Below are 47,004 nucleotides of genomic sequence, written 5' to 3' on the forward strand. Positions count from 1 at the left end.
CTACGTGCGCACCCTGCCCACCGACCCGCAGGAACTGCTGCAGAAGATCTACACCGAGACCAAGGGAAGCGGCAACGGGCCGGACCAGGAGGCGTTCGTCACCATCGCCGACCTGATCCGCGAGCAGGCCGTCCCCGGCAAGCTCGCCGCCGCGCTCTACCAGGCCGCGGCCCGCATCCCCGGTGTCGTCCTCCTCGACAGCGCCACCGACGCCGCCGGGCGCACCGGCATCGCGATCGCCCGGACCAACACCACCACCGGCTCCCGCGACGAGATCATCTTCGACCGCAGCTCCTACGCCTTCCTGGGCGAGCGCAGCGTCCAGGTCACCGAAGCCTACGGAGTCAAGCCCGGCACCGTCACCGCGAACACCGCCGTCCTCAAGCGCGCCGCCGCCGACGCCCCCGGCCGCCAGCCGGGCAACGCACAGGCCTGACCGCACCCGCGCGTCGCTCCGCCCGTCGCTCCGGCCCCCGTTCTCGGGCCGGGGCGACGGGCGGAGCTGTGTGAGCAGACGGGCGGAGCTGCGTGAACAGCAGTTGACAGTGGACCCGGCCGGCTTCGGAACGTCACGCCCTAGCGGCGGGCGAGGCCGTCGATCATCAGGGAGACGGTGAAGTCGAAGCGGTCGTGGCCCGTGCCGGCGGTGAGTTCGGCGGCGTGGCGGGTGGTGTGGGGGAAGGTCTCGGCGGGCAGGGCGGTGAGGCGGCGCAGCAGCTCGTCGCGGTCGAGGACCCACGCGTCGTCGTCGTGTGCTGCTCGCTGGCGCACGATCGAGGCTTCGAGGCAGTAGGCGGCCACGTACAGCAGGAGCGCGTCGACGGCCCAGGCGGCGGCCTGTGGGGCGACGCCGCCGGCGAGCAGGATCGCCAGCATCCCTTCGCTGACGCGCATGGTTTCGAGGTCGGTGGGGGCGATGGCGAGCGCGGCGCGGGAGATCCCGGGGTAGTCCAGGTACTGGTCGCGGATTCGGGTGCAGACGCCGCGGATCTGGTCCCGCCAGGCCGCGGGGTCGGGCTCGGGCAGGGCGAGCGCGGCGCACAGCCGTCCGATGAGCAGCTCGTCGAGGTCGGCCTTGTTGACGACGTGGGCGTAGAGGGAGGCGGGCCCGGTGTCGAGGGCGCCGGCGAGGCGGCGCATGGTCAGTGCCTCGTAGCCCTCGGTGGCGATGACGCCCAGCGCGGTGTCGATGACCTGGTCCACGGTGATGGGGGCCTTGCGGCGGCGCGGCCTGGGGTCGGTTTCGGCGTCGGGGTTCGGCGGCTGGTGGCGTGCCGCGCGTCGCTCTCTCGGGTTCACCGGACCATCATAGCTTGACACGAACGCTGTTCGTTTATAGAACATTGTTCGTGACTAGGAATGTGAACGTGAACCGGGATCCGCATCAGGATTCGAACCAGACCATGAACCAGGACGTGGACGTGGACGTGGACGTGGACGTGACCGTCGTCGGCGCCGGGCCGGTGGGCCTCGTGCTCGCCGCCGAGCTGGCGCTCTCCGGGGCGACGGTGCAGGTGCTCGAACGGCTCGCCGAGCCGGACCGGTCGATGAAGGCGGGGGCGGTCAACGTCCCGACGGCCGAGGCGCTCGACCGCCGCGGCCTGCTGCCGGCCGCCGAACAGGTGCAGCGGGAGCAGCTCGAACGGGTCGGGTCGTTCGCCCGCGCGGTCGACCAGCCGCCCGGCGGTGGCCGGCCGGCGCGCGCACCCCGCTTCACCGGGCACTTCGCCGGGATGGTCCTCGACGCCGACCTCGTGGACTGGTCCGATACCGACCTCGCCGCGCACACCGCCGTCGACGGAGCGCGGATGGTGCCGCAGCGCGAGCTGGAGGCGCTGCTGGCCGGCCAGGTCACGCGTCTGGGCGTGGCGGTGCGTCGCGGGGTGGAGGTCACCGCGCTCGAAGACACCGGCGACGGCGTGCTCGTCACCACCACCGCCGGCACGGTGCGCACCGGATGGCTGGTCGGGTGCGACGGCGGGCGCAGCACCGTGCGCCGCCTCGCGGGCATCGGCTTCCCCGGCACCGACCCCGAACTCACCGGACACCTGGCGGTCGTCGACATCGCCGACCCCACGGTGCTCGCGGACGGATGGGTGTGGTCGTCCAAGGGCGCCTACCGTTGCGGGCCGCAGCCCGGGCGGGTGGTCACCGTGGAGTTCGGCGGCGCCCCCGCCGACCGCTCCGCGCCGGTCACCCTTGAAGAGGTGCAGAGCAGCCTGCGCCGGGTCTCGGGCACCGACGTCACGCTCACCGCGCTGCGTGGCCCCGCGACCCGCTGGAGCGACAACGCCCGCCAGGCCGCGGCCTACCGCTCGGGGCGGGTGCTCCTGGCCGGCGACGCCGCGCACGTGCACTCGCCGTTCGGCGGCCAGGGGCTCAACCTCGGGGTCGGCGACGCGATGAACCTCGGCTGGAAGCTCGGCGCCGTGGTCGCCGGGTGGGCGCCCGAAGGGCTGCTCGACACCTACGACGCCGAGCGCCGCCCCCTCGGCGCCTGGGTACTGGACTGGACGAGGGCCCAGATCGGGGTGATGCGCGGGGACGCCAAGTCGGCCGCGCTCCGGGAGGTCGTCGCCGACCTGCTGGGCACCGGGGCGGGCGCGACCTACGCGGTCAAGAAGATCTCCGGGGTGACGCAGCGCGTCGACCTGCCCGGCGACCACCCGCTGGTCGGGCGGTACGCCCCCGACCTGTGGCTGGGGGACGGCTCCCGGCTGGTCGACCACGGCCACGGCGGCGGGTTCCTGCTGCTCGACCGTACGGCGGACGGCGCGTTCACCCGTCTCGCCGCGGGCTGGACCGGGCGGGTGACCAGCGTGACCAGCGTGACCGACGACCACGCGACGCCGACCGGAGTCCTCGTCCGCCCGGACGGAGTGGTCGCCTGGGCCTGCGACACCACCGACACCGACACCGACACCACCGCCGCCGACGCCGCCGCCGGCCTCGAAGCCGCCCTGCACCGCTGGGCGGGCACGCCGTCCCCCTCGCCGGAGCCCGAGCCGGTGCGCTGAACCCCGGTGCGCGTCGACCTCGGCGGGTGTCCTGCCGCACGGCGTTGCCCCCCGCTCCTCGGGGGCGGCCGTTCAGCCGTGGTGCCGACTCCCCGCCCGCTCCCGCGGCGTCACCCCGGGGAGGGATCGTGGGTGGTGGGCAGACCTTTGGCGAGGGCGGCGGCCAGTTCGGCCAGCATCTCGCCGGGGCCGGGCCGGTCCTGGTGCCAGGCCGCGACGGTGGTGAGGGTGAGATCGCCGCCTTCGATGGCGAGGGTCACGACGGGCTCGCCGGTGAAGGCCTTGCCTGTGGTGCCACCGCCCAGGGCGATGAGGGTGAAAGCCTGGCCGGCGGCGACCAGGTGGGCCAGGCCGCCGAAGTTGTCCCCTTCGAGCCTGATGCGCTTGCGGACCGCGACCCGGTTCAGGGCGTCGTCCAGTCTGCGGTAGATCTCCGGTGCGGCGTCGTAGCCGATCGAGGCGAACGGCAGGTGCGCGAGCTCTTCCAGCCGGACGGTCGTGCGGGCGTCGAAACCGGTCCCGCGTCCGACCACCACGGCCACCGGGGCCGTCTCCAGGTCGAGGGTGCGGATGCCGGGGCCGGTGACGGGACCGTGGAGGAAGCCCATGTCGATCTCGCCGGTGAGCAGGGAGCGCACCAGGGGCTCGGTGCTGGCGGGGCGCAGCCGCAGGAGGAGATCGGGGTGCCGGGCCGCGACGGTGTTCAGGAAGCTGGTCCGCAGTTCGGTGGACACATCGGGTGCGATGCCGATGACGACGGTGCGCGCAGTGGTGCCGGCTGCCGTGCGGACGAGGCCGGGGAGGGCGTCGAACCGTCGGATCGTGTCGCGGGCCGCCGGTAGCAGCGTCTCGCCGGCGGGGGTGAGTTCGACCTTGTGGTGGGTGCGGACGAACAGGGGGGTGGCGAGTTCGCGTTCCAGGTCCCTGATGCGCTGGCTCAGCGGGGAGGTCGCCATGTGCAGGCGTGCGGCGGCGCGGGTGAAGTTCAACTCCTCGGCGACGGCCACGAAGTACCGCAGATGCAGCATGTCCACCGCCACAACATACGCCCGTCTTCCACGTGACCGGTGCGGTCACGTGCGCGTGCGGGGATTGGTCGTGGCCGCCGGGGACGGTCGCCTCCTAACGTCGGACGGGAAGGGCTCACCCCATCGAGGGAAGGTGTTGACCATGAGCGGCCGACCCATTCGCATCGCCAACTTCTCCGGCTACCTGGGAGACCGGTACACCGCCATCGACGAGGCCGTGGCCGGTGACCCGGTCGACGTGCTGGTCGGTGACTACCTGGCGGAGATCACCCTCGCCGGCCTGTCGGCGCAGTACCAGGAGGATCCGGCGCGGGGCTACGTCGAGTACTTCCTCGACCAGCTGCGGCCGCACCTGGCCACGCTGGCCCGGCGGCGGGTCAAGGTGGTGACCAACGCGGGCGGTTTCCGGCCCGCGGCCTTGGCCGAGGCCGTGCGCGCGGCGGCCGCCCGGGCGGGCGTCGAGGTCTCGGTGGCCCACATCGAGGGCGACGACCTGCTGCCCCGGCTGCCCGAACTGGCGCGGGCAGGGCACCGGTTGGAGCACCTCGACACCGGCCGGCCGCTGGCGTCGTGGGGCGCGGAGCCCGTGTCTGCCAACGCCTACCTCGGCGGTTGGGGCATCGCGCGGGCGCTGGCCGAGGGCGCGGACATCGTCGTGTGCGGCCGGGTCACGGACGCGTCCCTGGCCCTGGGCCCGGCGGCGTGGTGGCACGGCTGGGACGGCACGGACTGGGACCGGCTGGCCGGTGCGGTCGTCGCCGGGCACATCATCGAATGCGGCCCGCAGGCCGTCGGCGGCAACTTCTCCGGCTTCACCCGCATCCCGGGCATGCTCACCCCCGGCTTCCCGATCGCCGAGATCGCCGAGGACGGCACCAGCGTGATCACCAAGCACCGGCGGGACGGCGGGGCCGTCACGGTCGACACCGTCACCGCCCAGCTCGTGTACGAGATCCAGGGGCCGCGCTACCTCAACCCCGACGTCACCGTCCACCTGGACGGCGTCCGGCTCCATCCGGCCGGTCCCGACCGGGTCCGGGTGTCCGGGGCGGCGGGTTCGCCTCCGTCGCCGACGACCAAGGTCGCGCTCTTCGCGCCCATCGGCCACACGGTCGTGAACACCGTCTACGTGACCGCGCCCGAGGTCGAGGAGAAGGTGGACCTGCTGCGCGCCCAGATCGGCAGGGACCTGCCCGCGGGCGTGGACGAGCTGGACATCACCAGGATCGGGACCGCGGCCACCGACCCCGAGACGCAGTGGGACGCGACGGTCGCGCTGCGGGTCATGGCCGCCGCCCGCGAGCGCGAGCCGCTGGAGCGCCTCGACCTCGCGGGCCGGCTGGGCAGCCTGTACCTGCAGAGCATCCCGGGTTTCTTCCTGGACGGCCAGGCCGTCCCGCAGACCAGCCCGAAACCCAGGATCGACTACTGGCCCGCCCTGCTGGACATCACCGCCGTGGCCCACCGGGTGGTCCTCGCCGAAGGCCGCACCCTCGACATCGCACCCCCCTCCCGGACGGCGACGGCTCGTCAGCCCGTCCACCCCGAGCCCGAGGAAGCCGTAGAGGAAGCCGTGGAGGCAACCCGGGTGCGCCGCGTGCCGCTGGGCACGGTCACCTACGCCCGCAGCGGCGACAAGGGCGGCAACAGCAACGTGGGGATCTGGGCCCACGACCCCGCCGTGTGGCCGTGGCTGCGCCGGACGCTGACCACGGCGCAGCTGCGGCTGCTGCTGCCGGAGGCGAAGGACCTCGACGTGGTCCGCCACGAGTTCGAGCACCTGCGCGCCGTGCACTTCGTCCTGCGCGGACTGCTGGGAACCGGGGGGTCGTCCAATCTGCGGGTCGACCAGGTCGGCAAGGCGGTCGGCGAATACCTGCGCGCCAAGCACGTCCTGGTTCCCGAAGCACTGCTGACCGGCGCGGAGGGGCCCGATGACGCTCACTGACCAACTCGCCGAAGCGGTCGCCGACCCGCTGACCCACGACGCCTTCGACCCGCACGCCCACCTCGCCCAGGTCCTGGCCGGGATCGGGATGAGCCCCGCCGACACCGGGGGTGCCATCGCCTTCCACGGCGCGGACCCGGTGGTGCCCAGCACCCTGCGCCTCGGGGCCGCCTCCGCCATCGCGCTGGCCGCCAAGTCCGCCGCCATCGCCAAGCTCTGGCGGCTGCGCGGCGGTCCCGGACAGGACATCGCGGTGGACCTGCGGGTCACCCCGCACCGGCTCTGCCCCTTCTACGACCGCAGGTGGGAACTGCTGAACGGCCACCCGCCCACCGCCTCGTCGAACCCCTCCCAGGCCCTGGGATTCCGCTTCTACCGTACGGCGGACGACCGCTGGGTCATGCCCCTCAACCCCTACCCCAAGATCAAGATCGCCGCCCAGCGGCTGCTCGACGTCCCGGACGACCCCGACCGCGTGGCCGCCGCCATCGCCCGCCGCGACGCGCGCGAGCTGGAGGAAGCCGCCGGGGCGGCCGGAGTGGTCCTGCCGATGCTGCGCACCACCGGTGAACTGCTCGCCGAGCGGCACTACCGCGACGTCCTCGCCGACCTTCCCCTGATCGAGATCACCAAGATCGCCGACAGCGAGCCCGAGCCGTTCCCCCACGGCGCCGACCAGCCCCTGTCCGGGATGCGCGCGCTCGGCATGGGCCACGTGATCGCCGGCGCCGGCCTCGGCCGGGCCCTCGCCCTGCACGGCGCCGACGTCCTCAACCTCTGGCGCCCGGACGAGTTCGAACACGACCTCACCTACGCCAGCGCCAACGTCGGCGTACGGTCGGCCACCGTGGACCCCTACCAGGGCGAAGGCGCCCGGCGGATCAGAGAACTGCTCGCCTCGGCCGACGTCTTCTACGCCAACCGCAGGCCGGGATACCTGGAACGGATCGGCCTCACCGCGCAGGAGGCCGCGCACCTGCGCCCCGGCATCGTCCACGCCACCGCCTCGCTCAACGGTGAACGAGGCCCCTGGGCGGAGCGCGTGGGCTTCGACCAGAGCGCCGGAAGCCTGACCGGCATGATGCTGCTGGAAGGCGGCGGCCAACGCCCCGCACTGCCGCCGATCCTCGTGGTCAACGACTACATCGTCTCCTGGCTGATGGCCGCCGGCGTCGTCGAGGCCCTGACCCGCCGGGCCACCCACGGCGGCAGCTACCGGGTCCACGTCTCGCTGACCCGCGCCGCCCTGTGGATCCTCGCCATGGGGGTGTTCGACCACGCCTATGCCCACGAGACCGCCGGACACGGAGAGCAGCACGCCTACCTGCCCCCACGGACCTTCACCGCCGACACCCCGCTGGGGCGCTACCAGGGCGTCACCGACCAGGTGGCCATGTCCCGCACCCCCGGCCGGTACCGCACCGTCCTCGTGCCCCGGGGCTCCTGCCGCCCGCAATGGGAGCGGTGACGCCGCGACCCCGGGCCGGTCAGGGGGAGTCCGGCCCGGGGATGCGGACGCCGGCGGAGCGGAGCTCGGTCTCGACCAGTGCGACCAGCCGGGCCCCGCCCGATCCCTGTTCTTCGCCGTGGTGGGCGATCAGCTGGTACCGGCGCGCGGCTTCGGCGCGGGCTTGGAGGCCGGTCACGATCTTCAGCTGGGCGGGGTTGGCGAGGAAGTGGTCGGCCGCGGCGGTCGCGAGTTCGGCGATGCGCGGGTCGTCCGGCTCCCAGGCCGCGGCTTCGGCGCCGCGCTTGAGCAAGGCGACGAACCGGCTGTCCAGCAGGGCGTGTTCGACATGGGTGAGGTAGTCGTCGAAGCCTTCCGGGACCAGGGCCCTGGCCAGCACCCAGCCCTCCCTGGTGGCCGCCGCCTCGTCCGGGGTGAAGCCGAGGCCGGCCATCCGCTCCAGCAGTGCCACGGCGCGGTCGGGCAGCAGCGCCCGGTCGCCGTCGGCGAGCCGGTGCAGCATGTCGCGCCGAGCAGTCAACTCCTCGATCCGTTCGGTGAGTTGACGTTCGACGCCGGCGAGCTTGGCGGTGAACAGCGTGGCGTCGGCATCGAGCAGGGGCCCGGTCTCGGCCAGCGGCACCCCGGCGGCGGCCAGCGTCCGGACCTGCACCAGCCGCAACAGGTCGGCCGATCCGTACCGCCGGTATCCGGAGCTGTCGCGTTCCGGCTCCTCGGCCAGGCCGAGCCTGTGGTAGTGCCGCACCGTCTTCACCGTGACGCCGACGAACGCCGCCGCCTGCCCGATCGTGACTCCGTTCATCCGCCAATCCTGCCTCGGGTTCGAACTCGGTGGCTACGCGCAGCACATCAGTCCGTCGGCCGGGCCGGATCGGCCTGGCCGCCGCGGAACACCTCGCCGACGAGCCTGTGCATCGCCTGCTGGAACGCCCCGCCGACGGACAGGCCGGCGTCGTCCACGCAGTTCAGCGCGGCGGTCAGGGTCCTGCTGCCGTCGGGCGTGCCGTACATCAGCGCCGCGTGGCCCACGGCGGCGCCGTTGTGGGAGATGACGGTGGCGCCGTCGTCCGTCGTCACCACGAACACGCCCAGGCCGTAGTCCATGTTCGGGATGCCCGTCGGGTGCGGGGTACACATCTCGGCCAGCAGCGGGGCCGGCAGGAGCCTGCCGCCCAGGAGCGCGGAGATGAACGTGTGGAGGTCCCGGGTGGTGGAGATCATGTCGCCGCCGCTGGAGATCCAGGAAGGGTTCTGGCGGGTGATGTCGACCATCCTCTGCCCGCCGGCGTCCTCGTACCGGTAGTAGGCGTGGGCGTGCGGCTCGGGGATCTCCGGCGAGGCGCCCGGCACCACGGTGCCCGACAGTCCGAGCGGCCCCAGGATCAGCCGCCGCATCTCCTCGGCGACCGGGCGGCCGGTGACCTTCTCGATCAGCAGCCGGGCCAGCACGTAGTTGGTGTTGGAGTAGCTCCAGCCCGCCCCCGGCTCGAACCGGGCCGGCCTGGACAGCGCCAGCCGTACCAGCTCCTGCGGCCGGTAGGTCTTGAACCGGTTGTCCATCCACTCCCTGCCCGTGGTGCCGTAGGGGATGGGGACGCCCGGCGCGACCGTCCCGTCGGCGTAGACCTCGCCGGTGTGGTTGAACACCCCGCTGGTGTGCTGCAACAGCATCCGCACCGTGATCCGCCCGTCCAGCCCGAACTCGGGCAGGTAGTGCGCCGCGGGGGTGTCCAGCCCGATCTTGCCCTCGGCCACCAGTTGCAGCACCAGGGTCGCGGTGAAGGTCTTGGTGCTGCTGCCGATCCGGACCCGCCCGTCCGTCGGCGGCTTCGCGGCCCCGCCCAGTTCGGCCGCCCCGGCGCTGCCGACCCACGCGCCCCGTTCGTCGTGCACGCGCAGCGACACCCCGGTGAAACCGGAGTCGACGATCTCCTCGATCGCCTTCCGCAGTTCCGGGCGGTCCTGCCCGGCGGCGTCGGGGGCGACGGTCCGCAGGGTGCTCTCGTCCTGGCCGGAAAGGCCGGAAGGGCCGGAAGGGCCGGAAAGGGGGAGTGGCATGGTGGTGTGCTCCTTCACATCGGTGACGCCCGGGTCGGCGTCGTGCCGTTGCGAGGAGCTTGAGCCCTGACCCAAGGTCAACCTCAACGGTGATCTCGCTCACAGGCGAGCGGGGGCAAGCCCCGGCGGGCAGGCGCCCTCGCCGCTCGGCAGCCTCCACGCCACCCGCCACCGGGAGGCCGCCACGGACCAGTGGCAGCCCGGCAGTCCTCGATGAGAGAAGTGGCGAGAACCGCGGGTTTCCGCGCGGTGCCCGCCGCCACCGGGGCGGACCGCCGCGCGTCGCCCGTGACGGCGGCCTCCGCTTCGGGTATGACGGGTCCACGGCCGTGAGACGCGCACGCCACCGGTGCGACGTTCCCGGCCGCACACATGCCGGTGTCGAACGAGGCGGGCAGTCATGGAACTCGGAGTGTTCGGAATCAGCGCCAAGGCCACGCACCGGCCGCAGGCGACGGCGCGCCTGGCCGCCCTGGCCGAGGAACTCGGCTACCGGTCGTGGTGGGTGGGCGACCACGTGGCGCTGCCCGACCCGCGCACCCCCGACTCGCCCATGGACGCGGACGAGCCGATCCTCGACCCGCTCGTCCACCTCGCCTATGTCGCCGCCCTCACGGAACGGATCGAACTCGGCACCGGGATCATCATCCTGCCCCAACGCCACCCCGTGGTCCTCGCCAAACAACTCGCCAGCCTCGACGTGCTCAGCGGCGGCCGGCTGTGGGTCGGCGTCGGAGCCGGCTACCTGGAACCGGAACTCGCCGCAGTGGGCGTGCCGTTGGCCGAGCGCGGCGCGCGCACCGACGAGTACCTCGACGCCATGACGGCCCTGTGGACCCAGCCCGCACCCTCCTTCCACGGCAGGTACGTCGCCTTCGACCACCTCGACGCCCACCCCCGCCCCGTACAGACCGGCGGCCCGCGCATCCTCATCGGCGGACACAGCCCCGCCGCCTACCGCAGGGCCGTCGCCCGCGGCCACGGCTGGTTCGGCGCCGGCGACAGCCCCGACCAGCTCGCCGCCAACCTCGCCGGGCTGCGCAAGGCGGCCGACGAGGTCGAACGCCCCGCCCGGCTGGGCCCCCTCGAACTCAACTACACCGCCATGACGCCCGTCGACACCGAGGCCTACCACCGCTACGCAGCACTCGGCCTCACCCGCCTCGTCGTCTACCCCCTGCCCCTCGACGACGTCCAGGACGTCGCCGACTTCCTCCGCCGACACGCCCGCCTCCCCCACTGAACGAGCCGAGGGCCGGCCGCCATCAGTCAAGTTCCAGCCCCATCCGTGAAGCGCCCCGACTGCATTGCGTTCATGGCCACCTGCACGAGCGCAATCCAGCGCAAGCGGATCTGGCCCGATCGTGTCGTATGGGCGAGCGGTGGTCTCACGTGGACGCGGGCCGCGCACCGGGCAACCACCCGGGCCCGGGCCGGGGGTCCGGTCAACGACGGGCCCGCCCTCCGGACGCGCACCATCGAGTCATCGCCGCGGCCCGGGGAGAACGCGGGGTTCGGGCCTGGTCCGGCGGGAACGGCCGGACCGGGCCCGAAGTGCCGTGGTGGCGGGCGGTGTTACAGGCCGTCGGTGAAGAGGAGGAGGTTGGGGGTGTCCTGGTGGACGTTGCTCAGGACGTTCCGGGTGGCGGCGCGTTGGAGGAAAGCGGCGGTCTCGGCGGGGTCGGCGTCGGGGTGTTCGGCGGTGTAGAGGGCGGCGGCGCCGGTGACGTGGGGCGCGGCCATGGAGGTGCCGCTGAGGGTGGCGCTGCCGCCGCCGAGTTTGGCGGATTCGATGGCCTGGCCGGGGGCGTGGAGGGTGACGCAGGGGCCCCAGTTGGAGAAGGTGCTCTCCTGGTCCTGCCGGTTGGTGGCGGCGACGGTGACGACCCGGTCCGCGGAGGCGGGGGAGGCGGGGGAGGCGGTGCAGGCGTCGGCGGCGTCGTTGCCGGCGGAGACGACGGGCAGGACGCCCTTGTCGGAGAGTGCGGTGGTGGCGTCGTTGAGGGCCTGGGAGCGTTCCTCGCCGGCGGAGGCGTTGAGGACGGCGGGGTACTGGGCGTGGTGGGCGACCCAGTCGAGGCCGGCGATCATCTGGGCCTTGTCGCCGTTGCCGGTGCAGTCGACGATGCGTACGGAGACGAGGCGGGCCTGCGGGGCGACGCCGTAGGTGCGGCCGGCGACGGTGCCGGCGACGTGGGTGCCGTGGCCGTGGCAGTCGCGGCCGTTCTGGCCGTCGCCGACGGCGTCGAAGCCGGGTACGGCGCGGCCGTCGAATTCCGGGTGGGTGAAGTCGATGCCGGTGTCGAGGATGTAGGCGGTCGTTCCGGCGCCGTGGCCGTGGGTGGTGAACTGGCCGTCCAGGGGCAGGTTCCGCTGGTCGATGCGGTCCAGGCCCCAGGTGGCGGCCGGTGCCCGGGTGGCGCTCGCACCGTCGTGGGGGGCCGGGACGCGGAGGGTGGTGTTCTCCTCGACGGCTTCGACGGCGGGGCTGGTTCGTACGGCGCGCAGCAGGAGGGGGTCGAGGGTGGCGGCGAAGCCGTTCAGCGTGTCGGTGTAGGTGAACCTGGGGGTGATGCCGAGTGTGCGCAGGACCTGGCCGGGGTCGCGGCCGTGTTTGAGGGTGACGATGTATTGCCCGGGCACGGCACTGGCGGAGTGCGCCACGGCCACGGCGGCGGTGGTGGCGGTGGTGATGGGTGGCTGGGCGGCATACGCGGCGGGCGCAAGGGCCGTGACGGGTGTGAGGGTCAGCAGCAGGGCCGCCGATGCCCGGCGGAGGGACAGGGGCACGGATCGGGCTCCGATCAGTCGGGTCAGTCGGGTTGCCTGCGGGCCCGGCGGACGCAGGGCACCCGGATCATCCCCGGTGTGGCGGTCGCATCCGCGCCGCCCTGCCGGGCGCGGGGAGCGGACAACCCGTACGGGGGTGGGTGCCGGGAGGCCGAGGCGTGGGAACCAGCCCTGCCGGCCGTCCGGTGGCCGGAGCGCGGTGCGACCCATACCGACCTCGCCCAGGCCCTGTCGCCTCGCCGGTCCGCCGCGCTGGCGACTTGACGAGGAGTAACCGGTTCTCGTTGCCCGCTCCGCATTGAAGTCGCAGGTCACAGGCCCGTGCCGACTGCCGCGGCAGCCCCGCCGAGCGCGTAGCAGGGCGGGGCGGGCCGGTTGCCGGTTGCCGGGCGCGCGCAGTCAGGTCCGGCCGGGTGGGGGTCAGGCGTCGTTCTGGCTCGACAGGCAGAAGGTCTTGTCGGCGGCGTGTTCGGTCAGGTACCCGGCGGTGATGAGGGCGGCGACGTCGTACGTGCCCGGGATGTCGCCCGGCTTCAGGGCCGGGTCGAGCCACTGCTGGAGTCCGTTGCCCGGCTGGGAGAACGCGCCCGCGATGTGCCCCTGCTGGACGTTGAACGGCCTCTGCACCTCGAAGCAGTGGTAGTTGTCCTCGCCCCCGTTGAGGGAGTCCGGCGGAAGGGCGCGCTGGGAGAACAGCGTGCCGCCGGGGGCGAGGAACGAGCCGTAGGCGCTGTTCCCGAAGCGGTCCAGCTTCTGGTGCTCCGTCATGCTCTGTACGGCCATGTCGAGGGTGCCGTTGTTGTCGGTGAAGCCGTTGTGGTCCGGGTACTTCCACCCCCTCCAGTCCCGGTACCAGTCCAGGAAGCGCACCGGCGTCACTCCGCCCAGCCGGTCGTAGCCCGCCAGCAGCTTGGTCAGCACGGAGTCCGTCGGCAGGGTGACCGGGCCGAGTTCCTTCCGGGTGCAGAGGTAGTTCTCGGCGCCGGTATCGCGGACCTTGGGGACGCCCTCGCACTCCGTGATCGGCACCGCCCGGGAGGCGGGGGACTGCGCGGCGGCGGTGCCGGTGGCGGCCAGCCCCGTCAGGGGTAGGGCGATCGCCAGCGAGAGGGCGGCGAGAGTGGGGGTGCGCATGGGCGGGCGGCTCCGTTCGGGGTGCGGGGCGTGGAGGGGTGGGACTGGGCGGGTTGCGGCCGTCGGCTCGTACGGCGGACCGTGTGGCCGCCGGACCCGCGCACAGTTACGCACGGCGATTTGCCTTCGTGCGCGCACAAGATGTCCGACGCCGCTGGTGCCCACCCGTTCGGCCGATGCCGCTGACGGATGCTCGGCTCGCGGGAGCCGGACCCGTCCCGTCCGCTCCCTCGCCCTCATCCAGCCCTCCGCCTTCACCGGGGTAGCGCTTGTCAGACGACCGCACGCGCCTTGGTGTCGGCTGTCACGCTTCGGCACATGCGGAGCCTTTCCGGTGGTGCCGTAGCATCCGGATGGCAAAAACGCACACCTGTCAGCGGGGGAGAGTACTGCACTTGTTCAAGAGATCGACGGCCGTGCCGGCCGGGGCGGGCGCACGGGCGGCCTGCGCGGCCGTGCTGATGGTGTCGGGTGCCCTGGTGCTCGGCTCATGCTCGTCCGTGGGGTCGCCGGGCGGAGGGCGGGAAACGCCGGGCGGAGGACGGGAAACGCCGAGCGAGCCCACACGTGTCGAGTCCCGGGAGGAGGCGCTGGCCCGGACGGATCGGGTCCAGGGCCACGTGCGCGAGCTGACGGGCCTCGAGCGGGATCCGTGGAGCAAGCTCATCGGCTACTACAGGTGCCCGGGGCGGGGATTGGGTGTGGCCGACGAGGGCGAGGCCTACCAGCTCAGCTCGGGGATCCTGCTCAAGGCCACGGACGACCAGCGCCCCGAGGTGCTGCGGGCGCTGCGGGAGAAGCTGGCGGGCGAGGGCTTCAAGATCACCTCGTCGGCGTCCGGTGCGGACGCTCAGTCCACCCCGCCCACCTGGGAGTTCGATGCCGTCCACGAGTCCGACGGCTACACCGTTTCGGCGGGCGCGTCGAAGCCCGGCCAGGGTGTGAGTGTGATGGTCGTCCTGCCCTGCCAGGCCCCGCCGTCCGCCGGTGCGGCTTCGCCCGCTCCGACGGCCACCACCTGAGGTCGGCGCGTCGGTCACGTCAACTACGCTACTGGAAAAGGTAGTTGGCGTCAGTCCCGGCACGTCGACTCGTGGCGGCGGGACGCCCCGGCGTGGGTGCGCCGGGGCGTCCGGTCAGGCGTCGGTGCGGCTCGTCGCGGTCAGCGGGGCGTACAGCTCGGGGCGGCGGGTGCGCAGGAGGCCGAACTCCCGCCAGTCCCGGCACTGGTCGAGGTCGAGGTCGGCGACGAGGACGGCGGGCCGGTCGCGCGGGGCGCGGAGCAGGATCCGGCCGTACGGGTCGGAGATGAACGACGAGCCGTAGAAGGTGGACCGGCCCTCCGTCCCGATCCGGTTGGGCACGATCATGAACAGCGCGTTGGCGAGGCCGTTGGCGCTGATGGCGTGCTCCCACATGGGCCGGGTGTCGAAGTCCGGGAGGTCCACCTCGGAGCCGATGGCGGTGGGGTGGACGAGGACTTCGGCGCCGCCGAGCGCGTAGGCGCGGGCGAGTTCGGGGAACCACTCGTCCCAGCAGGTGGGGAAGCCGAAGGCGGCGCCCTGGTGGGCCAGGACGGGGAACCCGCTGTCGCCGGGGCGGAAGCACAGGTCCTCGCGGTAGCCGGGGAAGGCCGGGATGTGGTTCTTCCGGGTTCTGGCGACGAGGGTGCCGTCGCGGTCCACGCAGACGGCCGTGTTGTAGCCGAGGCCGCCGTCCTCGGCGCGCTCGTACAGGGAGGCGTGGACGCTGATGCCGAGTTCGGCGGCGAGTTCGGCGGCGAGGCGGGTGGTGGGCCCCGTCTCGACGTCCTCCAGGTGGCGGGCGGCGCCCTCCCCCATCGGGTCGTCGGTGTTGCAGAAGTAGGGACTGCGGGTCAGCTCGGGCAGGCACACCATCGTCGCGCCCTGCGCGGCGGCGAGTGCCACGCCCTCGCGCAGCCGGGCGTCGTGCTCGGCCGGGTCGGTGTGCCAGCGCATCTGCACGAGCCCGACGCGCAGCGGCGCGCGTTCGGCCGGCCTGGTGCGGCCGGGGGAGCCGAGCGGGGAGCCGAAGGAGGTGAGGACGGCGTACGAGGTCACGGGCGGACCGTCCTCGTCTGCCGGCGGGACGTCCGGCAGGTGCGGGAGGCGGGGCCTCCGGCGGCCGTGCGGCCGGTGGTGGTGGACGTGGTCATGGGTGTTCCTTCTGTTCTCTGGTGCCGACGCGGCCCTGCGGTATAACTGAAAGTTCAGTCAGCTTTGCTGGCGTGGTGAAGAATCTAGCCATGCCGGAACGTTCCGGCAAGGGGGTGGCCTGCGAATGGTGGGCGGTTACGCGGTTACGCGGCTGCGCGGTGACCGGCGTCGGGCAGGGCTCGGCGCGGCGGAAACCCGATGGCGCAACGCGCGTGCGGGCCTCTGGACTTACTAGGACGTCCAACTATATGGTCGACGGCAGGTCCGCGGTGTCAGGGAAGCCGGTGTGAGTCCGGCACGGTCCCGCCACTGTGACCGGGGAGTTCGTCCTCGCAGACGAAGGCCACTGGCAGCCAGCCGGGAAGGCCTGGGGGCGTGCGGTGATCCGGGAGTCAGGATACCGGCCGCGGGTGTTCCGTGTTTTCCACGAGGATGGAGACGACACGCATGACTCCGGGCTGCTCCCGCTCCACTGCCGCTCCTGGTCGTCCCGTGCCGACGGCCGCCGGGGCCCCGACGCCCTGACGTTCCGTTCCGCCGCCGCACGCCCGTGCCGCGGGGCGCACCACCGTGTGCCCGCCGACCCGCGGCGGCCTCCGATCCTCCTCCTCTCCCCACCCTGTCGAGAGAAGGAACCCGATGGTCCGAGAACTGACCCACTTCGTCGCCGGCAAGCCCACCGCCGGCACCTCCGGTCGCTTCGGCGACGTGTACGACCCCAACACCGGCCGGGTGCAGGCCCGGGTGCCGCTGGCCAGCCGGGCCGAGGTCGAGGCGGTGATCGCCGACGCCGCGCAGGCTCAGCCCGGGTGGGCCGCGTGGAACCCGCAGCGGCGGGCCCGCGTCCTGCTGCGCTTCCTCCAACTCGTCGAGCAGGAGAAGGACGAGCTGGCCCGGCTGCTGTCCGCCGAGCACGGCAAGACCGTGGCCGATGCCCACGGGGACATCCAGCGCGGCCTGGAGGTCGTGGAGTTCGCCGCCGGCATCCCGCACCTGCTGAAGGGCGAGTTCAGCGACAACGCGGGCACCGGCATCGACGTGTACTCGATGCGCCAGCCGCTCGGCGTGGTCGCGGGCATCACGCCGTTCAACTTCCCGGTGATGATCCCGCTCTGGAAGGCCGCACCCGCCCTCGCCTGCGGCAACGCCTTCGTCCTCAAGCCCTCGGAACGCGACCCCTCGGTGCCGCTGCGCCTCGCCGAACTGCTCCTGGAGGCCGGGCTGCCGCCGGGCGTGCTGAACGTGGTCAACGGCGGCAAGGAGGCCGTGGACACCCTGCTGGAGGACCCGCGGGTGCAGGCGGTCGGGTTCGTCGGCTCCACGCCGATCGCCCAGTACGTCTACGCCACCGCCGCCGCGCACGGGAAGCGGGCGCAGTGCTTCGGCGGTGCCAAGAACCACCTGGTCGTGATGCCGGACGCCGACCTCGACCAGGCCGCGGACGCGCTGATCGGCGCCGGCTACGGCTCGGCCGGCGAGCGCTGCATGGCGATCTCGGTGGCCGTCCCGGTGGGGGAGGAGACCGCCGACGCCCTGGTGGCCAAACTGGTCGAGCGGATCGCCGCGTTGAAGGTCGGGCGCTCGGACGACCCGGCGGCGGACTTCGGCCCGCTGGTCGGCGCCGACGCGCTGGAGCGGGTCCGCGGCTACCTGGACCTCGGGGTCGAGGAGGGCGCCGAACTCGTGGTCGACGGGCGGGACTTCCGGCTGGAGGGGCACGAGGGCGGCTACTTCCTCGGCGCCTCGCTGTTCGACCGCGTGACTCCCGACATGCGGATCTACCGGGAGGAGATCTTCGGCCCCGTCCTGACCGTGCTCCGCGCCGCCGACTACGAGGAGGCGCTGCGCCTGCCCAGCGAGCACGAGTTCGGCAACGGCGTGGCCGTCTACACCCGGGACGGCGACACGGCGCGGGACTTCGCGCGCCGGGTGAACACCGGCATGGTCGGCGTCAACGTGCCGATCCCCGTGCCGGTCGCGTACCACACCTTCGGCGGCTGGAAGCGCTCCGGGTTCGGCGACCTCAACCAGCACGGGCCGGACTCGATCCGCTTCTACACCCGCACCCGCACCGTCACCTCGCGCTGGCCCTCCGGGGTCAAGGAGGGCGCGAGCTTCACCATCCCGACGATGGGCTGAGGGCGCCGTGCACGACCTCACAGAGGACCAGCTCGCCATCGCGGCGACCACCCGGGCCTTCGCCCGCGAACACCTGGCGCCGAACGCGGTCGCGTGGGACCAGGCCAAGCACTTCCCGGTGGACGTGCTGCGCAAGGCGGCGGACGTCGGCCTGGCCGGTGTCTACGTCCGCGAGGAGTCCGGCGGCTCCGGACTCACCCGCGCCGACGGCGTGCTCGTGTTCGAGGCGCTGGCCACCGGCTGCCCGTCCATCGCCGCCTACCTGTCCATCCACAACATGGTCGCCTGGATGATCGACCGTTACGGCGACGACGCCCAGCGCGCCCGGTGGCTGCCGGGCCTCAGCGCCATGGCGACCCCCGCCAGCTACTGCCTCACCGAGCCCGGCGCGGGCTCGGACGCGGCGGCACTGACCACCCGCGCCCGCCGGGACGGGGACCACTGGGTCCTCGACGGCGTCAAGCAGTTCATCTCGGGCGCCGGCGTCTCCCGGGTCTACCTGGTGATGGCCCGCACCGGCGGGCCGGGGGCCGGCGGGGTGTCCGCGTTCGTCGTCGAACGCGACGACGCCGGCGTCTCGTTCGGGCCCGACGAGAAGAAGATGGGGTGGAACGCCCAGCCCACCCGCCAGGTGCGGCTGGACGGCGTCCGGCTCCCGGCCGACCGCCTCCTCGGAGCCGAGGGCGAGGGCTTCCGGATCGCCATGAACGGGCTGAACGGCGGCCGGCTCGGCATCGCCGCCTGCTCCCTCGGCGGAGCGCAGGACGCCCTGGAGCGGGCCACCGGCTATCTGGCGGACCGCGAGGCGTTCGGCGCCCGGCTCCTGCACGCCCAGGCGCTGCAGTTCCGGCTCGCCGACATGGCCACCGAGCTGGAGGCGGCCAGGTCGCTGCTCTGGCGGGCCGCCTCGGCCCTGGACCGGGGGGACCCCAGGGCGCCGGAACTGTGCGCGATGGCCAAGCGGCACGCCACCGACACCGGCTTCGAGGTGGCCAACCAGGCGCTCCAACTGCACGGCGGCTACGGCTACCTGGCCGAGTACGGCATCGAGAAGATCGTCCGCGACCTGCGGGTGCACCAGATCCTGGAAGGAACCAACGAGATCATGCGCGTCATCGTCGCCCGCGGCCTGATCGGGGCCGCGTGATGGCCGGGACCGACCTCGACGAGGTCCTGGTCCACCGCGAGGGCCGGGCGGGCCTGATCGTCCTCAACCGCCCCGCAGCCCTGAACGCCCTCACCCACGGCATGGTGCGGAGGATCTCCGAAGCGCTGGACGGGTGGGAGGAGGACGAGCGGGTCGCGACCGTGGTCATCACCGGCGCCGGTGAGCGGGCCTTCTGCGCCGGCGGCGACATCGTCGCCATCCACCGCGCCGCCACCGGCGCGGACCCGGGCGCCGTCGAGGAGTTCTGGCGCGACGAGTACCGCCTCAACGCCCGCATCGCCCGCTACCCCAAGCCCTACGTCGCGCTCATGAGCGGCATCGTGATGGGCGGCGGGGTCGGGGTCTCCGCCCACGGCAGCGTCCGGATCGTCACCGAGACCACGCGCATCGCCATGCCCGAGGCCGGCATCGGCTTCGTCCCGGACGTGGGTGGCACCTACCTGCTCGCCCTCGCGCCCGGCGAGTCGGGTACCCACCTCGCCTTGACCGCGGGCTCCGTCGGCGCCGCGGACGCGCTGCTCTGCGGCCTCGCCGACCACTTCGTCCCGGCCGAGCGGCTGCCCGCGCTGCTGGACGACCTGGCCGAACTCCCCGTGCACGACGCCCTCGAACGGAACGTCGGGCCCGCACCGGCCGGCGTGCTGGACGGCCGGCGGGCGTGGATCGACCGCTGCTACGGGGCCGACACCGTGGAGGAGATCCTCGACCGCCTGCGGGACAGCGGCGAACCGGAGGCCAAGGAGGCCGCGGACCGGATCGCCGCCAACTCGCCCGCCGCCGTGAAGGCCACCCTGGCGGCGCTGCGCCGGGCCCGCACCCTCGGTCCGCTGGAGGCCGTCCTCGACCAGGAGTACCGGACCTCCTGCGCGGCGCTCTCCACACCGGACCTGGCCGAGGGGATCCGCGCCCAGGTCATCGACAAGGACCGTTCCCCGCGGTGGAACCCGTCGACGCTGAGCGCCGTCGGGCCCGCCGCGGTGGCCCGCTACTTCGCCCCGCTCGGCGACCGGGAACTCGGCCTGGCCCCCGCCACACCCCTGGAGCGCTGGTGACCCACCGCAACGGAGTCAACGGATTCAACGGAGTCATCGGATTCATCGGCCTCGGCAACATGGGCGGCCCGATGGCCGCCAACCTCGCCGAGGCCGGGCACACCGTGACCGGCTACGACCTGGCACCCGAGGCGCTGCGGCGGGCGGAGGAGGGCGGCGTCCGTCCGGCGCGGTCCGCGACCGAGGCGGTGCGGGAGGCCGACGTCGTCATCAGCATGCTGCCGGCCGGCCGGCACGTGCTGGCCGCCTACGCGGACCTGCTGCCCGCCGCCCGCCCGGGAACGCTCTTCGTCGACTGCTCCACGATCGACGTCGCGGACGCCCGGGCGGCGCACGACCTGGCCGTGACCGCCGGGCACCGGGCGGTGGACGCGCCGGTCTCCGGCGGGGTGGTCGGTGCCACGGCCGCGAGCCTCACCTTCATGGTCGGAGCCGCCGAGCCGGACTTCGAGGCGGCTCGACCGGTGCTGGAGGCGATGGGCCGCAAGGTCGTGCACTGCGGATCCCCCGGAGCGGGGCAGGCCGCGAAGATCTGCAACAACATGATCCTGGGCATCTCGATGATCGCGGTCAGCGAGGCCTTCGTGCTCGGAGAGAGCCTCGGGCTCAGCCACCAGGCCCTCTACGACGTCGCCTCGACCGCCTCCGGCCAGTGCTGGGCGCTCACCACCAACTGCCCCGTCCCCGGGCCGGTGCCGACCAGCCCGGCCAACCGCGACTACGCGGCCGGGTTCGCCGCCGCCCTGATGGCCAAGGACCTCGGACTCGCCGCCGGGGCCGCCGACGCCGCGGGCCTGCCCACGGACCTCGGACGCAGGGCGGCACAGCTGTACGCGGACTTCGCTCAGGCCGACAGCGGCGCCGGCCTGGACTTCTCGGCGATCATCACCACCCTGCGGGAGGACGGCAAGTGACCGGCTACGAGACGATCCTGGTCGAGCGCAAGGGCCGGGTGGGGCTGATCACGCTCGACCGGCCCAAGGCGCTGAACGCGCTCAACACCCTGCTGATGAACGAAGTCGTGCAGGCGGCAACGGAGTTCGACCGTGACCCGGAGATCGGCGCGCTGGTGATCACCGGCTCCGAGAAGGCCTTCGCGGCCGGCGCCGACATCAAGGAGATGCAGTCGCTCGACTTCGTCGACGCCTACCTCGGCGACTGGTTCGCCGCCTGGGACCGCTTCGCCGCGCTGCGCAAGCCGGTGGTGGCGGCGGTGGCGGGCTACGCGCTGGGCGGCGGCTGCGAGCTGGCGATGCTGTGCGACGTCCTCCTGGCGGCGGACACCGCGAAGTTCGGGCAGCCGGAGATCAAGCTCGGCGTGATCCCCGGCATCGGCGGCTCGCAGCGGCTGACCCGGGCGGTCGGCAAGGCGAAGGCGATGGAACTCTGTCTGACCGGCCGGATGATGGGCGCCGAGGAGGCCGAGCGGGCCGGCCTGGTCTCCCGCATCGTCCCGGCGGGCCAACTGCAGGCCGAGGCCCTGGCGGTGGCCGAGACGATCGCGGCGATGTCCACCCCGGCGGCCGTCATGCTCAAGGAGAGCGTCAACCGCTCGTACGAGACCACGCTCGCCGAGGGCGTGCGCTTCGAACGGCGACTGTTCCACGCCACGTTCGCCACGGCGGACCAGAAGGAGGGCATGGCGGCCTTCGCCGAGAAGCGCCCACCGGAGTTCCTTCACCGCTGACGGTCCGAGCGGTTCGCGGCGCGATGCGGCGGACGATCCCTTGACCGGGACTTCTCCGTCTCGCCATGATGGGCCGTCATGTTGTGACTCCGCCGCTGGGGGAAGTCCGGTTCGAATCCGGCGCTGACCCGCAACGGTAGGCCGCCGATCCGATGTCGGCGGCGAGCCCGAGTACCCGGCGGCGGAGGTGTGTCGTCCCCTCCTCCCGTCGTGGTCTGCGGGCCGGAGCTCCGAGGGCTGCCCGGCTTGTTGCCGCCGTCCTCCGGGCCCCTGCGCGCGGGCCCGGAAAGGCCCACCGTGTCCTCGTTCCGACGCCCCCTGCGCCTCTTCGCGATACCCGCGCTCGCCCTCGCCACCGTCCTCCCGGCGGCCGCTGCCGCCCACGCGGCACCTGCCGCCGCGACTTCGTCCCCGACGGTCCGCCCCGACGCCGCCGCGGGCGGCTGGCTCGCCCGCCAACTCGTCGACGGCGACCACTTCGAGTCCGTCTTCAACGGGACCGCCTACCCCGACCAGGGCCTGACCATCGACGCCGTGCTGGCTTTCGCCGCCTCGCACAGCTCCGACCAGGCCGCTGCGAAGGCCACCGCCTGGCTGGCCAAGCCCGAGGTCATCAGCGGCTACCTCGGCGACGGCATCACCGAGGCCTACGCGGGCGCGACCGCCAAGCTGCTGCTCGCCGTCGAGGTGCGCGGCGGGAACCCGACGGCCTTCGGCGGCGTCGACCTGCCGGCCCGCCTGCGCTCGCTCCAGACCGCCGAGGGCCGGTTCTCCGACCGCTCGCAGTGGGGCGACTACAGCAACGCCTTCGGCCAGTCCCTGGCCGTGATCGCCCTGCACCGCACGGCCGGTGGGGCCCCGGCGACGGCCGTCGACTTCCTCGCCAACAGCCAGTGCGCGGACGGCGGGTACCCGGTCGCCTTCGGCCAGGCCACCTGCGCCAGCGACCCGGACGCCACCGCGCTCGCCGCCCAGGCCCTCGCCGCGACCGGCCGCACCGCCAAGGCCGACGCCGGACTCGGCTGGCTGACCGCCCACCAGAACGCCGACGGCGGCTTCTCGGCCGCCGGGGCCGCCGCGTCCAACGCCAACACCACCGGCCTCGCCACGCAAGCGCTGCTGGCCGGCGGACGCTTCGGGGCCGGCCTCAAGGGCTGGAGCAGCCTGGTCAAGCTCCAGCAGGGCTGCGCCACGGACCCGGGCGTGCGCGGGGCGGTCGCCTACGACGCGACCGGCTTCAACCCGGCCACCGGAGCCCGGGCCACGGCGCAGGCCGTCCTCGGCCTCGCGGGCACCCCGCTGGCCACCCTCTCCGCCGCCGGTGGCCGCCCGGACGCGCCCGTGCCGGCCTGCCCGGCGACCACCCGCTGACCCCGCGAGGAGAGCTCCGATGACCGACACCATGGCGCCCGCGTGCCCGGCCCGCCGCACCCTCGGGTCGATCGCCGCCGCCGCTGCCCTCACCGCCGGACTGCTCGGCGCCTCCGTCGTCCAGGCCCCGCAGGCGCGGGCCGCCGCCTGCGACGGCACCACCGGCGTCACCGTCGTGGTCGACTTCACCGCCGTCGGCGGCGGCATCCAGACCGGCTGCGCACCCGGCGACCCGGCCAGCGGCCTGGCCGCGCTGACCGGCGCCGGGTTCGCGTACACCTTCCACCCGCGCTACCCGGGCTTCGTCTGCACCATCAACGCCCTGCCGACGACCTGCACCAACCCCACCGGCAGCGCCTACTGGTCGTACTGGCACGCCCAGCACGGCGGCCCCTGGTCGTACAGCAACCTCGGCGCGGGCAGCTACAACCCGGCGCCCGGCGACGTCGAGGGCTGGTCCTTCGGCGCCGGCGCCCAGCCGGGCGTCACCGCGCCCTGACCTCCGGAGACACCCCGGTGCCCCGGCCCCTCCGGAAGGGGGGCCGGGGCACCGGCGGTTCAGAGTTCAGACGGTGCGGGACGTTCGGCGCCGCCGGGCGAGCTGTTCGGTCAGCAGCTGTGCGAGCGGCCCCGCGCGCCGGGGTCGGTGCGCGGGGCCGCTGTGGGTCATCGGGTGGTTCAGCAGTGGGGCAGGCCGGGCACGTTGTGGAACATCGCCGCGCCGTCCACGTAGGGTGCGAACGTCCAGGAGGACCCCGAGGGGGTGACCACACCGTACTGGTACACCCACGTGGTGTGGTACCAGACGTCGCCGTCATTGCCGACGTTCCCGCCGGCCACCCAACAGTCCGCCCAGGCCGAGTCGCCCGGCGCGAGGGTGATGTTCTTGTACTTGCCGGACCCCGCGTCGGCGGCGGTGTAGACGCCCGCGGAGTGGCTGGTGCTCAGCCGGACCCACTGCGGGGAGGAGCCGATGTTGGACGGGTTCGGGTCGGCGGACGCCAGCGACGTCACGCCGACGACGGATGCCCCGGCCAGAGCGAGTGCGGCGAGCGCCTTGATCGAACGGGTCATGATGTGATTCCCCGATTCCTCCCGGCCCTCCTGTAGGGCTGGTCGGTGATGAGCAAACCGCACCTCGACCGCGCAGTCCAGGCTGCAAACCGGCCAGGTCCCGTTCCCCAGAAGTCCCCCAGGCGGACCGCGAGTTGGGGGACCGCCGGGTCGCGAAGAGGGTGGCCTGGGGCGCCGGCGTCGGGTGGTGCGGGCTCGGCCCGCCGGTGGGCCCGGTGGAGGCCGCTCCGTGCACCGGAGAGCTGACGGCAGGTCAGTTTGCCGCTTTCGTGGCTTGGCTCGTACCCGGCGTCCAGGACGGCCAGGGTCTCCGGATCAGTTGCCGTAGCGGAGCGAGACGGTGTCGCCGAGGTGGACGGTGGTGGCCCGGGTGGCGCCGGTGGCGGTGGTGCCGTCCAGGCTGACCTGCCAGGTGGAGGAGCCGCTGTTGGCCGTGCCGTTGATCGCGGTGACGGTGTCGCCGCCGGTGGACGGGGCGACCGAGGTGACGCAGCCGCTCGGGGCGGCGCCGGCGGCCGCGTCGAGGACGTTGCCGAGGGTCGCGGTGGTGCCGGTCGGGGTGAGGGTGGCGGCGCAGACCTTGAGCGCGCCGGTGCCGTCGTCGATGACCAGCGCGAGCTTGGCGGCGGTGCCGGGGACGAAGGCGGTGGCGGCGGCCCAGGCGGGCTCGCCGGTGGTGGTCGGGGTCGGCGGGGTGGCGGTGAAGCCGGCGCCGGCGACGGCGCGCAGGCCGTCGACGGAGGCGTAGGGGGAGGGGGTGGTGTCGGTGGGCAGGTACTTGAAGCCGCCGCCGGGCTTGAACTGCTGGGCGATCAGGAAGTCGACGGGGCTCTTGCCGGTGCCGCTGGTGAAGTCGGCGCCCTGGGGGTTGATGCCGCAGGCGTTGAGGCCGGAGACGGCCCAGCCGTTGGAGTCGGTGTTGACGCCGAACATGGCGTTGAAGGCGCCGGAGGCGGTGAGCTTGCCCTTGAGGAAGTTCTTGGCGGCGGCGATCGCCGGGTCGGTGGCGGCGACGCCCCCGGTGCAGAGCGAGGCCATGGCGGCGCCGGTCATGTCGATGTCGCTGCCCTGGGCGAGGGCGTTCGGGTCGCCCGCGGCCTTGCTGAAGTTCCAGCCGCCATCGTTGTGCTGGTTGGCGCGCACCGCCGTGACGGAGGCGTCGAGCAGCGGCTGCGGGACGCGAGGGCTGCCGGCCTGGGTTTTGGCGCCCGCGAGGGCGAGGAGGCCGAAGACGGTGCCGTTGAAGTTGGCGGACGGGCCGTAGTAGCCGGGTTCGGCGGTCTGCCAGTAGGCGGCGAGGTCGGCGACGAGGTTGCGACCCGGGCCGACCCGGGCGGGGTCGATGCCGGCGGCGTAGGCGTTGAGGATGCCGCGCTCGTAGTCCGTGACGACCGGCGAGGCGCTCGGCCAGCCGGGGGCGGCGAGCTGGCCGCGGTAGACCAGGCGGGCGTTCTTGGTGGGGTCGCCGCCGGGGGTGACGTCCGCGGCGGCCGTGCCGGCGGCCGCGAGTGCGCTGAACGCCCACTCGTTGGAGAGCCCGCCGCCGGTGACGTAGCTGCCGTCGGCGGCCTGGAGCGACTTCAGGTAGGTGACGCCGGTGCTCTTCGAGGTGGCTATCTGGGTCGGGCTGGCCGTCGCGTGGGCGGGGACGGCGGAGAGCAGGAGCGCGCCGGCCGTCAGGGCGACGGTGACGGCGGAGGCGGCGCGGGCAGGGGTGGTCCGCGAGGGGGTGGTCCGCGAGGGGGCGAGGAGGGACACGGGACAGGCTCCTTGGGGTGGCGGGCGCCGACCCTGCCCCGGAGTTCCGGCGTCCGTTCGAGGGCGCGCGACGGCCGGAGCGGTCGCCGCCCGGATCGCGTGGGCCGGCTTTCGCCATGGTGCGTGGCCGGGCGGGCATCCGGGCTCGGGGCAGCACGATCGCCACCCCACACCGCTGCGCGTCAGCCCCGGATTCGCACCGGGTTCCCCCGCTCGGCCACCGCGGACGCTACCGCACGGCGCACCGGCCGACGAGGTGATGTGATCGACGTGACGGACCGTTGACTCCCGTTCGGCCGTCGTGGTCTGATGAACCGATTTTTTGCCCTCGGCATTCAGGGGAAGCCGGTCCAACTCCGGCGCTGACCCGCAACCGTGGACCCACCTGTGGTGGGTGAGCCGGAATGCCTGGACCGGGGGCCCTGTTCACAGAGCACTTGCGTCGTCGCGGACTACGACGCGGTCCGGACGGTCCCTGCCCAGGAGACCGTGGGCTGCGCCGTTGCGCCCTGCGTCGACCGACCAGGGAGTCGTCGTGAGGGTCAGCAGCAGTCGCACACGTCACAGGAACCGGGACCTCGCCTCCTTGGTGGTCGCCGGTGCTGTCGCGGTCGCCGCCTGCGGAAGCGTCCTGTTCGGGCGCCCCGGCACTGCGGCCGCCGACCCGATCGAGCAGTGCACGGCGACGACGGGCGCGATCGTCGCCGTCGACTTCACCCACTGGGGCGGCGGTGTCCTCCGGGGCTGCGACGCCCGCCCCACGACCGGGATGAACCTGCTGCACGCCGCCGGCTTCACCACCGCCGGAACCGAGCACGACGGACCCGCCTTCATCTGCCGACTCGGAACCGGGACCTTCAACAGCGGCACCCAGTACCCGACGCCGGCCGAGGAACCCTGCGTCAACACCCCGCAGGCCACCGCGTACTGGTCGTACTGGATCGCCGAACCCGGCCAACAGGCCTGGTCCTACAGCCGGTTCGGCGCCGGGACGCAGAAGCCCAAGCCCGGCGAGGTCGAGGCCTGGGTGTACGGCGGCACCGACATCGGCGGCACCAGCGGGGCACCGGGCTTCACGCCGGACTCCGTCCGGGCGAAGAGCGGTGGTTCGCCGGCTTCGCCGTCCGCCTCGCCGTCGCCCTCGGCGACCCTGACCCCGACTCCGACCTCGACCCCGACTCCGACCGGGCCGTCCGCCGCCGGTGACCCGGCGGCCGCCGCGGCCTGGCTGGCCCGCCAACTCGTCGGCGGCGACCACATGGAGAACTGGGCCGTCGAGGGGCCGGACTACCCCCGGACCGCCCTCACCGCCATCGCCCTCGCCGCCGCCGGCACGCAGGACCCGGCGCTGCGCAGGACGGTCGCCTTCCTCTCCGCTCACACCGACGCCTTCCTCCACCCCGACGGACCGGCCGGCCGGCCCGATGCGAGGGCCGCCGCACTGCTGGCCCTCGTCGCCGAGAGCACCGGTGGCGATCCCCGGGCCTTCGGCGGCCGGGACCTGATCGCCGCGCTCACCGGCCACGTCTGCACGGCGGCGGGGGAGAACGGCAAGTGCACCGCCGCCGGGGACTTCCTCGGCGCAGCCTCGCCCTGGGTCCAGTCCCTCGGCGTCATCGCCCTCCAGCGCGCCGGCGTCACGCCACCCGCCCCGGCGCTCGCCCGCTTCACGGAGCTCCAGTGCGCCGACGGCGGGGTGGCCGGGTCGATGATCGTCGCCGGCGACCACTGCGAGTCCGACCCGCTCACCACCGGCCTCGCGGTCCTCGCCCTGCGTACGGCGCCCGGGTACGAGACGGCCGCGAGGAAGGCTTCGGACCAGCTCGCGACCGGACAGCAGGCCGACGGATCCCTCCTCCCGTACCTCGGCGCCCCCGGCGACACCATCAGCACCGCGAGCGCGGCCCAGGCGTTCAAGGCCACCGGACAGGACACCCGCCGGGCCGCCGCCACGGCCTGGCTCGCCGCCCGGCAGGGCACGGACGGCGGCTTCGGCCCCGACGCGTCGACCACCGACCCGGACCCGGCGGCCACCGAGCAGGCGATCCTGGCCCTGACCGGCACCGACCTCACCAGCGTCCGACACAACCCGGACGCCACCACCCCGCCGACGACACCCGCCAGCACGCCGCCGACCTCGCCCGCGACCACGCCGCCTGCCGGGAGAGCCCCCGACGCCGCCAAGGGCAGCGCCTACCTCACCGACCCGTCCCGCCTGATCAACGGCCGCTACTACGAGGGCTTCCCGGCCTTCGCCGACTTCGGCCTCACCATCGACGGCGCCTACGCCCTCGCGGCCACCGGCACCGACGACGCCGCGCTGCGCAGGATCGTCGACTTCCTGGACCAGCCGGGCAAGGACGCCAGCGAGCGTACCGTCAACGACTGGACCGGCATCGGCACCGAGTACGCAGGCGGCGGCTCGATCGGAAAGGAGGCGCTGCTCGCCGAGGCGGTCGGCCGCAACCCGCGCGCCTTCGGCGGCCACGACCTGATCGCCGCCCTGGCCGCCCTCGTGTGCACCAAGGCCGACCAGAGCACCGGCTGCGCGGCGCCCGGCAACTACACCTACGCGACCTCGGTGTTCTCCCAGGCGCTCGGCATCATGGCCCAGCTCCGGGCCGGGGACTCGACGAACGCGGCTCCCGCGATCGCCTACCTGAAGGGCCTCCAGCACCAGGACGGATCGTGGCCGAGCCTGATCCCCGCCACCGGTGACTCCGACGTGGACAGCACGGCGATGGCCGTCATGGCCCTCGCCCTCGTGCCGGGCGACGAAGCCGCGCGGGCCGTCGACCAGGGCCTCGGCTGGCTCGCCGCGCGGCAGCTGCCCGACGGCGGCTTCCCGGGAGCGGCCGGCGACTCGACCAACTCGGCCGCGCTCGCCATCCAGGGCATGACGCTGCGTCAGGCCTCGTACGGCGCGCAGATCGCCAAGGCGCGCGACTTCCTGGCGGGCCAGCAGAACGGCGACGGCGGGTTCAACGTCGCCTCCGCCGGGCAGCCGGGCTCGGACGTCCGCGCGTCCACGCAGGTGCTCGGCGGTGCCACCGGGATCTCCTTCGGCACGCTGTTCCGGGACCTCGGGGGAACGCCGACGCCGACGCCGACTTCCACCGGGACGGCGACGCCGACGGGCACGCCCACGGGTACGCCGACGGGCACGCCGACCAACACCCCGACCGGCACGCCCACGAACACATCCACGAACACATCCACGAACACGCCCACAGGTACGCCGAGCCCGACGGGCTCTCCCGGCACGGCTGGGCCCTCGGACACCGCCGCTCCCTCGACCGGCGACGGTTCGGCCACCTGGTCGACCGGCGGCATCGACGCTCCGGCCGGAGGCGATGGCGGTGGCGCCGTCGCCCCCGCCGGTGGCGTGGCGGCGCAGACCGGTTCCGGCAGCCTGGCCGGGACCGGAACCCAGGCCCTGACGCTGACGGCGGGTGCGGGCGTGCTGACCGCGCTCGGCGCGGCGGCCGTCCTCGTCGCCCGGCGCCGCACCGCGACCGCCCCGGGGCGTCACCGGTGAGCCGGGGACTCGGCGGTCGGCTCGGCCGGCTGTCCGGGGCGGCGGCCCTGACCTTCGCCCTCGCGTTCGGTGGCGTCGCCGTGGGCACCGCCCCGGCGTCCGCGGCGCCGCTGCCGATCGACCAGTGCACCACCGCCTCCGGCGTGGTGCTCGCCGTGGACTTCAGCAAGTGGGGCGGCCCGCTGCTGCGTTCCTGCGGGACCACCCCGACCACCGGCTTCACCCTGCTCAACCAGGGCGGCTGGAAGACCACCGGGACCGGCCACGACGGTCCGGCGTTCATCTGCCGGATCGGCTACAGCGGCTTCCAGGGCGGTAAGCAGTTCCCGGCCCCGGACCAGGAGAAGTGCGTCCTGACGCCCCCGGCCACGGCCTACTGGTCGTACTGGCACGCCGATCCGGGCCAGAACGAGTGGTCCTACAGCCAGCTCGGCGCGATGAGCTACCAGCCGAAGCCCGGCAGCGTCGACCTCTGGATCTTCGGTGGCACCAACGTCGAGGGCACCGAGGGGCGGCCGGGCTTCTCGCCGGACAGCGTTCGCGCCCACAACTCCAGCCCCGGCGGGCAGCCCGCCGACCCCGGTCAGGGCACCACGGGCGGCTCCGGCGATTCCAGCGTCTCCGGCGGCGGGTCGACGGGTGCCACGGGTACGACCGGCGGCAGCGGCAGCGGCAGCGGCAGCGGCACCGGTTCGAGCGACGGAACCGGCGGAACCGGCGGAACCGGCGGAACCGGCGGAACCGGCGGTACCGGAAACGCAAGCGGAACCGGCAGCACCGGCAGCACCGGCAGCACCGGCACCGCCGGTGGCACCGGATCGGGCCGGGCCCCGGCCCCCGCCAAGCCCCCGGCGGGCGGAGCCCGTCCGCCCGCGCCCGCCACCACCCCGGGGCCCGGCGCCGCCGCCACCCCCGAGGACGGCATCACTCCGCCCGGAGCGCCCGAGCCGACGCCCGTGCCCGCCACACCGGTGCCGGTCGAGCCGTCCACCGCGCCGCTGACGGACACCCCGAGCGATCAGCCGACCCCGCAGACGGTCGAGGCCGCGGCCGCGCCGACGTCGACCTCCGCCGTGCCCGGCGGCGTGGTGGACGCCAATCCGGTGGCCGACGCCCCGCACGACTCCGGGTCGATGGCCCCCGCCGTCATCGCGACCGCCCTCGTGGGGGCGCTGGGCGCGGCCACCGTGGTCGTCGCGCGACGGCGCCGCCGCCGGGCCGAGTGATCCGGTGACCATGCCCGACAAACCCGACGCCGGCCCCCCGAAGCCCACCCCGAAGCCGAAGCCCACCCCCGGACGGGACGCCGGGAGCCGGCGCAGCCCCCGGAACCTGCACCCGCTGGCCTGGTGGACCTGGGCGCTCGCCCTGGCGACGGCGGCCAGCCGCACCACCAACCCGCTGCTGCTCCTGCTCGTCCTCGCCGTGCTCGGCTACGTGGTCACCGCCCGCCGGACCGAGGCCCCGTGGGCGCGCGGGTTCACCTACTACCTGTGGCTGGCTCTGACCGTGGTGGCGATCCGGGTGGTGTTCCGGTGCGTCTTCGCCACCGGCATCACCCCGCACGACCACCTGCTCTTCTCGCTCCCGCACCTGCCCACCCCCGCCTGGTACGCGGGCATCCAGATCGGCGGGCCGGTCTCCCTGGAGGCGACCCTCTCCGCCGCCTTCGACGGGCTGCGCCTGGCCTGCCTGATCTGCTGCATCGGCGCCGCCAACACCCTCGCCAACCCCAAGCGCGCCCTGCGCGTCCTGCCCGGCGCCCTGTACGAGCTGGGCGTCGCCGTGACGGTGTCGCTCAGCGTCGCCCCGCAGCTGGTGCAAAGCGTCCAACGCGTCGCCCGGGCAAGGCGGTTGCGCGCCGGGCAGCGGAAGGGCATCCGCGCGCTGCGCGGCATCGTCGTCCCGGTGCTGGAGGACGCGCTGGAGCGTTCGCTGCACCTGGCCGCCGCGATGGACTCGCGCGGCTACGGTCGTTCCGGCACCGCGACCCGCCGCTCCCGCCGCATCACCGGCACCCTGATGCTGCTCGGCATGTGCGGCCTGTGCGCCGGGGTGTACGGGCTCCTGGACGGAACCGCCCCCGCTGCCCTGGGACTTCCCGCCTTCCTCGCGGGCGCCCTGCTCTGCGTGGCGGGGCTGGTCCTCGGCGGCCGGCGCGTACGGCGCACCACCTACCGGCCGGACCGCTGGCGGGCCGCCGAGTGGGGCGTCGCGGGCTGCGGGGTGACCGCCGCCGTCCTGCTGTTCGCCACCGTCGGCTACGCCGCCACCGATCTCAACCCCTCGCTCTACCCGCTCAGTTGGCCGAGCCTGCCGCTCGTCCCGGTGCTCGCCCTGCTGCTGGCCGGCGCCGCCGGGGTCATCGCGCCTCCGCCCGGACGTACCCCGGAGCCCGGACGTACCCCGGAGCCCGCCGCCGGGACCCGCCGCACCGGCGCCGACCGCACGACCCCCGAGGTGAGCACGTGATCCGATTCGACCAGGTCGGCGTGGTGTACGACGGCGAGACCGCCCCCGTCCTGCGCGACGTCGACCTGCACATCCCGGAGGGCGAGCTCTGCCTGGTGGTCGGCCGCACCGGCGTCGGCAAGTCGACCCTGCTCGGCGCCGTCAACGGCCTCGTGCCGCACTTCACCGGCGGCACCCTGCGCGGCCGGGTGACCGTGGACGGCCGGGACACCGCGCACCACCCCCCTCGCGAACTGGCCGACGTGGTCGGCGTGGTGGGGCAGGACCCGCTGGCCGGCTTCACCACCGACACGGTGGAGGAGGAACTGGCCTACGTCATGGAGCAGTTGGCCGTCCCGCCGGCGGTGATGCGCAAGCGCGTCGAGGAGACCCTCGACCTGCTCGGCCTCGCCGACCTGCGCCACCGCGCCCTGCACGAGCTCTCCGGCGGCCAGCAGCAGCGCGTCGCCATCGGCTCGGTGCTCACCGCGCACCCCCGCGTCCTGGTCCTGGACGAACCGACCTCGGCGCTCGACCCGACGGCCGCCGAGGAGGTGCTCGCCGCCATCACCCGCCTGGTCCACGACCTCGGCGTCACCGTCCTGCTCGCCGAACACCGCCTGGAGCGGGTCGTCCAGTACGCCGACCGCGTCGCCTACCTGCCCGGCGACGGCACGGTCGTGCACGGGCCGCCCGCCGAGGTCTTCCGGCACACCGCGGTCGCGCCGCCCGTCGTCGACCTCGGGCGGCTGGCCGGGTGGCGGCCGCTGCCGCTCTCCGTCCGGGACGCCCGGCGCGCCGCCGCCCCGCTGCGGGAGCGGCTGAACGACGTGCCCGTTCCTCCGCCGCGCCGGGCAGCGGTGGCGGGGGAGCGGGTGCTGGACGCCCGAGGGGTGGTCGTCCGGTACGGGCAGGTGACCGCCGTCCGGGAGATCGGGCTGGGTCTGCGGGCCGGCGAGGTCACGGCGCTGATGGGGCGCAACGGCTCGGGCAAGTCCTCGCTCCTGTGGGCCCTCCAGGGCTCAGGCCCGCGACAGGGTGGCAGCGTGCAGGTCCTCGGAGCCGACAGCGGGCCGGCCATGGACCCCAAGCGGCTCTCCGCGACCAGGGCCCGACAGCTCGTCGGGCTCGTCCCGCAGACCCCGACCGACCTGCTGTACCTGGAGACGGTCGCCCAGGAACTCGCCCAGAGCGACCTGGAGGCCCACCGCGCAGCCGGCCCGACCGTCGCCGGCCCGACCGCGAGGCAGATCCTCGACCGGCTCGCCCCCGGGATCCCCGACGGCACCCACCCCCGGGACCTCTCCGAGGGCCAGAAGCTGGCCCTGGTCCTGGCGATCCAACTGGCCGCCGCGCCACGGGTGGTGCTGCTGGACGAACCCACCCGAGGGCTCGACTACCACGGGAAGGAAGCGCTCACCGGCATCGTGGACGCCCTCGCCGCCGAAGGCCGTACGGTCGTCGTCTCCACCCACGACGTCGAGTTCGTCGCCGCCGCCGCCGACCGGGTGGTGGTGATGGCCGAGGGCGAGATCGTCGCCGACGGCCCCACCGCCGAGGTCATCGTCGCCTCGCCCACCTTCGCCCCCCAGACCGCCAAGATCCTCGCCCCGCTGCCCTACCTGACCACCCGACAGGTCGCCGCCGCCCTCGCGCCCGCGCAGGCCGCCCGGTGAGCGCCGTCCGGATCCCCGGCCGGGCCCGCGTCGTCGCGGCCCTGGCCGCCTTCATCGGCCTGGTCGCCTTCACCTGGCCGTTCGTCGTCGCCCCCGGAAAGTTCGGCTCCTCCTACGCCCCGCCGCTGATCTTCGGCGCCCTGCTGGCCCTGGTGCTCGCCGTCGTCATCGCGGAGATCGCGGCCGGCGGCATCGACGCCAAGGCCCTCGCCATGCTCGGCGTCCTGTCCGCCGTCAACGCCGGGCTGCGCCCGCTCGGCGCCGGCACCGCAGGAGTGGAGACGGTCTTCTTCGTCCTCGTCCTGGCCGGCCGGGTCTTCGGCCCGGGCTTCGGCTTCACCCTCGGCTGCACCTCGCTGTTCGCCTCCGCGCTGCTCACCGGCGGCGTCGGCCCCTGGATGCCGTACCAGATGTTCGGCTGCGCGTTCGTCGGCATGCTCGCCGGGCTCCTGCCGAGAACCCGGCGGCGGCGCTGGGAGGTCCCGATGCTGGCCGCGTACGGGGCGTTCTCCGGGTACCTCTTCGGCTTCCTCCTCAACCTCTCCTTCTGGCCGTTCTCCACCGACCCGAACAGTTCCATCGCCTACCTGCCGGGGCTGCCCTTCACCGAGCAGTGGCACCGCTACCTGCTCTTCGACCTCGCCACCTCGCTCGGCTGGGACACCGGTCGTGCCGTCACCACCTTCACCGCCGTGCTCGTCGTCGGCCCGGCCGTCCTCACCGTCTTCCGCCGCGCGGCCCGCCGCGCCAACTTCGAGCCCATGGTGCGCTTCGAGGCCCCGGACGGTCGACGAGTCACCGCGAACGACACCGCGAACGGCTCCGCCATCGGCTCCGCGAGCGGCGAGGGAGTCTCACCATGCGGACGGCTTCCGTGAATTCCGCGTCGGCCCCGGCGGTTTGCCCCTAAGCTGGCGACGCAGCTGGTTCGTCCTGCCCGCCAGGCAGGACGTCGCAAGAGGGAACCCGGTGGGAATCCGGGACTGCCCCGCAGCGGTGAGTGGGAACGACCGCCGTCATACGCACTGGACCCGGGACGGGTCTGGGAAGCGATGGCCAGTAGGTACCGGACGCCAACAGGCCCGGTGCGCCCACGAGTCCGAAGACCTGCCCGTTGCCCGCCCGCGGACCGTTCCGCGTGCGGATATCCCGGTGACCTCGTGGGCGGGTCGGCGACCATACCAGGCGGGTCCGGCACGCGCATCGACGTGAGCCGCCGCCCGGTTCGTCATCCCTTCGCGCTCTCGTCCCGTCCCCGGGTACTTGAGGAGCCAGACTCGCGAAGGAGAGTCCCTTGACCACGAAGTCCGCAGCCGCGGCAACCAGGGCCACCGTGTACGGCTACCCCCGGCAGGGCCAGGGCCGGGAGCTGAAGAAGGCCATCGAGGGCTACTGGAAGGGCACGGTCACCGCCGACGCCCTGCGGGAGGCGGCGGTCGGCCTGCGCCGGGAGAACTGGGCGCAGCTCGCCCAGGCCGGGGCCTCGGAAGTGCCCACCGGCGACTTCTCGCTCTACGACCACGTACTGGACACCACGGTCGCCGTCGGCGCGATCCCGGCCCGCCACCGGGCGGCCGTCGAGGCGGACGCGCTGGACGGCTACTTCGCCATGGCGCGCGGCACCCAGGAGGTCGCGCCGCTGGAGATGACCAAGTGGTTCGACACCAACTACCACTACCTGGTGCCCGAACTCGGCCCGGACACCGTCTTCACCGCGAACCCGGCCAAGGCCGTCGGGGAGTTCCGGGAGGCGCTGGCGCTCGGCCACACCGCACGCCCCGTGCTGGTCGGCCCCCTCACCTACCTGCTGCTCGCCAAGCCCGCCCCCGGCGTCGCCGAGGACTTCCAGCCGATCACCCTGCTGGACCGGCTGCTGCCCGTCTACGCGCAGCTGCTGGCGGACCTGAAGGCGGCCGGCGCCGAGTGGGTGCAGCTGGACGAGCCCGCGCTGGTGCAGGACCGCACCCCGGCCGAGCTGAACGCCGCCGCCCGCGCCTACCGTGAGCTGGGCGGCCTGGCGGACCGTCCGAAGCTGCTGGTCGCGAGCTACTTCGACCGCCTGGGTGAGGCCCTGCCGGTGCTGGCCAAGGCCCCGGTCGAGGGCCTGGCGCTGGACTTCACGGGGCCCGCCGCGGCGAACCTGGACGACCTGGCCGCCGTCGGCGGGCTGCCCGGCAAGCGGCTGGTCGCCGGGGTGGTCGACGGGCGCAACATCTGGATCAACGACCTGGAGAAGTCGCTGGCCACCCTGGCGACCCTGCTGGGCCTCGCCGAGCGGGTCGACGTCGCGCCGTCCTGCTCCCTCCTGCACGTGCCGTTGGACGCCGCCGCCGAACGCGACGTCGACCCGCAGATCCTGCGCTGGCTCGCCTTCGCCAAGCAGAAGGCCAGGGAGGTGGCGCTGCTGGCCCGGGGCCTGCGCGAGGGCACGGGGGCGATCGCCGCCGACCTGGCCGCCAACCGCGCCGACCTCGCCTCGCGCGCCAACTCGCCGATCACCCACGACCCGGCGGTGCGCGCCCGTACCGCCGCCGTCACCGCCGACGACGCCCGCCGCGCCCAGGCCTACCCGCAGCGGGCCGAGGCCCAGCGCGCCCGGCTCGGCCTGCCACTGCTGCCGACCACCACCATCGGCTCGTTCCCGCAGACCTCCGAACTGCGGGTCGCGCGGGCCGATCTCACGGCGGGCCGGATCGACGCCCCGGCCTACCGCGAGCGCATCGAGGCGGAGGTCCGGGAGGTCATCGCCTTCCAGGAGAAGGCCGGACTGGACGTCCTGGTGCACGGCGAGCCCGAGCGCAACGACATGGTCCAGTACTTCGCCGAACAGCTCACCGGCTACCTCGCCACCCGGCACGGCTGGGTGCAGTCCTACGGCACCCGGTACGTGCGCCCGCCGGTCCTGGCCGGGGACATCTCCCGCCCGCACCCGATGACCGTCGACTGGTTCGGCTACGCGCAGGGCCTGACCGACCGCCCGGTCAAGGGCATGCTCACCGGCCCCGTCACGATGCTCGCCTGGTCCTTCGTCCGCGACGACCAGCCGCTCGGCGACACCGCCCGCCAGGTCGCCCTCGCCCTGCGCGACGAGGTCACCGACCTGGAGGCCGCCGGCGCGGCCGTCGTCCAGGTCGACGAGCCGGCCCTGCGCGAGACCCTGCCGCTGCGCGCCGCCGACCGCCCGGCGTACCTGGCGTGGGCGACCGAGTCCTTCCGCCTCGCCACCTCCGGGGTGCGGGCCGACACCCAGGTCCACACCCACATGTGCTACGCCGAGTTCGGCGCGATCATGACGGCGATCGACGAACTCGACGCGGACGTCATCTCGCTGGAGGCCACCCGCTCGCACATGGAGGTCGCCGGCGAACTCGCCGGGGCCGGCTACCCGCGCGAGGTCGGCCCGGGCGTCTGGGACATCCACTCCCCGCGCGTCCCGAGCACCGACGAGGCCATCGCCCTGCTGCGCGCGGGCCTCGCGGCCATCCCCGCCGAGCGGCTCTGGGTCAACCCCGACTGCGGCCTGAAGACCCGCGGCTGGACGGAGACCCGCGCCTCGCTCGACAGCCTCGTCGGCGCCGCCCGCCACCTGCGCGCGGAGCTCGCCGGCTGACCCCCCGGTGACGCGACCCGGCCGGGCCCCGCACGCCGTGCGGCGCCCGGCCGGGTCGGCCCGGGACCGTCCCCGGGCCGGGCCGCAACGGCGGCCCGGCCCGTTTCACCCGGACCCGGGAAGCCCGAGGTTCTGGTAGATCTCCGTCGTCACCGTGGAGAAGTTCATGGTCATGAAATGCAGCCCGGGAACTCCCTCGGAGAGCAGGCGCCGGCACATTCCGGTGGCCTGATCGATACCGATCGACCGGACGGCCTTCGGGTTGTCCTGGTGCTTCAGCATGCTTTCGGAGAGATCATCGGGAATGGCGGCAGTGGTCAGCGTCGGAATCCTCCGAAGCGACCGGATACTGGTCACCGGCATGATCTCCGGAATGACCGGAACGGTGCAGCCGGCCGATTCCAGTCGATCCCGGAAACGGAGGTAGCTGTCCACGTCGAAGAACATCTGGGTGATGGCGTAGTCGGCTCCCGCCCGGCACTTCTCGATGAAGTGCCTGATCTCGGAATCCCAGTCGGGGGACCTCGGGTGCAGGTCCGGGAACGCGGCCACGCCGACGCAGAAGTCGCCGGACTCCTTGATCAGCCGCACCAGGTCGGCGGCGTACTCCACTCCGTCGGGGTGGCGGTGCCAGGTGCCCAGCGGATCGCCCGGCGGGTCGCCGCGCAGCGCCAGGATGTTGCGAACTCCCTGGTCAGCGTAGTGGCCGAGGATGTTCCGCAGTTCGGCGACGCTGTGGCCGACTGCGGTCAGGTGGGCGGTCGGCGTGAGGGTGGTCTCCTGCGCGATGCGGCCGGTGACGTTCACCGTCCGCTCCCGTGTCGACCCGCCGGCGCCGTAGGTCACGGAGACGAAGGTGGGGGACAGCGCTTCCAGGCGCCGGATCGCATTCCACAGGCCGACCTCCGCTTCGGCGCTCCGGGGCGGCATGAATTCGAAGGAATAGGAAAGCCTGCCGGCCGCGAGGAGTTCGCGGACGGAGGTCGCCCGATCCGTGCGCGTGGAGGGAATTCCGAGTGTCATGGCAGGAGGTTAACCAGCCGGGCTCGCGGTAGTCCTCAGGTGTCCACTCTGTGATACGAATTCTCTCGGTGGTACGAGTTGGGAGACGGGTGGGGCGGGCGGCACAATGGGCGCATGAAAAGACCTTCGCAGGTATTGTCGGGACTGCCCGGATGGGATCGGTGCGCGGTGATGGGAGTCGTGAACGTGACCCCCGACTCGTTCTCGGACGGCGGCCGCTGGCTGGACCCGGGGCGCGCGGTGGACCGTGGACTGCTGCTGGCCGAGCAGGGCGCGGACATCGTGGACGTCGGCGGGGAGTCGACCCGGCCGGGAGCGACCAGGGTGTCCGAGGAGGAGGAACTGCGCCGGGTCCTGCCGGTGGTGCGCTCGCTCACCGACAAGGGCGTCCTGGTCAGCATCGACACGATGCGGGCCCGGGTCGCCGAAGCGGCGGTGGAGGCCGGCGCCCGGATCATCAACGACGTCAGCGGGGGCCGGGCCGACGCGGGCATGGCCCGCGCCGCGGCCAGGGCCGGAGTGCCCTTCGTCGTCATGCACTGGCGCGGGCAGTCCGCCCACATGGACGAGCTGGCCGCGTACGAGGACGTCGCGGCCGAGGTGATCCGCGAGGTCGCACGGCAGATGGACGCGGTGGTGTCGGCCGGGGTCGACCCCGCCCAGGTCATCGTGGACCCGGGCCTCGGCTTCGCCAAACGCCGGCAGGACGACTGGGCGCTGCTGGCGTCACTGGACGCCTGGCGCGTACTGGGGCGCCCGCTCCTGGTGGCGGCCTCGCGCAAGCGCTTCCTGGGCGAGCTGCTGGCCGACCCGCGGACGGGCGAGGCCCGTCCGGCCCGTGAACGCGACGCGGCCACCGCGGCGGCCAGCGTCCTGGCCGCCGCGCAGGGCGCCTGGGCGGTGCGGGTGCACGAGGTCCGTGACACCGCCGACGCCGTCCGGGTCGAGGCCGCGATCCGAACCAACCGGGTCTGAGAGAGGAAGTACGCGCCATGCCACGTCCGACCGGGCGGAAGATCTACGCCCACGCCAAGCTGCGCCGACTGCGCCGCGAGCACGGCATGAACCAGGTCGAGCTGGCGCGCGAGCTCGGCATCTCGACCAGCTACCTCAACCAGATCGAGCACAGCCAGCGCCCGCTGACCGCCGCCGTGCTGCTGCGGATCGCCGAGGTGCTCGGGGTCGACCCGGAGTTCTTCTCCGAGGCCGAGGAGGAACGCCTCGGCACCGACCTGCGCACCGTGCTCGCGGACGAGGCCTGTGGCGGAGCCGTGCCGACGGAGGAGATCGCGGAGGTGAGCCGGAACCACCCGGAGGTGGCACGGGCCCTGGTCGCGCTGCACCGCGGCTACCGCGAGGCGCTCGCGCGGGTCGTCGACCTCGGTGAGCCCGGCACCGGGGCGGGCATCCGCCCGGCCGAACCCCATGACGAGGTCAGGGACTTCTTCTACACCCATCACAACCACATCGCCGCCCTGGACGAGGCGGCGGAGCGGACCGCGCGGTGCCTGGCGACGACGACCGCGGGCCGCACCGCCGCCGCGCTGGCCGCCCGCCTCGGCGAGCGGCACGGGGTGCGGGTGCTGGACGCCGACCACCGGCGGCCCGGCGACCTGCGGCGCTACGATCCGGCGGCCGGCACGCTGCGGCTCTCACCGTGGCTGGCCGGCGGCCGGCGTGCCTTCCAACTCGCCACCCAACTGGCCCTGCTGGAGCACCGGCCGCTGCTCGACACGCTCGTGGCGGCGGCCGGGCCCGGCCTCACCTCACCCCAGGCCGCCGACCTGGCCAGGATCGGCCTGGCCAACTACTTCGCCGGCGCCCTGCTGATGCCGTACACCGCCTTCCACACGGCCGCCGAGGAGCTTCGGTACGACATCGAGCTGCTCCAGGCCCGCTTCGGGGTCGGGTTCGAGACGGTCTGCCACCGGCTGAGCACCCTCCAGCGTCCGGGCCGACGCGGCGTCCCGTTCTCCTTCCTGCGCGCCGACCGGGCGGGCAACATCTCCAAGCGCCAGTCCGCGACCGACTTCCACTTCTCCCGCCTCGGCGGCACCTGCCCGCTCTGGACGGTCTACGAGGCCTTCTCCGCGCCCGGCCGGATCCTCACCCAGGTCGCCGAGATGCCGGACGGGAAGCGCTACTTCTGGATCGCCCGCACCGTCTCCCACGGCGGCTTCGGGCACCGCGCACCGCGCAGCGAGTTCGCCGTCGCGCTCGGCTGCGAGCTGCGCCACGCCCACCGCCTCGTCTACGCCGAGGGCGTCGCGCTCGACGCTCCGGGAGCGGCGACCCCGATCGGGCTGGGCTGCCGGATCTGCGAGCGCCGCGACTGCGTCCAGCGCGCCCGCCCGCCGGCGGGCGGGCGCCTGGCGGTCGAGCCGGACCGCCGCAGCCGCGTTCCCTACGCCGTGCTCGGTGACAGCCCCGGCACCGGGCGCTGGCCGGGGCCGTCGTAGCAGGCGAGCGGGCGGATCAGGGAGTTGTGGGCGAGCTGTTCGGTGATGTGGGCGGTCCAGCCGGTGATGCGGCTCATCACGAAGACGGGTGTGAAGACGGGGGTGTCGAAGCCCATCAGGTGGTAGGCGAGGCCGGCGGGGTAGTCGAGGTTGGGGTGGATGCCCTTGCGTTCCAGCATCGCCTCGCGCAGTGCGGCGTGCAGGGCGGCCAGCCGGGCCGTCCGGGGGTCGGCGCTGCGGGCCACCAGGGCGTCCAGGGCGGCCTGCATGATCGGGACGCGGGAGTCGCCGTGCTGGTAGACGCGGTGGCCGAAGCCCATGATCTTCCGCTTGGCGGCGAGCGCCTCGTCGAGCCACTGCGCGGCCCGGGCGGGGGCGTCGATCTCCTCCAGCATGTGCATCACGGCCTCGTTGGCGCCGCCGTGCAGGGGGCCCTTGAGTGCGCCGATCGCGGCGGTGACGGCGCTGTAGAGGTCGGAGAGGGTGGAGGTGACGACGCGGGCGGTGAAGGTGGAGGCGTTGAAGCTGTGCTCGGCGTACAGCACGAGGGAGATCTCGAAGCAGCGGACCACCTCCGGGGCGGGCACCGCGCCGAAGCACATGTGGAAGAAGTTCTCCGCGTAGCCGAGCCCGGGGTCCGGCGGGATGGGCGCCAGGCCCCGGCGGCGGCGCTGGTCGGCGGCGACGACGGTGGGCAGTTTCGCCAGCAGGGTGAGGGACTTGGCGAGGTGGGGCGCGGGGCGGCCGTCGTCCTCGGTGGGGTCCTCGGCGCCGAAGAAGCTGACGGCGGTGCGCAGCACGTCCATCGGGTGGCAGGTCTCGGGCAGCTTGGCGAGCAGTTCGGTGGTGGTGCGGTCGAGCGGGCGCAGGGCGGCCTCGAGGGCCCGGAACTCCCGCAGCTGTCCGGGGTCGGGCAGCTCGCCGTGCCACAGCAGGTAGGCGACCTCCTCGAAGGAGCGCTGGGCGGCGAGGTCCTGGACGGGGTAGCCGCGGTAGGTGAGGGAGTTGGTCTCCTGGATGACGGTGGAGATCCCGGTGGTGTCGACGACGACTCCGGCGAGTCCGCGGTGGATCCCGGGCGCGGTGGTGGGCATGGCTGGTCTCCGATGCGGGGTCAGGCGCCGGGCGGGAGGGTGAAGTCGAAGACGGCGGTGTCGAAGGCCGCGTACTGCTCGTAGCCGAGGAGTTCGTACAGCCGGGAGCGGGTCTGCATGCGCGGCAGCAGCGACTCCTGGGTGCCCTCGGCGGCGAGGGTGCGCAGGCCGTCCTCGACCGCGCCCATGGCCAGGCGCAGCAGGGTGACGGGGTAGAGCGCGATCTCGTACCCGAGGTCCTGGAGGGTGCGGGCGTCGAGCAGCGGGGACTTGCCGAACTCGGTCATGTTGGCGAGCAGCGGGACGTCGACGGCCTTGCGGAAGGCCTCGAACTCGGCCTCGTCGGCGAGGGCTTCGGGGAAGATCGCGTCGGCTCCGGCGTCGACGTAGGCCTTGGCCCGGTCGATCGCCGCGCGCAGTCCCTCGACGGAGCGGGCGTCGGTGCGGGCCATCAGCAGGAAGTCGGGGTCGCGGCGGGCGTCGACGGCGGCCCGCAGGCGGCGGGTCATGTCCTCGCGGGGGACGACCGCCTTGCCGTCGAGGTGGCCGCAGCGCTTGGGGTTGACCTGGTCCTCCAGGTGCAGGCCGGCGAGGCCGGCGTCCTCCATCAGCTGGACGGTGCGGGCGGCGTTCATGGGTTCGCCGAAGCCGGTGTCGGCGTCGATCAGCACCGGGAGGTCGGTGACCCGGGTGGTCTGCTGGGCGCGGGCGGCGACCTCGGTGGCGGTGGTGAGGCCGATGTCGGGCAGGCCGAGGTCGGCGGCGAGGACGGCGCCGGAGAGGTAGGCGGCCTCGAAGCCGAGGTCCTGGATGAGCCGGGCGGAGAGCGGGTTGAGCGCGCCGGGCATCGTCAACAGCCGCCCGGTGGCGAGGCGTTCGCGCAGGGCGCGGCGGCGCTGGGCGGGGGTGGTGCGGGTGTGCAGCATCAGAACAGGCCCTTCGGGAGGAGCGCGTCGAACGCGCGCACGGTCTCGGTGTCGACGGCCGGGAACAGCTCGTCCAGGTCCGGGGCCTTCAGCTCGGCGAGGTCGGCGGCGGCTGCCAGGAAGCGGTCCTGGTCGGCGGGGGAGACGATGCCCTCGGCCAGGGTGCGGAACTTCCGCTCGTACGCGGGGCGGTCGAAGGGGCGCGCGCCGGCCGGGTGGGCGTCGGCGACGGCCAGCTCGTCCTGGATCACCGTGCCGTCGTCCCGGGTGATCACCACACGCCCGCCGAAGGCCCGCCGGGCCGGGTCGGGGTCGTGGTAGCGGGCGGTCCACTCCGGGTCCTCGACCGTGGTGATCTTCTGCCAGAGCGCCACGGTCTCCGGGCGTTGGGCCCGTTCGGGGGCGTAGGAGCGCTCGTGGTGCCAGGCGCCGTCCTCCAGGGCGACGGCGAGGATGTACGGGATCGAGTGGTCGAGGGTCTCCCGGCTGGCGCGCGGGTCGTACTTCTGCGGGTCGCCCGAGCCGGAGCCGATGACGTGGTGGGTGTGGTGGCTGGTGTGCAGGACGACCGAGCGGACGCCGTCCAGCGGCCCGGTCCTCTCGCGCAGCCGCCGGGCCAGGTCGATGATCGCCTGGGCCTGGTACTCGGCGGAGTGCTCCTTGGTGTAGGTGTCCAGGATCGCCCGCCTCGGCTCGCCGGGCGCGGGCAGCGGCACGGTGTAGTCGGACTGCGGGCCGTCGAGCAGCCAGGCGAGGAAGCCGTCCTCACCCTCGTAGACGGGGGACGGGGAGGTCTCGCCGCGCATCGCCCGGTCCACCGCCTCGATCGCGGCCTTGCCGGCGAAGGCGGGGGCGAAGGCCTTCCAGCTGGAGATCTCGCCCTTGCGGGACTGCCGGGTGGCCGTGGTGGTGTGCACGGCCTGCTGCACCGCCTGGTACACCGTCTCGGTCGGCAGCCGCAGCAGCGCCCCGAGCCCGCAGGCGGTGGCCGCGCTCAGGTGCGCGACGTGGTCGATCCGGTGGGCGTGCAGGCAGATGCCCCGCACCAGTGCGACGTGGACCTCGTAGGCGGCGACGATGCCGCGCAGCAGGTCGGCCCCGCTGCGGCCGGTGTGCTGGGCGACGGCCAGCAGCGGCGGGATGTTGTCGCCGGGGTGGGAGTAGTCGGCGGCGAGGTAGGTGTCGTGGAAGTCCAGCTCGCGCACCGCCGTCCCGTTGGCCCAGGCCGCCCACTCCGGTGAGACCCGGGCCAGGCTGCCGAACACCCGGGCGCCCGGCGCGCCGCGGTGGGCGAGCGCCTGGGCGCGGGCCACCGTCACGGGCCGGCGCAGCAGCGACGCGACGGCCACCGCCGCGTTGTCGATCACCCGGTTGACGGCCATGTTCACGCTGGCCGGGTCCAGCTCCTCGGTGCCGGTCGCGACGGCGGCCAGCTTCCAGGCGAGCTGCTCCTCACGCGGCAGCCGGTCGGCACTGGGGTGGACGCGGACGTGGTGCTCGATCACGGGACTCCTCGGGGGCGCTCGATGGCTCTCGGTCTTGCATGACCGAGCCTGCTCGTCGGACGGCCGATGATCCAGCATGCCAATCGGTGGAATCCGTACGGCGGATTCCTGCGAACCTGCGAAACCTGCGAACCCCGCCGGGGAACCGGCTCCTCCACTTCTCCCGCACCGGCGGCACCTGCCCGCTGTGGAACGTCTACGAATCCTTCGCCGCCCCCGGCCGGGTCCACGTCCAGGTCGCCGCCATGCCCGACGGCCGGCGCTACCTCTGGACCGCCCGCGCCGTCACCCGCTCACCCGGCGGCTGGGGCCGCCCCGGCAAGACCTTCGCCATCGGCCTCGGCTGCGAACTCCGCCACGCCGCACGGCTCGTGTACTCGGCGGGACTGGACCTCGGCGACGTGGCGGCTGCCACCCCGATCGGGCTCGGCTGCAAGGTGTGCGAACGCCCGGCGTGCCCGCAGCGCGCCGCGCCCGCCATCGGCCGGCCGCTGGCGCTCGACGAGCACACCAGCACCTTCATCCCGTACCCCGCGCTGCCCGATCCCCGGAACTGAACGCCGCCGGCCGACGTACCGGTCCGGCCGTCCGAGCCCGACGCCCCTCCGTCCGAGCCCGACGCCCGGCGGTGCACCCCCGGTGGGCTTCGCGCGGGCACCGCCCGACCCGCCCCGGGAATCCTGCGGTTGCCCGGAACTTCCCGGACGTCCGGCCCGACTTCTGGGCCGGGCGCCGTCGCCGACAGCGTCCGGCAGAGCACACCCCTTCACCCCAGGAGCGCGAGCATGTGCGGGATCACCGGCTGGGTGTCCTTCCACCAGTCCTTCCACCAGGACATCGGCCACGGGGCCGCCTCCGTCATCCAGGCGATGACCGACACCATGGCCCTGCGCGGACCCGACGCCGGCGGGGTCTGGCTCGGCCGCCACGCCGCGCTCGGCCACCGCCGCCTCGCCGTCATCGACATCGAGGGCGGCACCCAGCCCATGACCGACCGCCCCGAACACCCGCAGGTGGTGCTCACCTACAGCGGCGAGGTCTACAACCACCACCGGCTGAGATCCGAACTCGCCGCCAGGGGCCACCGGTTCGAGACACGGAGCGACACCGAGGTGGTCCTGCGCGCCTACCAGGAGTGGGGAGACGCCCTGGTCGACCACCTGGAGGGCATGTACGCCTTCGCCGTCTGGGACGACCGCGAGCAGCGCCTGCTGCTGGTCCGCGACCGGCTCGGGGTCAAGCCGCTGTTCTGGGCCGAAACCGACGGCGGCCTCGCCTTCGGCTCCGAACCCAAGGCCCTGTTCGCCCACCCCGAGGTGACCCCCACCGTGGACGCCGACGGCCTGCGCGAGGCCTACAGCCTCCTGTTCAACACCGGCCCCACCGTCTGGGCCGGCGTCCGCGAGGTGCACCCCGGCAGCATGCTCGTCCTCGACCGCGACGGCATCCGCGAACGGCGCTACTGGGAGCTGACCGCCCGCCCGCACACCGACGACCCGCAGACCACCACCGAGCTGATCGGTGGCCTGGTCGACCGCGCCGCCCGTACCCAGCTGGAGGCCGACGTCCCGCTGTGCAGCCTGCTCTCGGGCGGCCTCGACTCCACCGTCGTCACCGCCCTGATCGCCGACGAACTCCGGCTCCGCGAAGGGCCGCAGGCCACGCTGCGCTCCTACGCCGTCGACTACAGCGACCAGGCCGAACAGTTCACCGGCGACGTGCTGCGTACCGGCCACGACACCCCCTTCGCCGCCGAGGCCGGCGCGTTCATCGGCACCCGGCACTCCACCGTCGTCCTCGACCCCCGTGCCCTGCTCGACCCGGACAACCGGCGCGCCGTGGTCGTCGCCCGGGACTCGCCGATCGGCGTCGGCGACATGGATACCTCGCTCTACCTGCTGTTCGGAGAGATCCGCAAGCACTCCACCGTCGCCCTCTCCGGCGAGGCCGCCGACGAGGTCTTCGGAGGCTACCCGTGGTTCCACCACCCGAAGGCGCTCGCCGCTCGCGCCTTCCCCTGGCTCCTGGTGACCGGGGACCAGGCCGCCATGCCGCTCCACCCCGACCTCGCCGCCCGGCTGCGCATCCCCGAGTTCCGCGCCGACACCTACCGCACCGCCGTGGCCGCCGTCCCCCGCCTCGACTCCGAGAGCGCCGCCGAACACCGCCTGCGCGAGATGCAGCACCTCTCGCTCACCCGCTGGCTGCGCCAACTCCTGCACCGCAAGGACCGCCTCTCCATGGCCCAGGGCCTGGAGGTGCGCGTGCCCTACTGCGACCACCGCCTCGTCGAGTACGCCTTCAACACCCCCTGGGCGATGAAGAACCACGACGGCCGGGAGAAGAGCCTGCTGCGCGACCTCGGCCGGGGCATCGCCCCCGACTCGGTGCTGTGGCGGCCGAAGAACCACTACCCGGCCACCCACCACCCCGACTACAACGCAGGTCTACAGCGGCTGGCCCGCGAGGCGCTGGACGCACCGCACGTACGGGACATCGCCGACGAGACGGTCGTCGGGGCGGCCATCGACACGCCTGCCGAGCAGTTGCCGTGGGGCCACCGGCTCCGCCTGGAGCGGGTCGTCGACCTCGCGCTGTGGCTCGACCACCACCGCCCCGCCCTGGCCTTCTGACCTCGCGGCCTCGCCGAGGGTGTCGGGGTTACTTGCCTGCGGCTGTCATGGAGGTGACGGCGTCGGCGGTGGTGGCGCGGTAGTTGCCCAGGTGGGGGTTGAGGATGCGGGTGTCGCTGGTGAGTGGGAAGTTGTGGGTGGCGGCGAGGGGCATGTTGGTGTCGTCCTGGTCGGCGAGGACGTTGAGTTCGTTGATGTCGGGGGTGGTGCCGGTGGTGGC

Annotated in this window: 34 protein-coding genes, 3 pseudogenes and 5 riboswitches (1 of these 42 cut by a window edge); of the genes and pseudogenes, 23 read left to right on the top strand and 14 right to left on the bottom strand. The window is 73.7% G+C overall.

The genetic code is table 11. From position 1 onward, the window contains the following. Window positions 1-436, top strand: the 3' portion of a protein-coding gene (locus AB0P03_RS20135; protein ID WP_363583452.1) for a CU044_5270 family protein. 626 nt of this gene lie to the left of the window's left edge; the window shows 436 of its 1,062 coding nt (coding positions 627-1,062); its start codon lies off the left edge, out of view; its stop codon occupies window positions 434-436. A 140-nt stretch (window positions 437-576) separates the two neighbouring features. Here AB0P03_RS20135 and AB0P03_RS20140 read toward each other — a convergent pair whose 3' ends face one another. After that, window positions 577-1,299: a TetR/AcrR family transcriptional regulator gene (locus tag AB0P03_RS20140; protein ID WP_363583454.1), complete on the bottom strand. Its 723-nt coding sequence runs from the start codon at window positions 1,297-1,299 to the stop codon at window positions 577-579. A gap of 104 nt (window positions 1,300-1,403) precedes the next feature. Between AB0P03_RS20140 and AB0P03_RS20145 the strand changes: the two genes are divergently transcribed. Next, entirely contained in the window at window positions 1,404-3,017 is a 1,614-nt protein-coding gene (locus AB0P03_RS20145; RefSeq protein WP_363630040.1) for an FAD-dependent monooxygenase, read from the top strand. A gap of 110 nt (window positions 3,018-3,127) precedes the next feature. Here AB0P03_RS20145 and AB0P03_RS20150 read toward each other — a convergent pair whose 3' ends face one another. Then, window positions 3,128-4,045, bottom strand: coding sequence for a LysR family transcriptional regulator (locus tag AB0P03_RS20150; protein ID WP_363630082.1), 918 nt, complete (start codon window positions 4,043-4,045; stop codon window positions 3,128-3,130). Between the two features lie 142 nt (window positions 4,046-4,187). On the opposite strand from AB0P03_RS20150, the gene AB0P03_RS20155 reads away from it, so the two are divergent. Both AB0P03_RS20155 and AB0P03_RS20160 read left to right on the top strand, forming a co-directional pair. Continuing rightward, on the top strand, window positions 4,188-5,993 hold the full coding sequence (locus AB0P03_RS20155) for an acyclic terpene utilization AtuA family protein (protein ID WP_363583458.1): 1,806 nt from the start codon (window positions 4,188-4,190) through the stop codon (window positions 5,991-5,993). Beyond that, entirely contained in the window at window positions 5,980-7,461 is a 1,482-nt protein-coding gene (locus AB0P03_RS20160; RefSeq protein WP_363583460.1) for a CoA transferase, read from the top strand. The genes AB0P03_RS20155 and AB0P03_RS20160 overlap by 14 nt, the downstream gene beginning before the upstream one ends. Before the next feature lie 19 nt (window positions 7,462-7,480). Here AB0P03_RS20160 and AB0P03_RS20165 read toward each other — a convergent pair whose 3' ends face one another. Both AB0P03_RS20165 and AB0P03_RS20170 read right to left on the bottom strand, forming a co-directional pair. Next, window positions 7,481-8,263, bottom strand: a complete 783-nt coding sequence (locus AB0P03_RS20165) for a MerR family transcriptional regulator (RefSeq protein ID WP_363630042.1) — start codon at window positions 8,261-8,263, stop codon at window positions 7,481-7,483. Between the two features lie 47 nt (window positions 8,264-8,310). After that, the gene (locus AB0P03_RS20170) at window positions 8,311-9,519 is read right to left on the bottom strand and encodes a serine hydrolase domain-containing protein (protein WP_363630044.1); all 1,209 of its coding nucleotides are present in this window, start codon (window positions 9,517-9,519) and stop codon (window positions 8,311-8,313) included. Window positions 9,520-9,919: 400 nt separating this feature from the next. Here AB0P03_RS20170 and AB0P03_RS20175 point away from each other — a divergent pair, with 400 nt between their 5' ends. After that, a complete protein-coding gene (locus AB0P03_RS20175; protein WP_363630048.1) occupies window positions 9,920-10,762 on the top strand; it encodes an LLM class F420-dependent oxidoreductase in 843 nt (280 codons plus the stop codon). Window positions 10,763-11,094: 332 nt separating this feature from the next. Here the strand turns inward: AB0P03_RS20175 and AB0P03_RS20180 are convergent, their stop codons facing one another. After that, window positions 11,095-12,309 (bottom strand): S8 family peptidase, encoded by a 1,215-nt coding sequence (locus AB0P03_RS20180; RefSeq protein WP_363630050.1) that lies wholly within the window; start codon window positions 12,307-12,309, stop codon window positions 11,095-11,097. A gap of 420 nt (window positions 12,310-12,729) precedes the next feature. After that, window positions 12,730-13,443, bottom strand: coding sequence for a TNT domain-containing protein (locus AB0P03_RS20185; protein WP_363630052.1), 714 nt, complete (start codon window positions 13,441-13,443; stop codon window positions 12,730-12,732). Window positions 13,444-14,144: 701 nt separating this feature from the next. On the opposite strand from AB0P03_RS20185, the gene AB0P03_RS20190 reads away from it, so the two are divergent. Continuing rightward, window positions 14,145-14,465 carry a hypothetical protein gene (locus AB0P03_RS20190; RefSeq protein ID WP_363630054.1) on the top strand — a complete coding sequence of 107 codons (321 nt, stop codon included), beginning with the start codon at window positions 14,145-14,147 and terminating at the stop codon, window positions 14,463-14,465. Between the two features lie 114 nt (window positions 14,466-14,579). Here the strand turns inward: AB0P03_RS20190 and AB0P03_RS20195 are convergent, their stop codons facing one another. Continuing rightward, the gene (locus tag AB0P03_RS20195; RefSeq protein WP_363583474.1) at window positions 14,580-15,524 is read right to left on the bottom strand and encodes a nitrilase-related carbon-nitrogen hydrolase; all 945 of its coding nucleotides are present in this window, start codon (window positions 15,522-15,524) and stop codon (window positions 14,580-14,582) included. Window positions 15,525-15,852: 328 nt separating this feature from the next. Continuing rightward, a riboswitch (cobalamin riboswitch) is annotated at window positions 15,853-16,044 on the top strand. Window positions 16,045-16,259: 215 nt separating this feature from the next. Here AB0P03_RS20195 and AB0P03_RS20200 point away from each other — a divergent pair. The 7 genes from AB0P03_RS20200 to AB0P03_RS20230 all read left to right on the top strand — a co-directional run bounded on the left by AB0P03_RS20200 (window position 16,260) and on the right by AB0P03_RS20230 (window position 23,536). Further along, on the top strand, window positions 16,260-17,759 hold the full coding sequence (locus AB0P03_RS20200) for a CoA-acylating methylmalonate-semialdehyde dehydrogenase (RefSeq protein ID WP_363630056.1): 1,500 nt from the start codon (window positions 16,260-16,262) through the stop codon (window positions 17,757-17,759). A gap of 7 nt (window positions 17,760-17,766) precedes the next feature. After that, a complete protein-coding gene (locus tag AB0P03_RS20205) occupies window positions 17,767-18,906 on the top strand; it encodes an acyl-CoA dehydrogenase family protein (RefSeq protein WP_363630058.1) in 1,140 nt (379 codons plus the stop codon). After that, window positions 18,906-19,979 (top strand): enoyl-CoA hydratase/isomerase family protein, encoded by a 1,074-nt coding sequence (locus tag AB0P03_RS20210; protein ID WP_363630060.1) that lies wholly within the window; start codon window positions 18,906-18,908, stop codon window positions 19,977-19,979. The genes AB0P03_RS20205 and AB0P03_RS20210 overlap by 1 nt, the downstream gene beginning before the upstream one ends. Next, on the top strand, window positions 19,976-20,893 hold the full coding sequence (gene mmsB, locus AB0P03_RS20215) for a 3-hydroxyisobutyrate dehydrogenase (protein ID WP_363630062.1): 918 nt from the start codon (window positions 19,976-19,978) through the stop codon (window positions 20,891-20,893). Before AB0P03_RS20210 ends, mmsB begins: the two co-directional genes overlap by 4 nt. Then, the gene (locus AB0P03_RS20220; protein ID WP_363630064.1) at window positions 20,890-21,666 is read left to right on the top strand and encodes an enoyl-CoA hydratase; all 777 of its coding nucleotides are present in this window, start codon (window positions 20,890-20,892) and stop codon (window positions 21,664-21,666) included. The genes mmsB and AB0P03_RS20220 overlap by 4 nt, the downstream gene beginning before the upstream one ends. Window positions 21,667-21,742: 76 nt before the next feature. Further along, window positions 21,743-21,864, top strand: a riboswitch (cobalamin riboswitch). Between the two features lie 99 nt (window positions 21,865-21,963). Next, a complete protein-coding gene (locus AB0P03_RS20225; RefSeq protein ID WP_363630066.1) occupies window positions 21,964-23,037 on the top strand; it encodes a peptidase in 1,074 nt (357 codons plus the stop codon). Between the two features lie 19 nt (window positions 23,038-23,056). Further along, window positions 23,057-23,536 (top strand): flagellar hook-length control protein FliK, encoded by a 480-nt coding sequence (locus tag AB0P03_RS20230; protein WP_363583486.1) that lies wholly within the window; start codon window positions 23,057-23,059, stop codon window positions 23,534-23,536. A 179-nt stretch (window positions 23,537-23,715) separates the two neighbouring features. Here the strand turns inward: AB0P03_RS20230 and AB0P03_RS20235 are convergent, their stop codons facing one another. Next, window positions 23,716-24,111: a hypothetical protein gene (locus tag AB0P03_RS20235; protein WP_363630068.1), complete on the bottom strand. Its 396-nt coding sequence runs from the start codon at window positions 24,109-24,111 to the stop codon at window positions 23,716-23,718. Window positions 24,112-24,426: 315 nt separating this feature from the next. Then, window positions 24,427-25,791, bottom strand: a complete 1,365-nt coding sequence (locus tag AB0P03_RS20240) for a hypothetical protein (protein ID WP_363630084.1) — start codon at window positions 25,789-25,791, stop codon at window positions 24,427-24,429. 211 nt (window positions 25,792-26,002) lie between these two features. After that, a riboswitch (cobalamin riboswitch) is annotated at window positions 26,003-26,079 on the bottom strand. Window positions 26,080-26,156: 77 nt separating this feature from the next. After that, window positions 26,157-26,300: riboswitch (cobalamin riboswitch) on the top strand. A gap of 104 nt (window positions 26,301-26,404) precedes the next feature. On the opposite strand from AB0P03_RS20240, the gene AB0P03_RS20245 reads away from it, so the two are divergent. The 6 genes and pseudogenes from AB0P03_RS20245 to metE all read left to right on the top strand — a co-directional run bounded on the left by AB0P03_RS20245 (window position 26,405) and on the right by metE (window position 37,144). Continuing rightward, window positions 26,405-29,407, top strand: coding sequence for a prenyltransferase/squalene oxidase repeat-containing protein (locus AB0P03_RS20245; RefSeq protein WP_363630070.1), 3,003 nt, complete (start codon window positions 26,405-26,407; stop codon window positions 29,405-29,407). 47 nt (window positions 29,408-29,454) lie between these two features. Further along, window positions 29,455-29,979: pseudogene (locus tag AB0P03_RS20250) on the top strand (hypothetical protein); the annotation flags it as partial. 664 nt (window positions 29,980-30,643) lie between these two features. Then, on the top strand, window positions 30,644-31,879 hold the full coding sequence (locus AB0P03_RS20255; RefSeq protein ID WP_363630072.1) for a CbiQ family ECF transporter T component: 1,236 nt from the start codon (window positions 30,644-30,646) through the stop codon (window positions 31,877-31,879). Beyond that, window positions 31,876-33,534 carry an ATP-binding cassette domain-containing protein gene (locus AB0P03_RS20260; RefSeq protein WP_363630074.1) on the top strand — a complete coding sequence of 553 codons (1,659 nt, stop codon included), beginning with the start codon at window positions 31,876-31,878 and terminating at the stop codon, window positions 33,532-33,534. Before AB0P03_RS20255 ends, AB0P03_RS20260 begins: the two co-directional genes overlap by 4 nt. Then, window positions 33,531-34,412, top strand: a complete 882-nt coding sequence (locus tag AB0P03_RS20265; RefSeq protein ID WP_363630076.1) for an ECF transporter S component — start codon at window positions 33,531-33,533, stop codon at window positions 34,410-34,412. Before AB0P03_RS20260 ends, AB0P03_RS20265 begins: the two co-directional genes overlap by 4 nt. A gap of 29 nt (window positions 34,413-34,441) precedes the next feature. Then, window positions 34,442-34,664: riboswitch (cobalamin riboswitch) on the top strand. Between the two features lie 164 nt (window positions 34,665-34,828). Continuing rightward, the gene (gene metE, locus AB0P03_RS20270; protein WP_363630078.1) at window positions 34,829-37,144 is read left to right on the top strand and encodes a 5-methyltetrahydropteroyltriglutamate--homocysteine S-methyltransferase; all 2,316 of its coding nucleotides are present in this window, start codon (window positions 34,829-34,831) and stop codon (window positions 37,142-37,144) included. Window positions 37,145-37,249: 105 nt separating this feature from the next. Here the strand turns inward: metE and metF are convergent, their stop codons facing one another. Then, window positions 37,250-38,167, bottom strand: coding sequence for a methylenetetrahydrofolate reductase [NAD(P)H] (gene metF / locus AB0P03_RS20275; protein WP_363583504.1), 918 nt, complete (start codon window positions 38,165-38,167; stop codon window positions 37,250-37,252). 114 nt (window positions 38,168-38,281) lie between these two features. Here metF and folP point away from each other — a divergent pair, with 114 nt between their 5' ends. Next, window positions 38,282-39,142 (top strand): dihydropteroate synthase, encoded by an 861-nt coding sequence (gene folP, locus AB0P03_RS20280; protein WP_363583506.1) that lies wholly within the window; start codon window positions 38,282-38,284, stop codon window positions 39,140-39,142. Window positions 39,143-39,159: 17 nt separating this feature from the next. Next, window positions 39,160-40,626 carry a short-chain fatty acyl-CoA regulator family protein gene (locus AB0P03_RS20285; protein ID WP_363583510.1) on the top strand — a complete coding sequence of 489 codons (1,467 nt, stop codon included), beginning with the start codon at window positions 39,160-39,162 and terminating at the stop codon, window positions 40,624-40,626. On the opposite strand, the gene AB0P03_RS20290 is transcribed toward AB0P03_RS20285, so the two are convergent. The 3 genes from AB0P03_RS20290 to AB0P03_RS20300 are packed head-to-tail and all read right to left on the bottom strand — an operon-like array spanning window position 40,572 to window position 44,151. Beyond that, window positions 40,572-41,720 (bottom strand): bifunctional 2-methylcitrate synthase/citrate synthase, encoded by a 1,149-nt coding sequence (locus tag AB0P03_RS20290; protein ID WP_363583512.1) that lies wholly within the window; start codon window positions 41,718-41,720, stop codon window positions 40,572-40,574. The two genes, AB0P03_RS20285 and AB0P03_RS20290, sit on opposite strands and share 55 nt — an antisense overlap. A gap of 20 nt (window positions 41,721-41,740) precedes the next feature. After that, on the bottom strand, window positions 41,741-42,646 hold the full coding sequence (prpB, locus tag AB0P03_RS20295; protein WP_363583514.1) for a methylisocitrate lyase: 906 nt from the start codon (window positions 42,644-42,646) through the stop codon (window positions 41,741-41,743). Then, a complete protein-coding gene (locus tag AB0P03_RS20300) occupies window positions 42,646-44,151 on the bottom strand; it encodes an MmgE/PrpD family protein (RefSeq protein ID WP_363583516.1) in 1,506 nt (501 codons plus the stop codon). The genes prpB and AB0P03_RS20300 overlap by 1 nt, the downstream gene beginning before the upstream one ends. Window positions 44,152-44,306: 155 nt before the next feature. On the opposite strand from AB0P03_RS20300, the pseudogene AB0P03_RS20305 reads away from it, so the two are divergent. Together AB0P03_RS20305 and asnB are read left to right on the top strand one after the other, a co-directional pair. Continuing rightward, window positions 44,307-44,708, top strand: a pseudogene (locus AB0P03_RS20305) (short-chain fatty acyl-CoA regulator family protein); the annotation flags it as partial. A gap of 228 nt (window positions 44,709-44,936) precedes the next feature. Continuing rightward, entirely contained in the window at window positions 44,937-46,784 is a 1,848-nt protein-coding gene (asnB, locus tag AB0P03_RS20310; protein WP_363583518.1) for an asparagine synthase (glutamine-hydrolyzing), read from the top strand. A gap of 28 nt (window positions 46,785-46,812) precedes the next feature. On the opposite strand, the pseudogene AB0P03_RS20315 reads toward asnB, so the two are convergent. Then, a pseudogene (locus AB0P03_RS20315) lies at window positions 46,813-47,004 on the bottom strand (hypothetical protein); the annotation flags it as partial.

It is taken from the genome of Kitasatospora sp. NPDC088779 (assembly GCF_040685395.1).
GTDB lineage: Bacteria > Actinomycetota > Actinomycetes > Streptomycetales > Streptomycetaceae > Kitasatospora.

What these genes read in the sequence shown, in the direction of transcription:
- AB0P03_RS20165 (WP_363630042.1), bottom strand. Translation starts at nt 8,263, where the DNA reads ATGAACGGAGTCACGATCGGGCAGGCGGCGGCGTTCGTCGGCGTCACG.
- asnB (WP_363583518.1), top strand. Translation starts at nt 44,937, where the DNA reads ATGTGCGGGATCACCGGCTGGGTGTCCTTCCACCAGTCCTTCCACCAG.
- AB0P03_RS20155 (WP_363583458.1), top strand. Translation starts at nt 4,188, where the DNA reads ATGAGCGGCCGACCCATTCGCATCGCCAACTTCTCCGGCTACCTGGGA.
- AB0P03_RS20200 (WP_363630056.1), top strand. Translation starts at nt 16,260, where the DNA reads ATGGTCCGAGAACTGACCCACTTCGTCGCCGGCAAGCCCACCGCCGGC.
- metF (WP_363583504.1), bottom strand. Translation starts at nt 38,167, where the DNA reads ATGACACTCGGAATTCCCTCCACGCGCACGGATCGGGCGACCTCCGTC.
- AB0P03_RS20255 (WP_363630072.1), top strand. Translation starts at nt 30,644, where the DNA reads ATGCCCGACAAACCCGACGCCGGCCCCCCGAAGCCCACCCCGAAGCCG.
- AB0P03_RS20285 (WP_363583510.1), top strand. Translation starts at nt 39,160, where the DNA reads ATGCCACGTCCGACCGGGCGGAAGATCTACGCCCACGCCAAGCTGCGC.
- AB0P03_RS20160 (WP_363583460.1), top strand. Translation starts at nt 5,980, where the DNA reads ATGACGCTCACTGACCAACTCGCCGAAGCGGTCGCCGACCCGCTGACC.
- AB0P03_RS20290 (WP_363583512.1), bottom strand. Translation starts at nt 41,720, where the DNA reads ATGCCCACCACCGCGCCCGGGATCCACCGCGGACTCGCCGGAGTCGTC.
- AB0P03_RS20150 (WP_363630082.1), bottom strand. Translation starts at nt 4,045, where the DNA reads ATGCTGCATCTGCGGTACTTCGTGGCCGTCGCCGAGGAGTTGAACTTC.
- AB0P03_RS20145 (WP_363630040.1), top strand. Translation starts at nt 1,404, where the DNA reads ATGAACCAGGACGTGGACGTGGACGTGGACGTGGACGTGACCGTCGTC.
- AB0P03_RS20235 (WP_363630068.1), bottom strand. Translation starts at nt 24,111, where the DNA reads ATGACCCGTTCGATCAAGGCGCTCGCCGCACTCGCTCTGGCCGGGGCA.
- AB0P03_RS20170 (WP_363630044.1), bottom strand. Translation starts at nt 9,519, where the DNA reads ATGCCACTCCCCCTTTCCGGCCCTTCCGGCCCTTCCGGCCTTTCCGGC.
- AB0P03_RS20230 (WP_363583486.1), top strand. Translation starts at nt 23,057, where the DNA reads ATGACCGACACCATGGCGCCCGCGTGCCCGGCCCGCCGCACCCTCGGG.
- AB0P03_RS20175 (WP_363630048.1), top strand. Translation starts at nt 9,920, where the DNA reads ATGGAACTCGGAGTGTTCGGAATCAGCGCCAAGGCCACGCACCGGCCG.
- folP (WP_363583506.1), top strand. Translation starts at nt 38,282, where the DNA reads ATGAAAAGACCTTCGCAGGTATTGTCGGGACTGCCCGGATGGGATCGG.
- prpB (WP_363583514.1), bottom strand. Translation starts at nt 42,646, where the DNA reads ATGCTGCACACCCGCACCACCCCCGCCCAGCGCCGCCGCGCCCTGCGC.
- AB0P03_RS20185 (WP_363630052.1), bottom strand. Translation starts at nt 13,443, where the DNA reads ATGCGCACCCCCACTCTCGCCGCCCTCTCGCTGGCGATCGCCCTACCC.
- AB0P03_RS20210 (WP_363630060.1), top strand. Translation starts at nt 18,906, where the DNA reads ATGGCCGGGACCGACCTCGACGAGGTCCTGGTCCACCGCGAGGGCCGG.